The sequence below is a fragment of the Lysinibacillus sp. NPDC097279 genome, from assembly GCF_044761745.1.
Lineage (GTDB): Bacteria > Bacillota > Bacilli > Bacillales_A > Planococcaceae > Lysinibacillus.
In genome coordinates, this window is sequence record NZ_JBIWDA010000008.1 from 63,656 (window position 1) to 121,326 (window position 57,671).

Sequence of the window (57,671 nt, forward strand, 5' to 3'; positions counted from 1 at the left end):
AGCAAATAAAATAAAAAAGGATCAACTTGAAGATAATAAACTAAGCAAAAAAATAACGGAGCTAACAAAGCTTGCAAAGGAGGAAACATAATGGAAAAAGAGCAATATCAACAACTTGAGCAAAATATAACACCGACTCCACCTTACTTAAAAAATGCTGTAAAAGCATTTTTAGTAGGAGGCCTTATTTGTACAATCGGACAGGCAGTTTCTCTTTTTTATATCGTTTTCTTTAATTTCACAGAAGCAACAGCAGGGAATCCTACCGTTGCCACAATGGTGTTTTTTGCAATGATTTTAACTGGCTTAGGTTTATACAAAAAAATTGGTCAATTCGCTGGAGCGGGTTCAGCAGTGCCAGTTACAGGTTTTGGTAACGCTGTTATATCGGCTGCAATTGAACATAAATCAGAAGGTCTAGTACTTGGTGTTGGCGGTAACTTATTCAAATTAGCTGGATCGGTTGTTTTATTTGGAGTAGTATCTGCATTTTTTGTAGCACTTATTAAGTACATTCTTGTAACGATAGGGGTGGTCTCATGGTAATCATTTTTCCATCCAAACCATCACTGTTAGCTGGTGGTGTGGTGGCAGGGCCGTTAGAGGACCGTAGTACGTTTAAACAATATTTCGATACGATTTACGACGATGAGCGCTGGCAAATGGAAACAAATGAACAAGGCCATCGAAAAATGATTGAAGAAGCCAGTGAAATTGTAATGAAAAAAGGTGGCATTTCAACTGGGGAAGTCGATTTTTTGTTAGGTGGCGATTTAGTTAATCAAATGACACCTACAAATTTTGCTGCAAGGGAATTAGCCATTCCATTTATCGGACTATTTTCAGCTTGCGCTACCTCGGTTTCTTCTGTTATTGTAGCTAGCCTTTTAACAGAGATTGGAGCCGCAAATTTTTCAATTGCTGGTGCATCAAGTCAGCACAATGCGGTAGAACGCCAATTTCGCTATCCTATCAATTACGGGGCACAAAAACCTCAAACGGCGCAGTGGACAGTAACCGCTGCTGGGTATGCACTTATTGGCAAACATCAAGAAGACGCTCCATGTATTGAAGCGGCGACAGTTGGAAAAGTGATTGATTATGGAATGGATGATCCGTTCCATATGGGCGCTGCAATGGCACCTGCTGCCTTTCAAACAATCAAGGCACATCTTGAGGACCGAAAGCAAGAAATTTATCATTATGATTTAATTTTAACGGGTGATTTAGGACAGCTTGGCTTAAAACTTCTTAAAGGGATGCTTGTTGAGAGTGGCATAAAAAATGAAGAGCTAACACTTTTACGCGATGCTGGAGCAGAATTTTACGGTCAAGATGAAGCATTTCAATCTGGGGCAAGTGGAGCAGGCTGTTCAGCGGCTGTTTTTTTTAGTTATGTTATTCAAGAACTCCGAGCAGGCACATATAAACGTGTGCTTCTTGTAGCGACAGGTGCGCTACTATCTCCACTTTCATTCCAACAAAAAGAAACAATTCCATGTACGGCACATGCAATAGAAATTACAATGAAATGAGGCAATAGCATGGTTACGACATTTATTTTTGCATTTATAGTAGGAGGCATTATCTGTGTAATCGGTCAATTATTAATGGATGTTGGTAAATTGACACCAGCACATACATTAAGTACGTTAGTTGTCGTTGGTGCCATTTTAGATGGAATGGGGTTATACGAGCCGCTAATACATTTAGCGGGTGCTGGTGCTACAGTACCAATTACGTCATTTGGTAACTCCTTAACACATGGAGCAATGGCTGAAGCAGAAAAACATGGATTAGTAGGCGTATTAACGGGAATGTTTGAAGTAACAAGCTCAGGAATCAGCGCTGCTATTGTTTTTGGCTTTATTGGAGCATTAATTTTTAAACCAAAAGGGAATATTGACTAGACGAATACCCCTCTCTTATCTGCAACTTTACATATTATAGGTTGTAGAAGGGAGGGGTGCTTTTATGGGATATCAGGGCTGGTGTGCACAACCTTATGCAGGGATGAATAGCTGGAACAATAATTATTGTGGAGGTAATAACAACAATAGTGGCTATGGCTCAACATTTGTTCTAATAGTTGTCCTATTCATTCTTCTTATTATTGTTGGTGCAACTTTTGTAAACTAATTTACTAGCTACTAGTGTTTTCTAAAAAGTTTTTGAGTATTTTAGGCTTTAACTTTATTTCTGTGAGTATATAAATAGCTTACTAAATTAGGTTAAAGCCTCCAACAGTTGTCATAGATTTTGGGCAAGTGCTATGCGTTTGCTTCCAAACATTAACGACAATGATGTTGAGGTGGAATTGATAGGAGGGGGAACATGCATCGCTCGTTTTTTAATTCGATTGAACAAAAGACAGGCGTTTCAATGGATGAAATCTTTGCATTAGCAAATGCAATTCAACATGCGGATTTTACCAATGAAAAACAAGTAAGAAAAATTGTACGTCGTGTGGGCAAAGTGTCTAATAGACAAATCACACAAGAGCTAGAAGATAAAATCGTAAACTCCATTATTCAAGATGGTGCTTCACTAGATTTCGAAAAGCTTGCTAAAATGATGAAGTAATACTTCAAAGCTAGCACCATTTGAATATGAAAGAGCTTAAATAGCTACTTAATTAGTAGAAAGCGATTTTCTAAGAAATAAAAAAGGGTGTTACGACTATGCTTTGCATATCGTAACACCTATTAATTAAATCTTTTTTTCCATTGCACGATGTGGTATACCTGCATCCATAAATTCAGGTGATGTTACCGTATAGCCAAGCTTTTCATAAAAGGGAACAGCGTAGCTCTGCGCATGGAGTTTTAATTTCTTTTGGTCAATGGAAATCGCGTATTTTTCCATTTCCTTCATTATTAAAGCCCCAAGTTTTTTGCCACGTTGACTTTGTAAAATACAAACGCGTTCAATTTTTGCAGTTTGGTCTTCAATGCTACGGAGACGAGCAGCACCAACTGGTTCATCGCCCTCATACATAATGAAATGTGTTGCAGTTTTATCTTGCGCATCACATTCTAAATGAAGTGGAACACCTTGTTCCTCTACAAAAACCTTTTTTCGAACTGCAAATGCATCATCATGCTCTTTCTCTGTTTCAACAATCTTAACGTTATACAAAAATTATTCAGCTCCAGTCAATCGGAATGTTTCATATGTTGTCCATGACCCATCTTCCAATTGATATAAAAGATGAATACGATCAATACTATCTTTTTCATCAACCCCTGTCATACGGAGTTGGCCAAAAATGTCATCATGCTCTGAATCAGTCATTTTCTGTGCAATTGTAATGTGTGGAACAAATACATGTTTAGAATCCCCAAATGGAATTTTTTCTTCAATCACACGATGGAATGCTTGTAATTGTTCAGTTGGTTCGATGCGGAAATAAATCGCATTTGTTGTTGGGAAAAACGAACTAATGCGTGATGCATGAATGCTTAAAGGTGCTTGATTGGCAGCAATGTCATCTAATTGCTTCACGATAGATTGAATATCCTCTTCCGTTGCATCAAAGCTGTCCTTTAACGTCATATGCGGTGTAATCTTTGCATAATGCGGATCGTAACGCTTGCGATACGTGTTCGCTAAATCTTGCAATTTTTTTGATGGAAATGCCACAATTCCGTACTTCATAGTCCATTACCTCCCGTAAATAAACAATTTTTCTATCTAAGTATAACAGAAAATTCAAAATACGTAATTTGAATCGCCCTACATTAATTGAAATTTTCGATTAATGCACGTCTTAAATCAGGTTTCCAATATTTCCATGTATGATTACCATCGAACTCTTCATAAAATGTAGAAAAGCCTTTGCTTAACATAAGATTATGCAACCGACGATTTGGAGTTAAAAAATCTTTAACAGTTTTATCCATTGTTACAACTTTATCTTCGTTTTTGCCTACGATATGATAAATAGAAATAGCCCCTGGATCTTTGAATTGTTCAACAGCTTTCAGTACATCTTCATCAACATAAGGTGATTGTAAAATAACTTTACCAAAGATGCTTGGATACTTTAAAGCAGCCATTAAGGAAGCGGTTGCAGCCATAGAATCACCAATAACCGCGCGACTCATACCCATTTGGTATGTTGCATATTCAGCATCCAAATAAGGCACAAGTTCATGTGCTAAAAATCGCAAATAGGCTTCATGTTGTTCGCCACTTGGAATATATTTATGTCGGCGATCTTTAATATCTTTATATGGAACGAATGCAATGATTAAATTCTCGATTTCATAGTCATCGATAAGTTCATCGGCTAGTTTTGTAATACCTCCTAGTTGGAAATAGTCTTTACCGTCTGATGCGATTAAAATATTATATTTGTATAGTGGAGAATAATTAGCAGGGACATAAATATATAGCTCTAATTCCTCCTGTAATGCTTCACTATAGAATTTTAAATCTTGTACAGTTCCCTTATCCAATGATGACACTCCTTCATGTGTTTGTGACAAAATTGTACCATATTACGAAAGTAAAGGTATAATAGGTTGGGCTAGCGTAATACTAGCAAAAAAACTGAAATGAGGGTTAGTTATGCACGATAAAAGTATTCGCGTACATTCAGAAGAAGTGGCGAAAGCGGCTCAAGCTGCACTAATTCGTCGTGGTGTAAAATTAGAGGACATTGCTGAAATTGTTTATGAAATGCAAAAATCCTACAATGTAGGTTTAACATTAGAGCATTGTATTCATTCGGTTGAACGTGTATTGCGTAAACGTGAAGTCCAGCATGCACTATTAGTTGGAATAGAGCTAGATGAGCTAGCTGAAAAAGGGCTATTATCATCACCTCTTCAACAAATTATCGAATCTGATGAAGGATTATTCGGAGTAGATGAAACAATTGCGCTGGGGTCTGTGTTTACATATGGAAGTATTGCTGTAACAACATTTGGACATTTAGATAAACAAAAAATCGGTATCATAAAAAAACTCGACACAGAGCCAGGACAGCATGTTAATACATTTTTAGATGATTTAGTTGGCAGTATTGCAGCTTCGGCAGCCTCACGTATTGCGCACCGTATGCGTGACTTAGAAGAGGAAGGCGAAACATTTGCAGATATTGAGCCAGAAGAACTTGGCCCAAAACCAAAACCACATAATGAAATTTAATATTTAATGGCACATCAATGCAATTGATTTCTCCATTATTGTAAGCAGGACTAGACTGTAAATAAACTCGAACATGACCGAGTTTATCTACAGTCTTTTTTGCATAGGAAGTTGATTTTTGCTAAGGCATAGCTTACGATTGTCTAGCATAAAGCACGCGGGTAGATTGGTCGACTAAAGTCGAACAATGGAGTATTACTGTAAGTTTTCTTAACAAATTTAGCAGAAGAAAACAAATCAAAATCATTGTGCTATTCGTCGACTTTATTGATAATAGTATTAAATATACTGAAGGTAAGAAGAGAGGTACTAAAAATGAGTGACAAAGATATTAAGACGTTAATTACTAGCGGAACGATTATATTTGCAGTTGTGTTGTATTTAATATTTAGATGAATTTTGACATCGTCAGTTTTGTATCGAACTGAGGATTTTTGTTAAGCAAAATAGAAGGAAGTAGGATTTGAATTTGAAAAAGTTATTTTTTGCATTGTTCTTTTTAACATTGCTTATTAGTGGATGTACGGAAGAAGAATCTAGCACAGAAAGTATAAAAACTGAAGATATACAAGGAATTGTCACTGCCACAAAGGACACTGCTGAAAAGCATGATGTCAGTAAATTTGAAGAATTTGAGCTAGAAAGTGTCATTGACGGTGATACGATAAGAATTAAATATAATGGCAGCTCTGAAAAAGTTCGTTTTTTACTTGTGGATACGCCTGAAACGAATCATGAGACATTAGGCGTCCAACCGTACGGACCTGAGGCGAAAGAATTTACAAAGCAATTATTAGCTGGTCAAGATACGGTTTACTTAGAATTCGATGTGTCCTATCGAGATAAATATAAAAGATTACTAGCATATATTTATACTAAAGATGGTATTAGTGTTCAAGAACAGTTATTGAAAAATGGCTTAGCACGTGTAGCTTATATCTATGCTCCAAATACGAAGCATGTCGATTGGTTTAAATCCATTCAAAAAACCGCCCAACAGTCAGCCCTTGGTATTTGGTCAGTGGAGGACTATGTAACAAATCGCGGTTATGATAAAGAAGCCTATTATGCTGCAACAAAAGATCAGAAAGATGATGCTGCAACAAATAATGGCGAATCTACGAAGGCTAATAATAATAGTTGTGTAATTAAAGGAAATATTAATGCAAAAGGAAATAAAATATACCACATGCCTGGTCAACGTGATTATGACAATACAGTAGCGGAAGAAATGTTTTGTACTGAGGAAGAGGCAGTGGAAAATGGATTCGTTCCAGCAAAGCAATAAAATATTTGAAGTTTTATATGTTTAGATTTGAAGCATCGACAAATAAAGTAATAGACGTGTATGTATGTAATCTATGGATAAGCGCCCATTTGGTTTAATATTACTTGTTGATGCGCCGACCAATTGCGTGTCTTACGTGTCCAACGCTCTGGAAGCCTTTGTTTTGCTACATCTTTTCACTTTGAAGGGATGTGGAACAATGCACTTCTGAGCATTGCACGCCAAATACTAAAAAAACCGAACGACTCTTCAATAGTCGTTCGGTTTTTTTAGTTTGCTTTTTACTTTTTTGCGTTTATTTTTTCTCCTCTACGGGCTTCGGTAAACCGATGATCGGGTCACCTAGTAAAGGTGTAGATAGGGCGTACATGCCATGGTTGGAAAATGCCCAAATTAAATTTCGGTCCCATTCGACGAAAATGCCGTGTACTGGATTAGAATGATCGCTTGTCGTAGTTGTGCCATCTTCATTTGGAATTTCTCCAGACATCTTCGGCACAAAGTATGCTTCGATTGTTGATTCTGTTGGGTTAGTTACGTCAAAAATTTGGACACCTGCATTGTAGAAGGCGTAAGGGATATATTGTTCGCTCGGAACACCTGGATTAATAGTTGCATAGCCACTACGCTTCGGTCCAAAGCTGCCGCGACGTTGGCAAAAGTCTGTGAAAGGTGCTGACTCTGGTGGTGTCGGGCGTTTTAACGTACTAATGATTTTAGGCTTAAGCGGATCGTTGACATCGATTGCGTAAATATCCTTATAAGGCTCATGGCAATCTTCGCTAAGTGGATAGCCGCTATAGTAAACAATGCCTGTGCTTTCGACTTTGGAAACGTCAATATTATCCCCTTCAGTACCGCTAACACTCATTGGCATGTCAATATGTGAAACCGTTTTCATATTTGCTGGATCGGATATGTCGACAATATAAAACCCAAAGCCACCCATTGCTGCATAGCCGTATTTGCCACCTTTTTCTACAGGTGTCGGAATGAATAGCGGCATGCGAGCGCCCATCCATGTTGTTTTGTTGCCAGCACGGGGGTTTTTGTTATAGGCTGCTTCTTCACCTACACGTTGACCTGGCACCCACCAAGTTGAAAGACGTTTCGGATTAGATGGATCTGAAATATCAAAGGCCATTTGTGCACCTGAGTATAAATAGCTTTTATACTCTGTATTGCTGAAGGAATCATCAGGTGCACCTGCAACAAATAAATAATCTCCACCATCATAGACAGGTACGTCTTGACAGCCAGAGCCTTCTTGTACAAGGTCACTTGCATTTGCTTTCGCATCTAAAGGTGTTTCAGATAGCAGCTCCCAGTCTGAAAATAATGGGCTTGTCACTTCAAAAATACGGAATCCACGCAGCATTTCTTTTTCTTTAATAGCCTTAACTTGCTCAGGGTATTCATACTTATTCGATAGAACACCATAACGTGGTACTTCGTAACATTGAACGGCAATGGTTTTGTCCAACTTTTTATTGTATTTTACTGTCATTGGACCGAAGCGATTGTCTCCCTTATCTGTGTCAATTAATTTATTGGCAATACGCTTGGCGTTTTTAGGATCTGTAATATCGAATACATTGTACATATCTGTTTCAAGATCGTATAAATAGCGACGACCGTCTAGATCGAAAGTAGCTTGCCAGCTATGCCCCCAACCAATAACGTATGGATAGAATGCTTCTACATTCATATTTTTTGTATATTGATTTTGATCTAGATAAGGCAAACTCCCTTCAAATGGTTGTGGACCTTCATTATCTGGTGTTGCGGCTGGGTGAGTGAAAATCCCTGTCTTTGCATCATAGCCCCAACTGTCATTCGCGGGCTCTTTTGGTTCACCTGGTAAAAGCTTTGTTGTGCCTTCCTTTTCCGTTGGCAGTGGTGCATCAGGTGCATTTTTGTTCAGACCTGTGCGCGGTGCTTCCTGCTTTTCTTCTTTTTTAGCTTCATCGTTCGCTGCGGCAGTACCTAAAGACAAGAATAAAATAATGCCCAACATAAGAAAGGTAAAAGCTAAATGACTCAGTAAAGGATGTGACTTAAATTTTTTCATCAACGCAATCCCCCTAGAAATCTATGAATTTTTTAAAGCGAAAGAGCATTTTCCTAAAGACATGTAGATTGGATAGGTGACAAATAATTTGAAGCTGAAAAATTGTACTTTAGTTGTTCCGGAACTAAATAAATACTACAATTATATATGACATGGTGTCAACTTTTATTTTCTGAATATTTAGACTTTGCTTAGTTTTAGTTTCCAATCCTCCTATAGGCAATAATTCGAGCTCGGAAATGGGTGTCAGGCTAGTAGGTCACGCAGAGGGAATTGTTGTGATAATGAAGTGACGAGATTACGTGTCGTGGAATATATGGGAGAATATAATGAGAAACGAATAGAAGAAAAATTAGGCTACTTAACTCCCCTAGAATTTGGGAAGCAAGCAGCCTAATGAGGTGTTTTATATGTGTCTCACATAACTAGGTCAGTTCTTGATCTAGTTTTTTTATTTATATAACCCATCGATATACATCGTTGTAATCGTCCAAGCGATATCCTCAATAGAGGCGGACGTATCATCACGCACGAGATCCCATTGGTGGTTTTCATTGATTAAAAACCATGAGCGTGCGACGATATCGATTTTTAAATCTGATCGAACTAAGCCTTGACTTTGCGCATATGTAATATCGCGGATAATAAAATGAATGTTCGTTTTTCGGATGTCATCCCACTTTTCATTCACGGCAGGGGAAAGGCTAATCGCTTCTGCGAATACTTTCATAATCTCTTTATTGGATTTTGCCATCGTTAAAAAAGCAGTGACTTGTTTTAAGACAAGCTCTTTTGCTTCTTCTTTGCTAGTAGGGAGGAAAGGTGTGTGTGCCATATCAAGAAATTCCTGCATGACCGTTTCCATGAGTGCGATTAAAATCTCATCTTTTCCTTTGAAGTGTACATAAGCTGTTCCATAACCAGTTTCTGCTCTCTTAATAATTTGAGAGATAGTAGTTTTTTTAAAGCCAAATTCATAGAAAACGTCACGCGCGGCATCCAATAATTTTTGTTTCGTTGCGATAGAGCGCATATTTCTTCCGTCGATTTGCTTCGTTTCTCCACTCATAAAATGACCTCCAAGTTATGACTTGTTTTTTATTTATAATAAGCGTGCGATTGCTTGATAATCCAATGATTTATTTCATTTAATCATAGACCATTTGAAATATTTTTACAAATAACGTTGAAAAATTTGGTAGAAATAATATTGACACCATGTCAACTTTATTTTAGACTATGAACATATTCAGAAAATTTAAAAAACGGGGGAGAGCATTTTGGGAACTAGAGAAAGCGTTTACAAAAATGAGCATGCAAAACAATATGATGCGAATGATTCATTTCGATCATACCGCGATGAATTTTATTTACAATCAGGTGTTATTTACATGGATGGCAATTCCTTAGGCTTAATGTCCAAAAGAGCAGAGAGAAATGTCAGTGAATTAATGGAATCGTGGAAAGCATATGGGATTAAAGGGTGGACAACTGGTAAGTATCCATGGTTTTTCATTTCAGAGAAGCTCGGAGAAATGTGTGCACCGCTAATCGGAGCAGAGAAAAACGAAGTCATTATTGCTGGTTCTACGACTTCCAATATTCATCAAGCTGTCGCAACATTTTATAAACCAGAAGGGCGACGAACAAAAATTTTAGCGGATGAATTAACATTCCCATCAGATATTTATGCGCTACAGAGTCAAATAAAGTTAAAAGGCTATGATCCAGATGAGCATTTAGTACGTGTGAAAAGTCGTGATGGCAAGCTAATTTTAGAAGAGGATATTATCGCGGCGATGACAGATGAGATAGCGCTCATATTGCTGCCAACTGTCCTTTACAGAAGCGGTCAGTTACTAGATATAAAACGCTTAACTGCCGAAGCACAAGCAAGAGGCATTTGCATTGGCTTTGATGCTTGTCATTCCATTGGGGCAATTCCGCATTACTTCAGTGAGTGGAATGTTGATTTTGCTATATGGTGTAACTATAAGTATCTCAACGGTGGTCCTGGTTCAGTCGCTGGCTTGTATGTGAATAAAAAACATTTCGGCATTCATCCTGGCTTAGCTGGTTGGTACAGCTCCAAAAAAGATAAACAGTTTGATATGGCACATACATTAGATGTGGAACAATCTGCAGGGGCATTTCAAATGGGTACACCGCACGTGCTGAGCTTAGCTCCTATAATCGGCTCATTAGAAATGTTTGCGGAGGCTGGTATCGAAAATATTCGTCAAAAATCATTAAAGCTTACACGATATATGATGGACTTAATCGACCAAGAGCTAACTGAGCTTGGCTTTTCAATTGGCAATCCAAATGAAGATGATAGACGAGGGGGGCATGTTTGCTTAGAGCATGATGAGGCGGTTCGAATTTGCAAAGCTTTAATTGATAAGGGTGTCATTCCAGACTTTAGACCGCCTAATATTATTCGTCTCGCACCAATCGCCTTTTATACGTCATTCGAGGAGGTGTGGGAAACCGTCGAAATATTAAAGGCAATCGTGACAGAAAAGCAATATGAAAAGTACGGGAAGGAAAGAAATGTAGTATCTTAAACGACAATATCAAAGGGGGGAAATGTATGTCACAAGACAATCGTTTGCAAGATATCGTTGAAAGAGAAAAGGGATTAAGTCAGAGCTTAACGACACGTCAGCTGACGATGATTGCTATTGGTGGAGCAATCGGGACAGGGTTATTTTTAGGGAGTGGCTTGGCAATTGGCTTGGCAGGACCGAGTGTCATTATTAGTTATACAATCGGTGCATTAATTGCATTATTACTTATGGGCTGCTTAGCAGAAATGACTGTAGCTCATCCAGTGACAGGGTCGTTTGGTGCCTATGCAGAGAAGTATATTAATCCATGGGCTGGTTTTACGGTACGCTATTCGTATTGGTTTAGTTTAGTATGTGCAATCGGGACGGAGGTTACAGCTGTAGCCGTTTATATGAAGTATTGGTTTCCGACCGTGCCTGCCATGGTTTGGATAGTCTTGTTTGCAGCAGTGCTTATGTATGTCAACGCAACAACGGTCAAATTATTTGGTGCTGTTGAATATTGGTTTTCAATCATTAAAGTGGCTGCGATTGTTGGATTTATTATTCTAGCAGTATATGTCATTGTTGGTGCGGATAGTAGCGCAGCTATTGGTACTCAAAATTATACAAATGATGGTGGATTCTTCCCTAATGGGGTATGGGGAATGTGGATTGCTATATTTGTATCGTTGTTCAGTTATTTAAGTATTGAAATGATTGCTGTTAGTGCTGGTGAAGCAAAGGATCCTGAAAAAGCAGTGCCAATCGCGCTTCGTTCAGCCGTTGTTCGACTTGTGCTGTTTTACTTATTAACACTTTCTTTAATGCTGATGATTGTGCCATGGGGGATGGCAGGAATCGATAAAAGTCCATTCGTAAAAGTAATGGAAATTATGAATATCCCAGGAGCAGCAGCTATTATGAATTTCGTCGTACTGATAGCAGCGCTTTCTGCGATGAATAGTCAATTATATATTTCTACACGTATGATGTTTTCTTTATCAAGAGGTGGCTACGCGCCGAAAGTTTTAGGTAAATTAAATAGTAAAAACGTACCTTCAGTTGCATTATTTGCTTCTGTTATCGGTATCGCCATTGCGACAATTTTTACAGTTGTCAGACCAGATGCGGCTTTCGCAACGATGATTTCACTTTCTAGCTTTGGTGCGATGTTTGCTTGGTTTATGATTTTTATTACCCACCTGTTCTTCCGTAAAAAATGGAATGAAACGAACGGGCGCAAATTACCAGTAAGAATGATTGGTTATCCGTACTTAACAATTTTCGGAGCAGTCCTGTTAACGTCTGTTGTACTATCAACATGGTTCTCACCAGACTTTAAAGCTACATTAACACTCGGGTTCCCTTGGTTAATCTTTATTACAGTTTGTTACTTCTTCTGGAAGAAGGCGAACACGAAATCTTCGGTTATTGTAGAAGATACTACAGAGAGCTCAGGAAGCGGGATTATTTAGCTGTAGGCAATCATGGTATGAAGTCGGTAAGACATTTCAGCACGGTGTTAAAATCCATAAAAAAACATAAATATAAAATTTTAGAGGAGTGGTTTTCGTATGGCAACATTACAAGCATTTAATCTATTAAAATGGATCGAAGAAAATAAGCATTCTTTAAAGCCACCTGTTAACAATAAAGTGCTATGGGAGGATTCGGAGTTTATTTGTATGATTTTGGGCGGACCTAATCGCCGTCGAGATTTCCATGTCGATCCATCTGATGAGTTCTTTTATCAAATTAAAGGCGATTGCTTCGTTGAGGTAATTAATGAAGGAAAGCGTGAAGTGATTACAATTAAAGAAGGGGAAGTGTTCATGCTACCAGCCAATGTGCCGCACTCTCCTCATCGAATTGCTGACACATATGGACTTGTCGTAGAAAGGAAGCGGGCAGAAGGAGAGCTTGAGGACTTCGTATGGTTCTGTGAAAACTGCGATCAACAAATGCACAAAAAAACAGTGCAATTAACAGATATCGAAACACAAGTGAAAGGTGCAATCGAAGAATTCAATGGTAGTTTAGAGCTACGCACATGTAAAAATTGCGGTCATGTAATGTCTGAAGAAGTGAGTTTATGGCAATGCGAGTAGATTTTCATACTCATATTATTCCAGAGGATATTCCTAACTTTGTGGAGAAGTTTGGCGGAGAGCGCTGGCCAACTTTAGAAAAAACATGTACGTGTGGTGCGAATATTATGGTAGCAGGTAAAGTGTTTAGAGAAGTGACAGACCAAGTATGGAGCCCAGAAAAACGCATACAGGATATGGATGCTGAAGGGGTGGATATACAAGTATTGTCCCCGATTCCTGTGACGTTTTCCTATTGGGCGGAGGCACATGCGGCAGAGGAAATGGCTCGTATTCAAAACGACTTTATTGCGAATACGGTGAAGCAATATCCGGAGCGATTCATCGGTCTTGGCACAGTGCCACTCCAAGATGTAGAGGTAGCTATTCGTGAAATGGATCGTTGCATACATGAGCTAGGTCTTAAAGGCATCGAAATTGGAACGAATATTAATGGCAAAAATTTAGACGACCCAGCTTTTACAGCATTTTTCGAAATGGCGGAGAAATGGGAAGTGCCTTTATTTATTCACCCGTGGGAAACGCTTGGGAAGGACCGAATGCCACGCCATAATTTTATGTACACGGTAGGAATGCCAAGTGAAACTGCGCTTGCTGCTGCTAGTCTTATTAACGGCGGAGTTATCGAAAAATTCCCAAAACTTAAAGTTTGTTTTGCACACGGTGGCGGCTCTTTTCCTTATATTTTACCTCGCTTAGAACAAGGATGGAAAGTATGGCCGCATCTACGCTTAACGAGTAAACCACCGAGCTATTATGCGAAAAATTTCTATTTTGATTCTTTAAATTATGATCCGCTAAATCTTCAATATTTAATCGATCGATTTGGAGTAGACAAAATTGTGATGGGCTCAGACTATCCCTTCTTATTAAGGGAAATCCCACCAGGGAAGATAGTGGATGAGACACTTCATCTTTCAGAAGAACAAAGAAGGGATATTTTAGGAAGAAATGCCCTAGCCTTTTTAAATATCGAGATAAAGGAAGAGATCGAATCATGACACCAGAGGAAAGACTTGCACAGCTAGGACTTGAATTACCACCTTTACGTCCTGCTTGGGGAGACTATGTAGGTTGTGTAAGGACAGGCAATCTCTTATTTACCGCAGGACAGGGAGTGGATCAGTACCACGGTAAGCTAGGGAGAGATTTGACGACAGAAGAAGGCTATTTAGCAGCTCAGCAATCGATGCTAAACCTACTCAGTGTAGTGAAACATGAAATAGGCGAATTAAGTAAAGTGAAGCAATTTGTCAAAGTATTAGGGATGGTAAATTGCACGGAGGATTTCATTGAGCAGCCTAAAGTAATGAACGGAGCCTCAGATTTAATTGGGAAGGTTTTCGGAGAGAAGGGTAAGCACGGGCGCTCTGCTGTTGGCATGGCTCAATTACCTAATAATACAGCAATCGAAATAGAGATGATTATTGAAATCGAAGAATAGGAGGAGTGGCATTGATTAATGAAAAAGTAATCGAAGGAAAATATTTAAAAGATGCCAAACTATTCATTGGTGGCCATTATGTAGATGCCTTATCAGGTGAAACTTTCGATACGATTAATCCCGCTACAAATGAAATATTAGCATCAGTAGCAAATGGCGGTCAAGAAGATGCAAAGCGCGCAATAGAAGTTGCACATAAAACATTTGCTAGTGGTGTATGGAGCAAGATGCCTGTTGAGGAACGCTCCCGAATTTTATGCAAAATGGCTGATTTAATAATGAAGAATGTTGAAAAACTTGCCTATGTCGAAACGTTAGACGTAGGTAAGCCAATACGGGAGAGTCTAGAATTTGATATACCTCGAGCGGCTGCTAACTTCCGTTTCTTCGCGGAGATGGCGAAATATATGACGCACGAGCATTATGATCAAAGCAAGCATTACTCATATGTGCAATATGCCCCAGTCGGTGTGACAAGCTTAATTATTCCGTGGAACTTGCCGTTTATGCAAATGACGTGGAAGGCATCTGCTGCTCTTGCTGTAGGTAATACCGTTGTCATCAAGCCTGCTTCTTATACACCGCTAAGTGCCATCATGCTTGGAGAAATAGCGAATGAGGCGGGATTACCTCCAGGGGTGCTAAATATTTTGACAGGTCCAGGCGGTATTGTAGGAACAGAAATGGCGACAAACCCTGCTGTGAAGAGAATCTCCTTCGTGGGTGAATCAAATACAGGAAAAACGGTTATGCGTAATGCTGCTCAAAATTTAATTCCAGTTTCGTTAGAGCTTGGTGGCAAATCAGCTAATATTGTGTTTGAAGATGCTGATTTAGAAGAAGCAGTAGCAGGGTCAATCGAAGCCATTTATCGCAATCAGGGAGAAATTTGCTTAGCAGGCTCCCGAATTTTAGTGCAGGAAAGTATTTATGATCAATTTTTAGATAAATTCGTGGCAGCTGTGAAACAAATTAAAGTCGGAAACCCTCTCGATATGACAACAGATATGGGTGCTTTAGTTTCTAAGGGGCATTTAAAGCTCGTAGATGAGTATGTGAAAATTGGTCTAGCTGAAGGGGCGAAACTAGCTTACGGTGGTAAGGCTGTCGCTTCATTACCTGAAGGGAACTTCTATGAGCCGACTGTTTTGTACGATGTCAATAATCATATGCGCGTTGCTCAAGAGGAAATATTTGGTCCTGTCCCTGTCATTATTCCATTTAAAACAGAAGAAGAAGCTATTCAGATAGCGAACGATTCTATTTATGGATTAGCAGGGGTAGTATGGACGAATGATTTACGGAGAGGACAGCGTGTGACAGCCCAAATTCATGCGGGCTTATTATGGGTGAATTGCTGGTATGTGCGGGATTTAAGAACTCCATTTGGTGGAGCGAAAGCTAGTGGTATTGGGCGCGAAGGCGGTCGTCATAGCTTTGAGTTCTATAGTGAAACAAAAACAATTACCGTGAAAAAATAAGGAATGCATAAACAAACAAAAGCTGGTATAGCAACCGCTTTTGTTTGTTTTACTAAGGAGAGTGAATGTGGTGTCAGAGAAAATTAAGCATTATGCTACACAATTACTAACAGCTGAAAAAACAATGCAAAGCATCGTTCCTTTAACAGAGTCGGATGCAAGTTTAAGCAAAAAGGATGCTTATGAAATACAGCTTGAAACAGTAAAAATGAAGCTGGACGAAGGTCGACACGTCGTTGGTAAAAAGGTTGGTTTAACAAGCGTAGCTATGCAAAAAATGCTCCATGTAGACGAGCCAGATTATGGTCATATATTAGATGATATGGTGTTTGGAAATGAAGCTATTATAAAAGTGTCTAGCATGCTTTCCCCAAAAATTGAGGCGGAAATTGGTTTCGTACTAGGAGAGGATTTAGTAGGACCGAATGTAACCTTTCTCGATGTCATGATGGCTACTGACTATATCGTGCCGACAATTGAAGTAATTGATAGCAGAGTAGAGGATTGGCGCATTAAATTAATTGATACAGTAGCTGATAATGGCTCGTCTGCAAAGGTCATCGTCGGATATGAAAAGGCGAAGGTAAATGAAGTTGATTTACGGACAGCAAGCATGGCACTTTACAAAAATGGAGAGCTACTCGCGACAGGGGCAGGGGCTGCTGCACTGGGACACCCTGCACACGCTATTGCTTGGTTGGCAAATAAATTACATGAGTTTGGCATTACACTTAAAAAAGGCGAGCTTATTTTACCTGGCGCTTTATCTGCGGCAGTTGTAGTAAATGTTGGGGATAGTATAGAAGCAACATTTGGAGGCATCGGATCAGTAACAGTTCACTTTGAATAATGTGAAAGGAGACAAGGATATGGGCAAAATCAAAGCAGCTATACTGGGCACAGGAAACATAGGCACTGATTTGCTTTATAAATTAGAGCGCAGTGAAGTGATTGAAGTTGTGGCGATGATTGGGATAGATTCACAATCAGAAGGTTTGAAGCGTGCCGCAGAGAAAGGGTATGCGACGTATTCAAATGGCATCGAAGCTATCGTTACCAATCCTAACCTGGCGACTATCGTGTTTGACGCTACATCAGCGAAAGCTCACGTACGCCATGCGAAAGTATTGAAGGAGCTAGGGATTTTAGCGATTGATTTAACCCCAGCAGCAAAAGGACCGTTCTTTTGTCCAGCAGTGGGGACTACGGAAAACTTACTCAATTTACACAATGTCAATATGATTACGTGTGGTGGCCAGGCGACGATTCCAATCGTCTATGCGGTCAACCAAGTTGCAGATGTACTATATGGGGAAATTGTGGCGACTATTTCAAGCTTAAGTGCAGGACCAGGGACGAGGGAAAATATTGACGAGTTTACAATTACGACGCGCCGTGGAATCGAAGAAGTAGGTGGAGCAAATACTGGAAAAGCGCTCATTATTTTAAACCCTGCAGAACCACCTATCCTTATGCGAGATACGATTTATTGTGAAGTGAAAAATATGAAAGAAAAGGCAATTCGTGATTCTATTTATACAATGGTAGAGAAAGTGAAGGCATATGTGCCAGGCTATCGTCTCAGACAGGAGCCATTATTTGATGGCAACCTTGTAACAATTTTTATAGAAGTAGAAGGTGCTGGAGATTATTTCCCTCCGTATGCAGGGAATTTAGATATTATGACAGCTGCTGCAACACGTGTTGCGGAAGATTTTGCGCGGGCCATATTAGAAAGAACGACATTAGAGACGCATTAAGAAAGGGGGTAGAATACATGAATTTGCAAGTTAATAAACCCATTCGATTAACAGAAGTGTGCCTCCGAGATGGCAGTCATGTCGTGGCACATCAATTTACAGAGCAGCAAGTACGAGATGTTGTGAGAGGATTAGATGATGCAGGCATGCATTATATAGAAGTAAGTCACGGAGATGGCCTTGGAGGCTCCACTTTTCAGTATGGCAAATCGCTCGTGAATGAGATGAAGCTCATTGAAGCAGCTGTTGCTGCATGTACCGAGTCAAAAGTTGCTGTGCTGTTAATACCAGGCATTGGTACTGTACACGAATTGAAGCAGGCAAATGATTTAGGTGCTCGCTTAGTGCGTGTGGCTACACATGTAACAGAGGCAGATGTGTCAGCACAACATATGAGCAAGGCACGCGAGCTAGGGATGGAGACAGTAGGCTTTTTAATGATGGCTCATTCTGCACCTGTGGAAAAGTTAGTGGAGCAAGCGAAGAAAATGGAAAGCTACGGTGCTGAAGCGGTCTATATAACAGATTCTGCTGGCGCATTGCTGCCACATGAGGTGCGTGAGCGTGTGCGCGCTTTACGACAATCGTTGCAAATAGAAGTAGGATTCCACGCTCATAACAATTTATCTTTGGCAGTAGCGAACACGGTCGTTGCTATAGAGGAAGGAGCGACACGGATTGACGGGAGTGTGCGCTGTTTAGGAGCAGGTGCAGGAAATACACAGACAGAAGTGCTATTAGCTGTGTTAGACCGCATGGGAATTGATGTAAGTATTGATTTATATAAAATGATGGATGTCGCAGAAAATATTGTAGGCCCTCTCTTGCCAGGCTCGCAGGAAATTCGAAAAGGTAGCTTAGCATTAGGGTATGCAGGGGTGTACTCAAGCTTCCTGCTTCATGCAGAGCGTGCGGGGAAGAAATTTGATCTTGATCCACGCGATATACTGATTGAATTAGGTAAACAAAAAGTAGTAGGTGGTCAGGAGGATATGATTATCGATGTCGCTGCTGAGCTCGCCAAAAAAAGGGAAATTGAGGTGTAAAAATGACGGTACAAATAAATCAGCAAAAAATGGTTGATTATTTATTTGAGGCAGAGCGTGATGTAAAGGAAGTCATCAAGCTAACAGACGACTACCCACAGTTGACGATACAGGAGGCTTATCGGATACAGGATGCTTTACTAGTGCGTAAGCTAGAGGAGAATGGCACGAAGCAAGTAGGCGTAAAGCTAGGGTTAACGAGTAAAGCAAAGCAGCAGATGATGGGAGTCAACGAAGCGATTTATGGCTATTTACATAGTGATATGCTCGCGCTAGAATGGGAAACGATTGAATTTTCACAGCTCATTCATCCGAAAGTTGAACCTGAGATAGCCTTTTTTTTAGGTGAGGACTTGGCAGGGGAGGCAGTTACAGAGGCGGATGTTGTAAAGGCAACAAAATACGTCGCACCTGCCCTTGAAGTAATAGATAGCCGTTATAAAGATTTTCGCTTTACATTAGCAGATGTAATCGCAGATAATTGTTCCTCGGCGAAATTTATTGTTGGTAGTAAGTGGGTTTCTCCTCATATGCTTGATTTGGGACAAATCGGCATGGTACTAAGTAAAAACAGCACTGTGGAGCAAACAGGCTCAAGCGCGGCTGTATTAGGACATCCTGCTTCTGCCATTGTGTGGGCAGTGAAAGAATTAGACAAGGTAGGAAAAGGCTTTAAAAAAGGCGATATTATTTTAAGTGGTGCGATGTCTGAGGCGATTTCTTTTCAGCCAGGTGATACAGTCGTAGCAGATTTCGATGTGCTCGGGAGTGTGACATTATCTTGTAATTAAATGACAGTGCTTCTTTCTTCTTAATTGGAAAAAGACGATTACAACCTCAAATGATACTAGTAGCAATAAGAGTTTTGTAACATTAAAGGGAATAAAATATACCACATGCCAGGGTAACGTGAAAGAAATCCAGCTGAAAATTATTTTGCTTATAATGTATTCTTCAAGTAAATAGCCCCGTAAAAGTTAGACATTAAATCTAACCTTTACGGGGCATTTTAATTAGAGTTTTTTAACAAAATGATTAGGTAAAAGCTTTAAGAAATAACTCTTCCTTTACCAAAGGGGATACATAAAGGCGTTCCGTAAATAGGATCATTTGTCATCTGACATTCTAAATCGAAAACATGTTTGACTAAAGAGGTTGTCATAATTTCTTCAGGTTTTCCTTGTTGGTAAACGCCTCGGTCACGCACCGTAATAATGTGATCAGCATATCGACATGCTAAATTTATATCATGTAGAACCATAACGATTGTTCGATTTTGTTTATTTAACTCAAAGAGTAAGTCTAAAATTTCAATTTGATGTGTTAAATCTAAGTATGTTGTAGGTTCATCTAATAAAATAATATCTGTATCTTGAGCTAGTGTCATAGCAATCCAAGCGCGTTGACGTTGACCACCTGAAAGCTCGTCCACTGGTTTATCTTGCAACTGATCAACGCCTGTCGCTTTTAAGGCGTTTAACACGATTGCTTCATCTTCTTCAGTCCATTGCTTCCGCCAGCTTTGATGAGGATAACGGCCTTGTTTAACAAGTTGTAACACTGTTAACCCTTCTGGAGCAACGGGTGATTGAGGAAGAATGGAAAGCTTTTTAGCTACTTGTTTCGTCGATAACTTAAAAACATCTTGACCATCTAATAATACCGTACCTTGCTTCGGCTTTAATAATCGAGCAATTGAACGCAAAAGTGTCGATTTTCCACAACCGTTTGCCCCAATTAGCACAGTAATTTCATTCATAGGAATAGATAGATTAAGATCTTCAATTATATTGGAATCACCATAATTTAATGTAAGTGATTTAGTTTCTAACGTTTTAGTCATGAAGTTTGACTCCTTTATTTTCTAGGGTTTCGCAATAATAAGTAGATGAAATAAGGGGCACCAATAGCAGCTGTAAATACTCCTGCTGGCACTTCTAAAGGACTAAATGCAGTTCGTCCAATAATATCTGCAACCATTACTAATAAAGCACCAATAGCAGCGGATGTAGGAATTAATACACCGAATGCTGGACCTACAATCCGTCTTGCAATATGTGGTGCCATTAAGCCGACAAAACCAATAGCGCCTGCAAATGAAATAGCACAAGCAACGAGACTTGAACTCAAAAGTAATAGGAAAAAACGAGTTTTTTGTACAGTTTGACCTAAACTAGCAGCTGTATCATCACCCAATTCTTGCACATTTAACTGTCGAGTAATAAAGACTGTTAGAAGCAGGAGGATGATAATAATCGGAACTATAATTTGAACTTGATTCCAATCAGCACTTTTGACGCTTCCTGTAATCCACTTATTGGCTTCACTAGCTTGATAAATTGGACCAATTACCATTAACATTGTTGTAATAGCCTGCATAAAAGCTGAAACCCCAATACCAATTAAAACAAGACGAGTTGCTGTCACACCATCTTTCCAAGCAAAGATATACACAATAAATGCAACGACAGTAGCTCCGATAAATCCAGCGAGAGGTAGCCATTCAATACTAACTGTTAATGAATGATTAGAGTCGCTAAAAATAGCTAAAAACCCAACTACCGCAGCTCCACCACCAGCAGAAATACCGATAATATCTGGTGAAGCAAGTGGATTTTTAATAAGGCCTTGTAAAATAGCACCCGCAACGGCTAACGCCATACCTGCAAATGCCGCAATAAAAATTCTTGGCAGTCGGAAGTCAATAATAATTAATTGATCGAAATCCGAACCTTGTCCGAGTATCGTTTGCAATACTTTTATCGGATTTATAAATGAATCTCCAAATGATGCACTAAAGAAAAAAACCAATAATGCAATGAGGCTAATAAACGTTAGTTTTTTAGAAGCTTTTATATCTAATAAAAAGGATATTTTATTTTGTAGTAAACGAACTGTTTTTAATTGTTTCATTATTTTTTTCCACCTTTTCGCGCAAGGTAAATAAAGAATGGCGTACCAATCATGGCTGTCATTACGCCTACAGGCACTTCTTGCGGCATAATGATGTAGCGTGCTGCAACATCAGCAACCAATAATAATATGCCACCTAAAAGTGCAGCCATTGGAATAAGCCAGCGATGATCTGTGCCAACAAACTTTCGCGCAAAATGCGGTACTACAATTCCTACAAACCCAATTGGGCCAGCTATAGCAACTGAACCCCCTGCTAAAAAGATGACAATAATGCCCACTGTTAATTTCATCATTCCTAGTGGTAAGCCTAAGCCTCTTGCTATATCATCCCCAAGGGCAAGAATATTCATTTTAGAAGAGATTAGGAGAGCAGCAATCCAACCAATAACTAAATATGGTAACACAGATATTAGAATCTCTAGCTTTCTCCCTTGTACAGATCCAGCTAACCAAAACAGTACTTGCTCAAGTTCAGCTTCGTTTGTTGCCAGTAAACCTTGTGTAAAAGAAGCGAAAAGTGCGCTGATGGCGGCCCCAGCTAACGTTATTTTGACTGGTGTTACGGCGTCACGTCCAGATGAACTAATGCCATAAACTGATAGAGCAGCAATTGTAGCACCTAAAAATGCAACCCATGCTAGAGATTGTAAACTCGAAATATGGAAGAAAATCATGGCAAATACGACGGCAAAACCTGCTCCAGTATTAATTCCTAAAATCCCTGGTGATGCGAGTGGATTTTTCGTTAATGTTTGCATAAGTACCCCTGTAATAGCTAAGGAAGCCCCTACACATGTAGCAATTAAAGCTCTAGGGATACGAACATTTTGGATAATAATATGCTCGTTAGAATTATTAAACTGGGTAAAAGATTCAATCGTTGTTTGTATGGAGGTATTTGCATAGCCATAGACAATACTTATTCCCATGCAAATAAGTAAAAGAAGCAATCCTACTATTAACGCTATAGACTTTGAAGCATTATTTTTTAATATCATAAATTCGTACTCTTTCTTTATATAGAATGCACTAACGTTTGATTAAAAATATATTGACAGTAATAAATTCTTACAATATTATTGATTCGTTCTTACTAAAAATGATAATCATTATCATCAAACATTCTATCATATACATTGGGGGAAAAAAAGATGCAAAAGGCATTTCATAAGCTATTGGTATTGCTAGCTGTAATGGCTATTTTTGTTCTTGCAGCGTGTGGCAATTCGAAAGATAACGAGAAGGAAGAAAGTCCAAAAGAGGGCAATGCATATAGTGTCGAACATGCAATGGGGACAACTGATGTAAAAGATACACCAAAACGTATTGTCGTACTGACAAATGAAGGTACAGAAGCACTTTTAGCTTTAGGTATTAAGCCTGTAGGTGCAGTTCAATCATGGTCAGGTGATCCATGGTATGACCATATCAAAGATCAAATGGACGGTGTAGAAGTCGTTGGTGTAGAACATGAGATTAATATTGAAAAAATTGCTTCTTTAAAGCCCGATTTAATTATTGGTAATAAACTAAGACAAGAAAAAGACTATGCAAAACTTAGCAAAATTGCACCAACAATTTTTTCTGAAACATTACGTGGTGACTGGAAAGAGAATTTTAAATTATATGCAAAAGCAGTAAATCAAGAAGCTAAAGGTGAAGAAGTATTAACAGCCTACGAAGATAAATTACAAGCATTAAAAGAAGAACTAGGTGATCAAACGAATAAAGAAATTTCGTTTGTACGTTTTATGGCAGATAAATCTCGCATCTACTACACTGATTCATTCTCTGGTGTTATTTTTGATGAATTAGGATTTAAACGTGTTCCAGCTCAAGCAGACTTATTTAAAGATAATGCAAAATTAGGGAAATTGGCTATTGATTTAGGAAAAGAAGCAATTCCTCAAATGGATGGGGATGTTATATTCTACTTCACATACATGCCAACGGGTGATGATGCTGCATTAGCAACTGAACAAGAGTGGACACAAGATCCACTTTGGAAAAACCTAACTGCTGTTCAAGAAGGCAACGCACATAAAGTGGATGATGTCATTTGGAATACAGCAGGAGGCATTCTAGCTGCAAATATTATGTTAGATCAAGTGAAAGAATTTTTTGTTAAATAAAATTATTCAGAACCACCTACTGTAGAAAATCTATTTCTTACAGTAGGTGGTTTTTTGTTTCGCGGAAACCCGTGGTGCTACCGCGGAAAAAGGTGCTTGAAACGCGGAAACCCGAGGTGCTATCGCGGAAAAAGGTGCTTCAAACGCGGAAACCCGAGATACTACCGCGGAAAAGAGACTTTTTCTTTGATGATTACATCGCATCACAGATGAACGCCTACTTGAACAAAATTTGCTCCTCATATTATAGCAATGGGTAAACGCATTTCTTGACGTATTTATGCCGAAGCGTTATGGACAGGAGGGAAATCATGCATTGGATAACCATTATTCTGATTGGTATAGCTGCCAATTTAGATAATTTAGGGATTGGCCTTGCATATGGTGTTAAGCGAGTGAGGATTCCTATTGTATCGAACGCAGTCATTGCCATCATTTCAATGATTGTCACTTATGTGGCAGTAACGGCTGGTAGTACAGTAGTAGAGTATATTTCTCCACACACAGCCAATCTTTTGGGAAGTCTTTTGCTGTGTGCGATTGGGGTGTATACGCTATTCTCTAACCGCCTTTCCAAAAACGGCATCGCGAAAAATCCTGAAGTGTTTGATGAAGATAAAAACTACATTATTTCAATTAGAGAAGCAATGACACTTGGCTTTGTTTTATCGGCAAACTGTTTAGCAGGCGGAATTGCCATTGGAGCGAATGGTATTTCAGCTATATGGACGGTTATCTCAATTGGAATCTTTTCCTTTATTACTGTTGGCGTAGGAATTCATTTTGGTGCCCTTCTTTCAAAAACATATATTGGCATGTACTCGACAGCAATTTCAGGATGGTTATTAATTTTAATTGGGGTGTTTGAAGTTTTTGCTAAATAATAAAATGAAGGGATATTACTGATGTTTAACAGTGATATTCTTTTTTTTATGAGGAAATTTTGACATATTGAGGACGTTTTTGGATTGCTAGTTGACATACTAAGGTAACAGAGATTATTCTTTGGATAGATAGTGTAATTGAGAATTATTTTCGTTTTCATTCTCATAATATTGATTTCATGGAAATATTGAGAATATAATTCGTATCAATTATAATGTTTAATGGAAATTAAATAAAAATTTTCCATAATTATTAGAGGGGGCGTGCAACACATGAAGAAAATAATGATGTTGGTCATGCTAGTCAGTATGGTTATTTTTAATTTAGCGTTACCACATGCATCTGCTCAAATGGCTGATGGCACATATTCTGTAAAATATCAGGTGAATAAACCAGATAGTAGCTCAGCATCTATTGCGAATGATTATTTCGTAAAGCCAGCAACGGTGACAGTGAAAGATGGTACAGCGACTGTACAAATTACATTAAAGAATAGTGCTTGGATTACTAAATTTCAACCACCAGGTGGAGCAGCAGTTGTTAGCGAAGATAAAACAGCTGATACACGTGTTGTACAATTCACAGTAAAAGATTTATCAAAGCCAGTTGTAACATCTATGAAAATTGATATCGATGATATTAATTATCACCATGAGTATAGCGTTTCACTAGTATTTGATGCAGCGGTATCAGGAAGTTCAGCAGCTACAACAACAGCAACAAATAATACGAAAACGTCAACAGGATCTGAAAGTCAAGTGTCTAATCCACAAACAAGCGATGCGATGCCTTATTTATTACTAGTTGCATTTGCAGGATCAGCATTTTTACTTTATAGAACTAAATACAAAACAAAAATGGAGGGTCAATAATGGCTAAAAATCGTCAATCTCGTGCAACAAAAATCGTACTTGCTTCATTATTAGCAGCATCACTTTCAGTTCCAACATTTGCATCAGCAAAGGTGGCTGACACAACAACGACAACTATATCTACAGATGTAAAAGTGGAAGCTACGGCTGAAACAACAGAAGGGACAGTTGTAAAGTTCCAAACATTTAAACCTGGTACAGATGAAGCAGGATACATGGATAAGTATTTTGCTGGAACAGGCTTACTTGTTGAGAAAGATGGTACATATACAGTGAAACTAACGATTCCAGCTCAATTTGCTGCAATGATTCCTGGTTTCCAAATAAAACAAGGCGATAAATATGTAGATGCGACAATTGAAAAGCAACAAGATGGTTCAAGCATCGTGTCATTCCCAGTAGATCCAAAAGTAAAAACGGGGGCAAAAGTACATGTAGTTGCTTCTCAAGCAAACATGGATAAATGGTATGACTTTGATTTCCAACCAGTTGCGACAACTGAGGTTACAGAACCAACTGAGGAAGTAAAAGAAGAACAACCTGAAAAAGAGGAAACAGTTGTTACTGACGAAGAAGAAGATGTTGATTTATATGAAGGTACTGTAACAGTTTATAAAGATGGAACGAAAGAAGAATCCATCATGAAAAACTACATTAGTTCTACTGTAGTTGTTGGAGATGCAGATGGCACATACGTTGTAGGAATGGTATTCCCTAAAGGGCAGTATGTTCAATCATTTAAAGTAGACGGTAAAGACGCTGTTTTAGAAGAAGAAGATAAAGAAACAAATGAACGTATTTATACTTTTGAAGTAAAAGATTTAAAAGCACTTGCAAACGCTGAAATTCATATTATCGTAGATGAGCCTGCAGCGGGCGTAAAATATGATTCAGTTCATACTGTACAATTTAGCTTTAATGTAGATTTAAGCAAACCAGTTACAGATACTGAAGAAACAACAGGTGAAAATCCATTTAAAGATATCGATAACAACGAAAATAAAGAAGCAATCCTTAACTTACTAGCTTATGAGATTATCATGCCGCAAGATAAATTTAATCCAAATAACAATTTAACACGTGCTCAATTTGCATTAATGATTGCACGTACTTTAGAGTTAGAAGCTACTGAAGTTGCTGGCTTCCAAGATATTAAAGGTATTGAAGCAGAAAATGCCATTAACGCTCTTGCTGAATATGGCATCGTAGAATCACGTGAAAAATTCAATCCAAATGGCATTTTAACACGTCAACAAGGTGCATTAATGATTTACCGTGCTATCCAAGCTGTCACTGAAGGCGACTTAAATGTTCAAATTTCATTACCATATGCTGATGTAGCTACAATTGCGAATGATGAAGCGAAAGAAGCTTTCTCATTACTGAACAAAGAAGGCATTATGACAGGATCTGTTGCGAAAGATGGTAAAACTTACATCAATGCAAACAAACCATTAACTCGTGGACAAATGGCTAAAATTTTAAATAACTCTTTAAAATTCTTCTATGAATTTGAAGAATAAGAATAAGAATTAAACAATAGCAACTTCCTTTCTCACTTAGATGAGGAAGGAAGTTACTGTTGCTTCTATAGAAATTGGGGGTATTTTATGAAAACATACAATAAAAAAGTTATCTTTTTATTGTCTTTTATCAGTGCAATAATCTTGGTGTTTATCCCTCAATTGCCGTTACATGCACAAGCCGAAGTAGGTAGTTTGTTAAAAAATGGGAGCTATCAAGTTGAACTAAGTTTCTCATCCCTTGATGGAGTGGAACCAAATCGATTTTTCAATGAAGAGGCAACAATTAACATAGTGAATGGCCAATATACTTTGTCTATGGCGATAAATCATTCATATAGTTTACAAGAGATACATATTGAACAATCGGAAAAATGGTCTTCTTCAATTTTAAAATGGACTGAAAATTTAGTTCAGTTTGATGTAAAAGATTTAGAAGAACCTATTATTATAAAGGGTCTTTTAGCTTCAGAATCTGTAGAGGAAAGTTTTCAATTTGCTCAGCAACTTCGTATCATATTAAAAGCACCAATCGAAGAAAATGAACAAGACAATATAATAGAAGAAACTACACCTAAAAAACAATGGTCAATTGATTATATTTTGTACGCTGATGGAAAAAAAGAGCAATCCATTATGAATACGTATGTCAATCCAGTGGCAAAGGTGATAGAAAAAGACGGCAAATACTATGCCCAGATGACCATTTTAAAATCTGCTTGGGTAACGGGGTTAACAGTTGATCAACGAGGGACACAGGTGGAACCAACACTTGTATCTATTGTGGGAAATGAGAGAATTGTCGAATTTGAAGTAGTTGATTTAACAAGACCATTGCGTATGTGGGTACAAGTGGATATTCCAGATATTGCATACCATCATCAATATTTTGTTGATTTACAATTTAATGCGCAACAAGTGGCGAATATTTTAGAAAAACCAATCAAAGCGGAGCCTCCTAAGCAAGATGATAGTGTGAAGCCTCCAGACGCCTCAAGTGACAAAATAGAGAAGCCATTAGAGGAAAAAACAGAGGAACCTATAACAAATGTTAATTTGCAGTCATTGCCAACAGTTCAGTCTCCTTTCACAGCATTACCAGAAGAACAGTTAGCTTTTGACCGTACACTTGATGCAAGTGCTGAGGACAAGGTAGAAGAAGAACCTACTGTAACTGAAGAAGAAAAGCAACCAACAATTGAGCAGGCTGAAAATAAAACGAATGTAGATCAACAACTTGCCCAGTTAGATAAAGTGAAATTACTATTGTTAGTGGTCATTTGTTTACTATCGGGCTGGTTACTCATTCGTCGCTTAAGAAATTCCAAAAATACTGAACAAAGTAGGAGATGACTATATGTCAAAAAAACAAAAAAACTGGCTGGCATTGATAGCGCTTATGACAGTATTTTTAATTGCTGGTTGTAGCGGTGGGGGCGAGCAAGCAAAGAATGAAGCATCTACTAAAAAAGCTGAAGAATCAGTAGCAAATACACCAAGTGAAAATCGTATTATTGCAGGTACAGTTGTTATAGCTGATATTTTAGATAAGCTAGAGCTTGATGCTATTGCAGTACCAGAAACAGGAAAAGTATTAGCAAAGCGCTTTGAAGGTTTACCTACAATAGGTAATGCAATGGAGCCAGATATGGAAATTGTAAAATCATTAACTCCTACCGATGTATTATCAGTGTCCACATTACAATATGATTTACAAGATAAATTTGAACAGCTAAAAATACCTGTGAATTTTTTAAATTTGCAAAGTGTTGATGCGATGATGGCTGAAATAAAAACATTAGGTGAGCGATATGATCGGTCAGCTCAAGCAGAAGAATTAGTGGCGGGTCTACAAAAGAACATTGATGCTGTACAAACTGTCGCTGCCAATAAAGAAGGACCTCGTGTTTTAATATTACTTGGTATTCCAGGAAGTTACTTAGTAGCAACTGAAAATTCTTATGCTGGCGACCTTGTCAAACGTGCGGGGGGAATAAATGTAATGGAGGGGCAAGAAGCAGAGTATTTATCGTCAAATACGGAGTACTTGCATAATAGCAACCCTGATATTATTTTACGTCTATCACACGGCATGCCTGATGAAGTTGTTAAAATGTTTGATGAAGAATTTAAAACAAATGATATTTGGAAGCATTTTGACGCAGTGAAAAATGGTAAAGTATATGATTTGGAAGAAGAATTATTTGGAACGACAGCTTCCTTACAGGTGCCACAGGCTTTAGGACAGTTAATGGAAATTTTTTATCGCTAATAAGTAAGCTGAAATTGTCGCTCGTATTGCAAGATAACTCTTGCCGTAGAGCGCTTTTCTTATATTTCTATTACATAGTATTTTTTCGTTCCTGAGCAGTCGTAGTGAGCGAATCTTTTAAATAAGTAAAATCGACGCAATTCTAAGCTGCACATTCACTGTGCAATGTGATTTTGCGGAATTCGATTAGAAAAAGGAATCCGATATGACGAAAAAAATAATAAGTTTTGCATTGGTAATATTATTGTTACTAATTTCGATGATTTACTCAGCCACGACAGGTAGTATTAAAATGGGCTTTTTTGAATTTATAGGTGCATTGTTTGAAGAAGGAAATAGTCAGATGGAGGCAATACGTGATTTGCGTTTTCCTCGTATTCTAGTCGCTTTATTTGCAGGTGCTGCGCTTTCTGTTTCAGGTGTATTATTGCAATCAGTTATGCGTAATCCGCTAGCAGACGCTGGCGTCATAGGTATTTCATCAGGAGCAGCATTTGTACAATTATTTATTATTTCATTTTTTCCAGCTCTCTTTTTTATGACACCGATATTAGCGTTTATAGGTGGAGCATTTGCTTGTGCGCTAGTGTTTGCCTTGTCTTGGAAATCGGGATTGAGTCCTTTAAAATTAATATTAGTAGGGATTGCGATTAATGCGATGTTTACTGGTCTAACAGAAGCATTTTTAAGTCTAGGTGGCTCATTGAATACATCTGCTTCTAGTGTCGTCGGATCCAATTTAACAATGCGGACATGGAAAGATGTGACGACTATTGCAACATACGGAACGATAGGCTTAGTCGCAGCATTTGCGTTATATAGCTGGTGTAATCTTCTCGTTCTACAAGATAAAACGGCAAAAAGTCTCGGCTTTAACGTAGCACGCGCGCGTTTAATTATTGCCGCAGTTGCTGTATTATTAGCAGCCGTGTCAGTGGTCGTTGCAGGTGTTATTTCCTTTGTCGGCTTATTAGTTCCACACATTGCCCGACGTTTAGTTGGACATGATCATCGATACCTAATACCGTTTACGGCATTAGCAGGTGCCTTATTAATTTTAGTGGCAGATACAATTGGTCGAACAATCGTTGCACCAATTGAAATCCCTGCATCAACTATTATGGCAATTATCGGTGGCCCGTTCTTAATATTCCTTTTACGAAAAGAGTGAAGAAAATGGAAATGCACGACCTTATCGTCTCGCATGATAATACACGCAATCATTTAGATGGAGTCTCAACGAGCATTCAAAAGGGCAAAATTACAACGATAATTGGTCCGAATGGCTGTGGGAAATCAACATTACTAAGTGTGATGTCACGAAATAATATGCCGAAATCGGGGCATGTTTCTTTAGAAAATAAAGACTTAGTCCATTATAAGCCAAAAGAGTTTGCTAAAAAGCTAGCAATTGTTTATCAACAAAATGATGTCCCAAAAGATTTAACCATTGAAAAATTAGTGAGTTTTGGGCGCCTTCCGCATAATACAATGTTAAAACGTAATCATGAGGAAGATGAAAAAGCGATTGATTGGGCATTAGCATGTACAAACTTATTAGAAAAGCGAAAAAATGATTTAGAAGCGCTATCAGGCGGTGAACGACAACGAGTTTGGATCGCGATGGCATTAGCACAGCAATCTGAAATTTTATGCTTAGACGAGCCGACTACGTATTTAGATATTTATTATCAAATGGAGTTATTGGAGCTTGTAAAAGAATTGAACGAAGAACATGGTTTAACAATTGTTATGGTGCTTCATGATATTAACCAAGCAATTCGTTATAGTGATCATATTATTTTGATGAAAGCAGGACAAATTATAGCTGAGGGCGCACCGCGTGACGTCATCACAAAGGAAGTTATTAAAGAAGTCTATGGAGTTGACGCAATCTTCAATGAAGATGAACAGCTCGGTCTTTATATGGTGCCTCTTGGTATTTAAGTTGGTGAAACGATGAAAAAATGGAAATCAAAGCTTTTAACAGTTTTATACTTGTCTATATTTTTATACTCTGGCTTTGTGCTAGTAAAGTATGTCTACACATACTATGAATCATCAAAATCTTTAAAAGAAGTGCAAACGATTTACGCTGAAACATTGGCGACGATTCAAGAAGAAGTAGTTGAGGAAGACATTTCAAATACTGAAATAGAAACCAAATATACGATTAGACCTCAGTTTCATGATTTATTAGCTGTAAATAAGCGCATAGTTGGCTGGATTTCAGTAGATAATACAAAGCTCAACAATCCAATTTTACATGCGGATAACAATGAATTTTATTTAAACCATAATTTTAAAGATAGGGAAAGTCGTGCAGGCAGTGTTTTTATGGATTATCGAAATGACACTCTTGATATTAGTCGTAATACCATTTTGTATGGTCATGCCATGAAAGATGGGACGATGTTTGGTAGTTTGAAAAATTACTTGAATCAAGATTATGCCGATGCACATCGTACAATTTATTTAGATACATTATATGAAGGGTATGATATTGAAGTATTTGCTGCTTATGAGACAACAATTGATTTTTATTATATTGAAACAGAATTTAAAACAGACGAGGAATTTCTTCAGTTTATCGGAGAAGTTCAAAAGCGTTCTACAATTGATATGAATGTAGATATAGGACCAGACGATAAAATTATTACGCTTTCTACATGTAAAGATTCCGTAATTAGTGATGACCATCGATTTGTTGTACAAGGGAAATTAGTGAAACGTTAACTAAGTTGAAAATCGCCGATAGAAGCTTATGAATCGCCTGTTACAGTTCGCGTTTCGCCGATTGGACAGGAGAACTCGCCGATAAAAGCCTATGAATCGTCGGTAAACCTTCGTAAAGCATCGGACATCAGCTTTCCTTTTGCATCTTCATTAAAATGAGTAAGAATGACGTTAAGAATAAATTAAATAAATTACTTGACGTAAATTAATTATTAATATATAGTAAGTTACATAAAGTAATTGATTACTTTTAGTAACGGAAAATTAGCTAAGATGTACTGCGAAGTAACTACATATGTTTAACCCATTTATTTTTGGGTAACATAATTAGAGTAGTTACTTCATATTTTAACATATATCTCGAATTCGAGATATAAAACAATTCAAATTGGAGGAATTTAAAATGGCAAAATGGAATATCGATTTAGGACACTCAGCAATTAACTTTCAAGTAAAACACATGATGGTATCAAAAGTAAAAGGTGTATTCGATTCTTATTCAGCTGATATCGAAGCAGCAGATCTTGCAGATTTAACAACAGCAAACATTAGCATTACAATTGATGCAGCAAGCATTAACACTCGTAGCGAAGATCGCGATAATCACTTAAAAGCAGCTGATTTCTTTGATACAGAAAAATACCCAAATATTACGTTTAAATCAACAAGTATTACAAAAAAATCAGGTGATGAGTATGCCTTAACTGGTGATTTAACAATTAAGGATGTTACAAAACCAGTTACTTTCAATACTGAATTCAATGGTAAAGGTACAAACCCATGGGGTCAGGAAGTATATGGTTTCGAGGCAGAAACGACAATTAACCGTGAAGACTTCGGTTTAACTTGGAATGCTGCTTTAGAAACTGGTGGAGTACTTGTAGGGAAAGATATTAAAATTTCAGTTGAACTAGAAGTAAACCCTGCGTAATAATGTTAGCCCATGTTGTAAAAAAATAAAGAATAAGTTTTGTGAAAATCCGCTCGGCTTCCATGAGCATAGTATGAGGTGGGTCGCTAGCTAACGCTTGCGATTCTCTTGTGTACATGCTTGGAAGACTGTGTGGATTTTTGTCTTTTAATAGAATGCTCATTAAACTTTTACCTGCGGACGAAGGTCTGTTAAAATAATCCAGTAGTATGTTCCTTGCATATTTTTAGCAATTAATGCATATAAAACATCATATTGTTTTTGGGGGCGATGGGATGAATGTATTAGTGACAGGTGGCTATGGGTTTATTGGTAGTGCCGTGGCGAGGCGTTTTTTTGAAGAAGGCGCCAATATTTATATAATTGATAATTTAAGTACAGGACATTTACGGAATATTGATTTCGAACATAAATCGTACTTATTAAATGTTGAAGATGAAGTATGTGAGCATTTCTTTAAGGAAGTAGCATTTGATGTAGTCGTTCATTGTGCGGCGCAAACGAGCGTTCAGCTCTCTATCCAAGAGCCAATGAAGGACATATTAACAAATATCGTGGGGCTAAGCCAAATGCTCTTTTATTCAACTAAATACAATGTGAAGCATTTCGTGTTCGCATCTTCTGCAGCGGTATATGGTAATAGTCACTATCCACCGTTAGAGGAAACAGATATTAGTGAGCCAGTTTCGATGTATGGGCTAAATAAAAGCATTGGTGAAACATATTGTGAAAAGTGGCAGCGTGATTATCGTTTACCAACGCTCATCTATCGTTTTGCAAATGTTTTTGGTCCAAGACAACGTATGCAAGGGGAGGCGGCTGTTATCCCTAGTATGTTGAAAAGTAGTCTTGAAGGTAGACCTTTTACTATTTATGGCGACGGTGAACAGACGCGTGATTTCATCTACGTAGATGATATTGCAGATGCCATTTATGCTGGAGTAGAAGCTAGACTTCAAGGTATCTACAATGTTTCAACAAACGAAGCGTGGTCACTTCATCAAGTGATATTATTATTACAACATTTAAATCATCCATTAGAAATCCAATATGCCCCAGCAAGAGAAGGGGATATTGAGCATTCATTTTTAAATAATGAAAAGCTTGCTAATGCGATTGGCTGGAAGCCGAAAAAAACATTTGCAGAAGGCATTGAGCTGACAATCCAAGCATTACAGAAAGAAAAAATTGTAGAAATTTGATATTAAATTATTATGTCTGCGCTCATTTCGAACGCAGATTTTTTTGTTGATATAGCTTGAGAAATTGCATTATATTATGGTATTTATAGTAAAATAATACTTATATTGTTTTGAATTATACTGAAAAGAGGGATGGAAAGTGGGAATTGATTTTCACAGTAAAAATAGTAGTAGTACTTATACAACTCGCAGTGCTGACGAATCATGGATAAAAGCAATAAATAAACTTGTACCAATTGAAACTATGTCGAAGGCTTTAGATATTGGATGTGGTGGCGGTATTTATTGTAAGGCGCTATCAGACATGGGCGTTGATTCTGTTACAGGTGTGGATTTTTCCGAAGCTATGCTTGCAGGCGCAAAAGAAAACTGTAAAGACTATAAAAACATCGAGTTTAAGTATGGCACGGCTTTTGATAGTGGCTTAAGTAGTAGCAGTTTTAATTTATTGCTTGAAAGAGCTTTGATTCATCATATTGAGGATTTACATGGTTGTTTTAATGAGGCATATAGATTATTACAGGATGGCGGATATTTTATTGTTCAGGATCGTACCCCTGAAGATTGTTTATTAGAAAGTAATGAGAGTCATATTAGAGGATTTTTCTTTGAGCTTTTCCCAAGATTAGCTGAAAAAGAGACGAAACGTAGACATAATAGTCAATCTGTAAGGGAAATGCTGAAAGTAGTTGGATTTAGAGATATTGAAGAAGTACAGTTATGGGAAACTAGAAAAATATATGATGCTAAAGAACAATTACTTAATGACTTACGTGAGAGAACGGGAAGAAGTATTTTACATGAATTAGATGATCAAGAATTAAACTTCCTAATAAATCATATTGATGCGTCCATAGCAAGCGATGTGAATATCGTCGAAAGAGATAGATGGACAATATGGAGAGCGATGAAATAATTTTTTTTTATTATTGCTCAAGATTTCCTTGAACAATATTAACAAGCAACAGACAAAGCTATCGTTTTGAATAAAGTGATAGCTTTTTATTTATGGTATGCTAAGTTCTATCAATTTCCTAAGTATTAACCAATTTTCGGTACACGAATCATAAGAGTTGATTATTTATCAATTTCATATTATATTATTTGACATATCAATCATTGACTAGTCAATTATTGATAAGGCAATTAAAAAAGAAAAGAGGATTTGTTACACTATGCTAAAATATCAAAAAACAAATGATTTCAATGAAATTGTATATGGACGTCGTTCCATTAAAGAATATGATCCGACCGTTAAAATCAGCCGTGAAGAAATGAGTGAAATAATTACTCAAGCATCAAAAGCACCTTCTTCTATTAATATGCAACCATGGAGATTTGTCGTTATTGATAGTGAACAAGGGAAAGCACAGCTTGCACCCCTAGCTAGATTCAACAAAGAAAAAGTTATGAGCGCCTCCGCGGTAATCGCTGTCTTTGCTGACCGCAATAATTTTGATTACGCCGAAGAGATATACAGCTCAGCCGTTGATCTTGGCTATATGCCGAAGGAAGTGAAAGAATTTCAATTAAATGCTTTTACACCAATCTATGAAAAAATGTCAAAAGAGGAAATGAAAGATACGATTATGCTAGATGCAGGTCTTGTCTCCATGCAACTTATGCTAGTAGCTCGTGCTTACGGATATGATACGAATCCTATCGGTGGTTATGAGAAGGAACTGATTGCAGAAGCTTATGGTTTGGAGAAAGATCGATATATTCCGGTAATGTTAATTTCCATCGGTAAAGCAATTCATGAAGGATTTCAATCGTATCGCTTACCTGTCGGCAAAACGACAATGTGGAAATAATACTAAAATAAGCACTGCTATGGTCATTTATGTTGCGCGATAAATATTTTTATATTATATTTATTGACAGGTCAATGATTGAGCGTTCAATGAATAGTAGCCTCGCCTTTATGTTGGCCTCATAAATTACTTAGGAGGTCTATAGATGCGATGTTCATTTTCAAATCAAGAACAAATATTACATCTGCTTAAAGGGCTTAATAATCAAATTAGCCCAAAATTCGAACGCTGTACAGGCATTAGCGCATCACGCTATGAATTGCTATACCAGCTTTATGAGGCAGATGAAATTAATCAATCTACACTTCAAAAAGCTGTTAATATAGACAGTGGTGCCATTACTCGTCATTTAAAACAACTTGAGGCGAACGGTATGGTAACAAGACGACGTAATCCAACTGATAATCGTGAAATATTTGTTCGTCTGACAGATGAAGGCCGTAAGCAAATTGTTGGTTACAAAAAAGAAAAGATTCTTTTCGTTAATCAAATGCTGCATGATTTCAACTCTGAGGAATTAGAAGCATTATCTAAGATGCTTTCTCGTATGCAAAACAATATAATTGATTATTAATATTTCTTACAAATAAACAAACTAAAAAAGGATGAAACACTATGATTATTATTCACGCACATCTTCAAGTAAAACCGGACCAAGAGCAAGCTTTCTTGCAAGAAGCAAAGACACTTCTTGCTGCAACAAGAGCTGAAAAGGGCAACATTAGCTATGATTTAATGAAGTCTACTGAACAAGATTGCCATTATACAATGGTTGAAATTTGGAAAGATGTAGAAGCTACTACAGCCCATAATACGAGTGAGCATTTCACGGCTTTTACTCAAAAAGCTCAAACTTTTATGGCTGCACCTATGGACTTGAAAGTATTCAGTGGAGAACCTCTAAAAGCATAATATTATTAAATATAGGGCACCTCAAGAAGTTCATTCTTGGGGTGTTTTTTTGATTTTATAGGGACAATACAAATACTGCATTTGGCATGTGTCATAGTAGCTGCATACAATAAAGAAAAGTATCTTTTTCTATCATGTAAGGTCAATTCGATGCAACACCAGTTATGAATGAATACTTATCCAATCAATATTTATGTGAAGTGGAGGTATTTGACTAGTGAGCGTACATCAACATGGTAAGCGGACAATACGAAAAACGATATTAATTTATTGTGAGGGAGAAACGGAACGCATTTACTTTGAGCAATTGCGCATTTTAAAACGCTCGAAAACAGTAAGTGTGAAAATAAAAAACGTGAAACGTTCTGCCATTAAGCTAGCACAACACGCTTTCCGTGATTCCAGTTATCAATATTTTGATGAAGTTTGGATTGTTTTTGATAAGGATGATTTAACAGATAAGCAACTAGACGAAGTAAATGTGTTCTGTGAGGAAAAAAATATTCATATAGCTTATTCAAATGAGGCATTTGAATTGTGGCTATTGTTACACTTTGAGGAAGTGGATGTATCTGAAAAATACCCACGTGCAGTGCTGAACAACAAGATGGAAGAACATTTAGGTGTGTCACGATATTTCCGTCATAAGGCGGATGAATCAATTATTGCACCAATTGCACTACTACATGAAGTAGCTATAAAAAATTGTGCGGAAATGATGTCCCTGCGAAATAAAGAAAATCGCGATAACCCTTATTGCAACATACATGACATGATCCAATACATATTCTAAATCTGGCGGATGTCTTGTTCAGCTAACGTAAGAGAAAGGTGAAGCATTATTTGAGTACAGGCGATGAATAATTTGCAGGTTTTTTATTTAAAAATAGAAAACCTGTTTTTTATGCGAATTGTCGGAATACAAATATATTTCTTGAAATTAGGTTGAAATTTTAAACTGAGTATAATAAAATAACTTAAAACATATTAAACCTAGTAAAATTATAAGATTAAAATGTGAGGTGACAATTGCATTATGACAGCACCGCTAATTTCTATTCAACAGGTAAGTAAAGCATTTACTGAGCAGACAGTGCTTCATGAAATTTCATTGGATATTCAAAAGGGAGAGATTATTGCCATATTAGGAAAGAGTGGTTGTGGCAAAAGTACATTGTTAAATTTAGTTGGTGGCTTTGAGCAGCCATCTAGTGGACAGGTATTGTTAGAAAACCAAGTTGTTACTAGAGCAAGTAAACGCTGTATTATGCTTATGCAAAATTATGGATTACTTCCTTGGCGTTCTGTGCAAAAAAATGTAGAGCTCGCATTAGAGGGAGAGATTTTAACGAAGAGTGAACGACAGCAACGTGCGCATTATTATTTGAAGCTTGTTGGCTTAGAAAATCGATTAAGCGCATTACCTAGTGAATTATCGGGCGGTATGCAACAGCGTGTTGCCATTGCACGCGCATTAGCGATTCGTCCAGAGGTAATTTTAATGGACGAACCATTTGCAGCACTTGATACCTTTACACGTTATTACTTACAGGACGAGCTACTTGCTATTCAAAAAAAGGAGCATACAACTATTTTATTGGTGACCCATGATATTGACGAGGCTATTTATTTAGCTGATCGTATTTTTATTATGAGTCCTAATCCCGGACGCGTCCATCGTGAATTACATATTCGTAGTGCGAAACCACGGGATCGTTCAGATTCGGAATTTCAGCATTTTCGTGAGATTATTTTCAATGAATTTCAGTTTACGCATCCGCAAGATACGATTGAATACAACATTTAAAATGGAGGTAAAACGATGAACAAGAAGTTAGGCATATTTTTACTAGCATTGATACTAATGCTTACGCTTGCGGCATGTGGAACGGATGAAAAAGGGTCAGTATCACAAACAGAAGGCAATAAAAAGGTAGTGAAAATTGGGTATTTACCAATTACGCATGCTGCACCACTTTACATGCAAACAGATAAAGAATACGAAGGTTATGCCATTGAGCTTGTAAAATTTGGTTCATGGCCAGAACTAATGGATGCTTTAAATACAGGGAAAATTGATGGTGCATCAGTGCTTATTCAATTAGCGATGAAGGCAAAAGAACAAGGAATTGACTTAAAGGCAGTAGCTTTAGGACATCGAGATGGCAATGTTTTAGTGGCAGCCCCTACGATAGAAAACGTAGAGGATTTGAAAGGGCAAAGCTTTGCGATTCCAAATAAATATTCTACACACAATATTTTGCTATATCGCATGTTACAAAACGCGGGCTTAAATTATGAAGACGTAAATGTTGTAGAGCTACCACCAGCAGAAATGCCAGCTGCGCTTGCGGAAGGTCGCATTGCAGGATATGTAGTAGCAGAACCATTCGGTGCTATTTCTGTGGCACTTAATAAGGGTGAAGTGTTATTCCAATCAGAGGAAATTTGGCCGGATTCAATTGACTGTGGACTAGTCCTTCGTCATGATTTTATCGAAAAAAATAAAAATATTGCAAAACAATTTGTCAAAGATTATGCCGCTGCTGGTGAGCTCATGAATGCAGGGGGAGACCATGCACATGATGTTGTTGCTAAATATATTAAAGTTGATAAGGATGTTTTAGATTTATCGTTAAATTGGATTTCGTATCATAACTTGAAAATTGAAGCGGATGCGTATGCCATTTTAAGAGATTCATTAATTGAGATTGGCTTGTCAGAGAACCCACCAACATATGAGGAATTTGTTGATACAACATTATTGGAAGAATAGTAGGGTGCATATGTATGAAAAAAATAGGACCAATTTTACTTGGATTTGTGTTATTAATAGGCGTTTGGCAAATAGTAACGATTATTGGTGATCATGATGCAGCATTATTTCCGCCACCATTAGCTGTTTTTATGGCGTTACTGGATATCATCAAAGATGGCTCTATATTCGAGCATATACAAATTAGTTTGTTTCGCTTTTTTAGCGGTTATTTGTTAGCAGTTGCTGTCGCTGTAATTGTCGGATTAGTTGTCGGGAGATTGGTGAAAGTTTGGGCTGTGCTAGATCCAATTGTACAAATTCTACGTCCTGTATCACCGATTGCCTGGTCACCTTTTATCGTACTATGGTTTGGCATTGGCAATATGCCAGCCATCGTCATTATATTTATTGCAGCCTTTTTCCCCGTGTTATTATCCACAGTGACTGCAGTGAAAAAAGTTGATGCGACTTATTTACGAATTGCAGCCAATTTTGAAATGTCACAGTTTAACCTATTGCGTAAAATTGTTTTTCCCGCTGCTTTTCCTATGATTGCAAACGGGTTGCATATGGCATTAGGAAGTGCCTGGATATTCTTAGTTGCAGGAGAAATGGTGGGTGCGCAATCAGGATTAGGCTTTTTAATAGTCGATGCTAGAAATTCACTTAGTTTAGATTTAGTTATGGCGGCCATTATTGTTATTGGCGTACTCGGTTTGTTGCTCGACAAGGTCATTCGTTATTTTGAAGGCTGGGTTGCGAAAATTTGGGGCGGACAAGGAGCTTAGAATGGGCAAAAAAGAGCTAGCCCAATAAATTATTGGTTAGCTCCGTTTTGAATGGCACGTATTTGAATCGTATCGCTACGCTCCCCAGTGTTTTTTGAATAGTAACCAATTTCTACTCGGTCACCTGATTGCGCATCAACAATTTCTTTATAGCAAGGGTCCAAATATTCGCTGCCCCATAAAATCATTGCATTAAATACAGATTCTAATGCCTTTCCTGATTCAGTTAATGAATAGGCATAACGCGGTGGATGTGCAGAGTAAAGTGCGGAAGCAACTAAACCTGCTTCTTCTAAAGATTTTAAACGTGCAGACAATAAATTTGCTGAAAGACCAGGCAAATTTAATTTAATGTCATTAAAGTTCGATTGACCGATTAATAGTTCATGTAAGATGAGCAATGTCCATCGATCACCGATAATGTTCAATGTTTGTGCAATATTGCATGGTAAGTCATATCTTGTTTTCATAGTGTTCCCTCCATGCAGTAGTGTAGCACAAATCATAATTTTTAGTAAATTCAGTTGTTTTTATTAAGTAAGTATAATAAAATAACTCACATAAAGAAAAAACAAACTATTCGGAGGTATTTACTATGAGTTTATTTTTAGTAGAATCAACAGTTAGTGAAGTAACGAACAAAGAGCAATTTGCAGCATTAGTGGAGCGTGTAGGACAAGAGCAGGATGTAACTGTTATCGAAGTACAAGTAGCAAAGGATTTTAGCCGTGCATACTTTATCGTGGAGGCAAATGAAGAATCTCAAGCAACAACTGCACTAGCAGCTCAAAACATTCAAATAGATTTAGTAAAAGAAGTTCGCCTAGTTGGGAAAGAGCTAGATGAAGTTAAAACAAAGCAAGAAGTTGTGAACTATTTAGTAGAGTGGGAAATTCCAGCAGAAATTACAATGGATCAATATTTAGCGCGTAAAAAGAAAAACTCAGTTCACTATGAAGAAGTACCAGAAGTACATTTTTCTCGCACATATGTATGTGAAGATATGACAAAGTGCCTGTGCTTCTATGACGCACCAGATGAAGCAGCTGTAAAACGTGCTCGTGAGGCAGTGCAGACACCAATTACATCTTTAACTGAATTAGCTGATAAGTAAAGGATAGGATAGGAGTGGAGACCATGGCAGTAGATGCAGTAGCTTTACAAACGTTAATAGAAGAAAAATTAAAACCGTTCGTAAAAAAAATTGATGAGGAAGCTTATTATGCGGAGGATTTTTTATTGGAGCTCGGTAAGGCAGGATTTTTCGCTTCAACACAAAAAGATGAACAAACAACGCTATTAGATGAGCTAACGATTGTACAAGAGACAGCGAAAGTTTGTATGACAACTGCATTTTGCCTATGGTGCCACCTTGCCGCTTTAACATACTTACGTAAAACGAATAATAAGCAATTACGCGAAAATATTTTACCCTTACTAGAACGTGGAGAAGTACTAGGTGCGACAGGTTTATCGAATCCGATGAAGTTTTATGCTGGGCTAGAGAAGCTTCATTTATCAGCTGAGCGCGTGGAAGGTGGCTATGTCGTCAATGGAGTGTTACCCGCTGTTTCAAACTTAGCAGCAAATCACTGGTTCGGGGCGATTGCCCATAATGGTGAGCAGGAAGTGATGGTATTCGTTAATACAAACAATGAGAACATTACACTAAAGGAGAAAATCCACTTTTTGGGTGTCAACGGCAGTGCGACCTATACATGTAAGTTTGACAACGTCTTTGTTGCTGATGACTATATCATTGCACAAGATGCAAGCACATTTGTAGATACTATTCGCCCGACATTTGTACTGTATCAAATTCCGCTAGGTTTTGGTGTAGTAGACTCAGCCATTGAAGGGATAGAAAGAGTTAAGGCTAAGCAAAATGGATGTAATGAATATTTACAAGTTCAAGCGGATGAACTAACAAAAAATCTACGTTCATTACAAGAAACACTTCAAGTACTAATTCAATCTGGCGAAGTTAATTTACAAGCAATTTGTCAGCTTCGTTTACAAGTCGTTTATAATACATTGGCTGCAGTGCAGGCCAACATGCTCCATAATGGCTCAGCGGGTTATATTGCAGGAAGTACACCATCACGTAAGCTACGCGAGGCATACTTCTTTGCTAATTTAACACCGACAGTTAGACAGCTTGAGAAGATGACGGCAACAGCGAAAGCGAAATAGAGAATGAAGTAACCTTGACTGGCGTTATAGAGTCAAGGTTCTTTTTTATGAATGGACGCATTCATTCATGTTTATTTCTGAAAAACATACAGTGTATATAGAGCGTAATTAGGACAGAAGGAAAGGGGATCGTGTGGATAAGTCTAAATCAAATCAGAGCAAGGATTTGACTGAAAATGCGAAGGATCAACAACTAGAGGCATTTCGCGTCAATAATGATGGGAAAAAGATGACGACCAATCAGGGGCTGAAGGTTTCTAATGATGAAGATTCACTAAAAGCGGGCGTTCGTGGACCAACCATTATGGAGGATTTTCATTTTCGGGAAAAAATGACGCATTTTGACCATGAGCGGATTCCCGAACGAGTTGTACATGCTCGAGGATTTGCCGCGCACGGAGAGTTTGAACTATATGAATCGATGAAAGAGTATACAAGGGCCAAATTTTTACAGGAGCCTGGAAAGAAGACGCCTGTTTTTGTTAGATTTTCGACCGTAGTAGGGAGCTTAGGCTCAATGGATACGGCCCGAGATGTACGCGGCTTTGCAACAAAATTTTACACAGAAGAGGGCAATTATGATTTAGTTGGTAACAATATACCAGTGTTTTTTATTCAGGATGCTATTAAGTTTCCAGATTTAATTCATGCTGTAAAACCTGAGCCTCATAATGATATGCCTCAAGCGGCTTCTGCACATGATACATTTTGGGATTTTGTCGCAAATAATCAAGAAATAGCGCATATGATTATGTGGCATATGTCTGATCGAACGATTCCTAGAAGTTTTCGGATGATGGAAGGCTTTGGTGTGCATACGTTCCGTTTTGTAAATGACAAAGGTAGGTCGAGATTTGTAAAGTTTCATTGGAAGCCAGTGCTAGGTGTGCATTCACTTGTTTGGGATGAAGCACAAATTATAGGGGGCAAAGATGCCGATTTTCAACGACGAGATTTATGGGAATCAATTGAAATCGGGGATTTTCCAGAGTATGAGCTTGGTGTCCAGATGATTGAGCCAGAGGAAGAATTTAAATTTGATTTTGATATTTTAGATGCAACAAAATTATGGCCTGAAGAGCTAGTACCTGTTAAAAGAATCGGAAAAATGACATTGAATCGCAATGTAGATAATGTTTTTGCTGAAACGGAGCAAGTCGCTTTTCATCCTGGAAATGTTGTGCCGGGCATTGATTTTACAAATGATCCTCTGCTACAAGGTCGCTTATTTTCATATATCGATACACAGCTTCTTCGATTAGGCGGACCAAACTTTGCTGAGATTCCTATTAATAGGCCAGTTTGCCCGATTCATAATAACCAACGAAATGGATTCAGTCGACAAACGATTAATACGGGAAAGGTTAGTTATCATAAAAACTCGCTTGCAGGTAATACGCCTTCAACATCCACTGCAAAAGAAGGGGGATTTGTCCATTATGAAGAAAAGGTCGAGGGACGTATTACTAGGGCCAGAAGTAAGTCCTTTAATGATCATTTCTCACAAGCTCGACTATTTTGGAATAGTATGTCGCCACCTGAAAAGCAACATATTATTGACGCCTTTAGCTTCGAGGTAGGAAAGGTTAAAAGTAAATACGTTCGTCAGCAAGTTGTGGATATGTTTGTCCGTGTCGATAAAGAGATGGCTACAATAGTTGCCAATAATATTGGTGTTAATCGACCTACAGGTGAGCAATCAAACGTTACTATATCCTCACCTGCATTGAGTCAGGCGAATACTGTGAAATTGCCACAAACACTTAAAGTGGGTGTATTAATAGGGGATGGGTTTGACGCCAATGAGGTGGGAGAAGTACTTAAATATTTAACAAGGAATGGTGTTCGCTATAGCATCATTTCTGATAGGCTCGGTGTGGTGACGGGTACTAATGGTGTGCAGTTAACAGCGAGCGATACATTTATTACAACGGATGCGGTGCTTTTTGATTCCTTATATGTTGTCGGAGTTCGAGCTGACAATCAAGCAAAGTTTAACACTTATATTGTCAATTATATTAATGAAGCGTACAGACATTTTAAGCCAATTGGTATTGCTTCAACAGGCACAACATTTTTTAATATGTCCAATGCTAACGTAGGGCCAGGCATTATTTTAGCAACTGGCAATGCTGGATTTGCCAAAAAATTTGTTGATGCCATTGCTCAGCAACGTTTTTGGCAGCGCAATATTTTCTAATATACGTCCATGGCGGGTGTATGAGGGTGTCATGAGGGTGTCAGGCACTCAAACAATTTAGCATGTGCTTCTTCGCCAACTTAGACTTCTGCTCAGAACGTATGCAATGTTAGACGTATCAAATCGCGCGCTGGCAAGAGGTCGGTGCGGAAACAGCTTATAAGTGTCAGGCACTCAAACAATTTAGCGATTTGTCACCTGAAAGAGACTGTTCAATATAGCACAGTCTCTTTCGGTATGTCATTATTTCGTATATACTTATATAGACTATAGTTTGGGAAAGGGACCAATATTATGAAATACATAAGGAAAATATTATTATTTGTTGTACTTGTTTGCTGCTTTCTCTCAATATCAGAACAGGCAATGGCAGCAAAAGCAACAAAATTCTATGAATATAGTAATGCTAAAGGTATTACGGTCATTAACTATCATTCATTTGGGGATTATAAAGAAATAGCGAATATAAATATTACAGAAAAGCTATTTCGTGAGCAGTTGAAGATGCTAAAGGACAATGGCTATTCAACCATTACGGAGGAGCAGCTAATCGCATATTTACAAGGGCATGGTCGCATTCCTGAGAAAGCAGTATTTTTAACGATAGATGATGGCTATGAAAGTGTCTATAAAATGGCATACCCTATTTTAAAAGAAATGGGCATGCAGGCGACATTGTTTGTAATCGCAAATGATGTAGAGACAGGTGCCAGAAAAAATGTACCTATGTTGAACTGGCAACAAATAAAGGAAATGTCCGATTCTGGTATTATGCGTATTGGCAACCATACATATGATTTACATTGGCGAGGGAACAATGATAAGTCAAAACACGAGGCAATGATACTTAATCAGAAAAAAAATGGAGAGCCACTTACAAATGAGGAGCGTCTTCGATACATTCAAGAGGATGTTACAAAGGCACATCAGCTAATAGAAAAATATACAGGGATAGCACCTAAATCGTTTGCATACCCATATGGTGTTTATGATCGAATTGCTGAGCAGGCAATCAAAAAAGCAGGTTACACGATCGATTATTCTACACAGGGTGGCTATAATTTATTTGGACAAGGAACCGTTCATATTAAACGTATCGATTCTAGCAATCGAGTATCGGCGCATGAGTTAAAAAAGATTTTAGAAAAAAATTATTCACTTGCAGAGCAACAATATCGACAACGAGATATACAAGTCGAGGCTCAAGTTACTTCAAATAAAGTGACACTCAAAGCTTGGTTAAAAAGTGATATGAATAAGGGACCACTTCAAGCAAAAGAAACACGTTTCGAGCTTTATAAAATGGTGAATGGTGAGCGCCAGCTTCAACGTGATTTTGGCACTTACTGTGTGACAGCAAATAAGAGTACAAGAGTGATGTCAACCGAAGAAAATATCGCAAATTATGAAGCGGGTGGTTATTCCGTTAAAGCGATTATGATTAAACAAGACGGAAGTAAAGAAGTTTTCTGGATTAATTTTAATAAATAATAAAACCGCTATACTTCGCGGGAATACTGATTTGCTCCGCGGAAAAAGCATTTCACTTCGCGGGAATACTGATTTGCTCCGCGGAAAAAGCATTTCACTTCGCGGGAATACTGATTTGTTCCGCGGAAATAACATTTCACTTCGCGGAAATATTGTTTTATTTCGCGGAAATCCCATTATGTCGGAAGTTCTTTATATTTGGTAAGAAGAAGGATGTGTCATTGCATTCAAATTTTGTAAATGTTAAGGTGATAAAAGAGGTGAATAGATGTGAAACAATTTGATATCGCCATTATTGGCGCAGGTCCAGGAGGATATGTGTCAGCAATTCATGCAGCTAAAAGTGGTATGAAAGTAGCTTTAGTAGAACGTGATAAAGTGGGAGGCGCTTGCTATAATGTTGGCTGTATTCCATCTAAAATTTTGTTAGAGCACAGTAAATTAGTGCAAGAAATAAAGCGTGGCAACGATTGGGGAATTGAAACACCAGTCGTAAATGTAAACTTCCCTCGTTTAATGCAACGTAAAAATGCAGTCGTGCAAAAGCTTTTAGACAATATTGAACAGTTTATTGCGAGCAATCATATTACGTTTTACCGAGGAGAGGCATCGGTAGCTGCCGATTTAACGATAACGGTTGATCAAGAAACTTTTAGAGCGAAAGATATCATTTTAGCAACTGGAAGTAAGCCATTTGTGCCGCCGTTTAAAGGACTAGAAAACGCAGCCTATTATACGACGGATACTTTTTTTGAAATGGAAGAACTTCCACAACAGCTAACGATTATTGGTGGAGGAGTAATTGCCGTTGAAATGGCATTTAGCTTGGCACCACTTGGTACGAAAGTAACAATGCTGAATCATAGTGCCGATATTTTACAGACGGAAGAACCAGATGCACGACCAATTATTCGCGAGAAGATGAAAGATATCGGTATCGAACTTGTCACAAACTTTCAATTTGAGCATTTTAATGGCAATGAAATTCATACATCTAAAGGAATCTATACATACGAAAACTTATTATTTGCAACGGGGCGTCGGCCAAATACGGAAATTGCACAACAGCTAGCGCTTGATTTTGATGGTCGTTTAATTGCGGTAAATAAGCATTATGAAACGAGTCATCCACATATTTATGCAATAGGTGATTTAGTCGGAGGCTATCAGTTAGCACATGCTGCTAGTGCGGAAGGTATTTATGTTGTGGATTATATTTTGGGGGCTAAACGAGCATTGGTTGACCAAGCACTTATTCCACGTTGTGTTTATACACATCCTGAAATTGCGACGTTTGGCTTGTTAGAAGAGCAAGTGGAGCAAGCGTATACGGTGACCAAAATGCCAATTCACACAAATCCAAAGGCGTTAATGGAAGGAAATGTCGAAGGTTTTGTAAAGCTTATTGTTACGAAAGAGGATGGAGATATTTTAGGAGCATGTGTTGTGGCTGATGGTGCTACAGAAATGCTCAATGCTATTTTAGCTATGAAAAATGCTGGTGGCACAGTAGCTGAATTAGCAAATATGATTTTCCCTCATCCTACCGTATCAGAGCATATTGGGGATGCTGCAAGAGCGGTATTTGGTAAAGCGATTCATCACTAAAGTAAATTGAGAAGAAGGTTGTCACATAATGGTTGTGGCAACCTTTTTGTTATTCAAATATAAATACCTTTAAAGTTTATTGACTTTAACGAAAATTATGTTAAATTAATTTTATAAGATTACTTGGTATTAGAACGGATTAGCTGGCTAGACATCTAGAGGTTTCTATTTTACGTGACGACTTAGTTGTTGACTGTATATAGAAGCCTCTTTTTTGAACAAAGGTGTGATTTAACGACGGTACACATGGTTTTAAATAGATAGTCATTCTTGACCGCTAAATAAGGGGGATGGTGACTTTGAAATGGACTAGAAAACAAAAGGGAGTGAGCAAGATGACAAAAGTAGTAATTATTAATGGTAGTAATACGAGGTATTCACGAGTGACGGCGATTCAGGAGAAAGTAGAGCGTTTTTTCCCAGCTCATAGTACTGACATACACACAATTCAAGTACATGAATTGCCTGCTGTGGCGTTAATAACTGCAGACTTTGAAAATGATGTCATTAAAGCAGAAAATCGTAATGTGGAGGAAGCGGATATTGTTGTTATTTTAACACCTATATATAAAGCATCATATACAGGAATATTAAAAACCTACTTAGATTTATTGCCACAAAAAGCGTTAGTAGGAAAGAAGATTTTACCGATAGCAGTGGGTGGCTCTATTGGTCATTTACTCGCATTAGAATATGCTCTAAAACCTGTATTGGCTGTATTAGGTGCAACAGATATTGGTCACTCTGTTTATATTATCGATAAGCAAATTATTCGGCTAGAAGATGGCAGTTTTGCTATTGAGGAGGAAGCCATTCATCGCCTTGAGGTGGAATTAAAAAAAATACAGCATATTGTTGCTGTAAACTAATGTATAAAAGCGCATCGCAGGAAATGCACTCCTAAGATGCGCTTAATCGATTAATTTACTTCAGATTCATCCAATAAAGTTTCTTTCTCCGACGGTATTGTAGAAAGATATAAAAATGCCTCATCTTGCAATAACAATAATTTCTCTTCACATATCCCGTGCGATAATACTCCTGAAAAAATGGATTCCCACCAAGTTCCTGTTGTTGTTGTCATTTATCTACGCCCCCGTTTCAATTTAATATGTAATTGTATATTTCCCGAGATTCACAAAAAAAAACATGGCATCATTAGTTGCTATTACTTTTTTTTTACAACACCACCTGTTTCAGAAGGAGGAATTTTCGCCTTCAATGTTGTATCGTATAGACAAAGATAGTTTGTTTCAAAAAAGACCAAACTATGTATTGCAATAAAAAAAAAGGGGTGTTTATTTATGAATTTTACGCCACAAGATGTTGAAAATATGATTACAGAGCAGCGACAATTTTATTTTTCTCGCGCTACAAAAGATGTAAAGTTTCGAAAAACCCAATTAATGAACTTAAAGAAAAGTATTTTAAAGTATGAAAAAGATATTTTACATGCGTTGTTTTTAGATCTAAGAAAAAGTGAGTTTGAGGCATACGCAACAGAAATTGGAATTGTCCTTGATAGTATTTCTTATATGGTGAAAAATTTAGAGGAATGGGTGAAGCCAGAAATAGCTAAAACGCCAATTCACCTTCAAATGGGAAAAAGTTTTATTGTTCGAGAGCCATATGGCGTTACGTTAATTATTGGGCCATTTAATTACCCATTTCAACTTGTGATGGAACCTTTAATTGGTGCAATTATTGGTGGGAATACAGCTATTGTCAAGCCTTCTGAAACATCTGTGCATACAGCAAATATAGTGAAGAAAATTATTGAAGAAACATTTGAACCATCCTATATTCGTGTTGTAGAAGGGGAAAAGGAAGAAGTAACTGCCCTTATTCATGCTTCGTTTGATTATATATTTTTTACTGGCAGTGTAGCTGTCGGTAAAATAGTGGCGAAAGCAGCAGCTGAACGGTTAACGCCATTAGCACTCGAACTTGGTGGTAAAAGTCCTGCAATAGTCGACCAAACCGCAAATTTAGAAGTTGCTGCCAAACGAATTGCATGGGGGAAATTTACAAATACAGGTCAAACATGTGTAGCGCCAGACTATTTGCTTGTCCATAAAGATGTATATGATCGGTTTATGAAATTGTTAAAGGACACTGTCCGTTCTTTCTACGGGAAAAATGCGATAAAAAGCCCCGATTACGGTCGTATTGTGAATGATAGACAGTTTGATCGTCTGCAAAAAATTTTAGTGGAGGAACGGGACACTATTACATATGGTGGGCGGAAAGATCGGGATGATTTATATATTGAACCTACCATTATTGAGTATGTAAAGTGGTCAAGTCCTTCCATGCAAGATGAGCTATTTGGACCGATTTTACCTGTTATGGTATATGATGATTTACGCCTTGCTATTCATCAAGTTCGACAATTGCCGAAGCCTTTAGCAGCATATTTTTTCTCAGAACATGAAAAAGCGATCGAATACTTTTTAGAGGAATTGCCATTCGGCGGTGGCTGTATAAATGACACGGTAACACATGTAGGAAATCAGCATTTGCCATTTGGTGGGGTTGGTCCTTCAGGGGTTAATGCGTATCATGGAAAGGCAAGCTTTGATAATTTTACACATCCAAAATCAATATTAAAAAAATCTTCAAAGCTCGAGACAAATATTCTTTTTCCACCGTATAAACAAAAGGTTAAACTTATTCGTACTATTATGAAGTAAAAAGGATGGAGGTGTCTCTTTTTTTAGACACCTCCATCCTCTTCATTTTCTACTGGCGGTAGTTTTATTTTTATCGTTGAGCCATAGTTTAACTTGCTTTCAATTGCAATAGTGCCACCATGTTCCTGGATAATCTTGTTTGTGATGAGCATACCAAGACCTGTTCCTGTAGACTTGGTTGTATAAAATGGTTCAAAAATACGCTTAATCATAGCCTCAGACATTCCAACACCATTATCTGTAATTGTCACCATAATTAATCCTTCCGTATCTTTAGCAATGAAAATAATTATTTCTCCTTCGGCTGTACGTGCTTCAATGGCTTCAATGGCATTTTTAATAATATTGATAAATACTTGTTTTAATTGATTTTCATTAGCTAATATTCGGTTATCTTCGCTGACAAGATGCAGTGAAAAGATAATGTTATGCTTTTGAAATTCGAGATGAAATAGGTGACTAATACTATTAATAATATCGTCTATGGAAACGATTTTTAATTGTTCTACATGAGGCTTAGACAGCACTAAAAATTCACCAATAATTAAATTAATACGCTCGATTTCGGATTGAATAATTTCAGTATAAGCATAACAGGATGAATCCTTTTCTATACTCATCATTTGTACAAAACCTGATATAACAGCCATAGGATTACGAATTTCATGTGCTACACCAGCTGCTATTTCGCCTGCCATTTTTAGTTTTTCTGATTGTAGTAAAAGTTGTTCATTTTCTTTTTTATAAGATATGTCGCGTGTAATAGCAGAAATAGCTATCATTTTGTTTGTGCGATCATAAATTGGCGAAAGTGAAATTTCAACATCGAAAACTGTACCATTTTTTCGCATATCTTGTGTTTCTAATAGTTTGATGCTTTTTCCCTCTAATAAACTGGCATAGCGCTGTTCTGCTTCCAAGACATTTTCTGGTGGCACGAGTGGGATGCTTTTGCCAACAATTTCTGCTCTAGTCCAGCCATATACTTCCTCAAAAGCTGGATTTACATCAATAATGCGATTATCTAAACTAAAAACCGCGATACAATCATTGGCATGTTGAAAAAACAAATGCAAATAGGCTTCTTGCGAAAGCAGCTCTTGTTTCTTCTCTAAATTCATTTCGTTTAGTCGATACCAAAAATGTTGTAAATAGCGTGATTGAATCCATCCAATAATAGTAAGTAAAAGGACAACAAAAATAAATGTATCGAAATACTGAGCATTCACAAAGGGTTCACTGGGAAAATGGTGATAATAAGATAGAGCTATAATTTCTAACAAAGAAACAATACTAATAAGGGTATTCATTTTTATCGATTGATAGATAGTTATTAATAATATATAGAAAATAAAGCAAATAAAACTAGTTAAAGAAAAGCTAAAGATATTAAGGTAAACGATGGCTATATTGCCTGATATAATTAATACCCATTGCATGGGCACTGGTTTAATTTTAAATATTTTGCCTGCTAGTAAAGGTAAAAATAATATTAGCAATATACCGATCAGTACTTCGAGGCTACTATAGAGATTTAACATAATAAGCACTCCATAGGCAAAAATAGCTGTCACATAAAATAGCAAGATAATCTCATTACGCATACGTAAAAATTCCAATTGTTGCATATTTAGCACCTCAATTTTTAATCAATATTTCCATCATACATGATTCGCAGTTGTCGATAAATGCCGATTTTTGATAAGATAGGAAAAATCGGACTTAATTTTATAAATGGTAGCGTTTTCATTTAAAAAACGTCTTGTGAGGCATTTCATTTCTAGGCGAATAAGTAGTAAAATAAATTCATTAGGTAAGTGGGGGTATTCAGATTGTCTTTTTTTGTCGAAAAACAAGAAATGATGAAATGAATGTTGAGATTGATTGGAGGACTATGAAATGTATGCAGAGGAATTGTTAAGTGCATTACCTTTGAAAAAAATAATTGGCGTGTTACCGGACCAAGTGACGGATATTGTGATTGATTCTCGAAGTGTGCAACCGAATAGCATGTTTGTATGTATTAAAGGTTACACAGTGGATGGCCATGATTACGCGCAAAGAGCTGTTGATGGTGGTGCAACAATTGTTGTCACTGAACGAGAACTACCATTAGCTGATGCGATAGCACAAGTTGTTGTGAAGGATACAGATCGTGCAGTTGGTTTGTTAGCTGCTAAGTTTTTTGACTATCCTTCAAAAGATATGACAATGATTGGTGTAACAGGGACGAATGGGAAAACATCTGTAACAGGTATTATTCAAAATATCATGCACGGTATGGGCGAGAAATCTGCATTGTCGGGAACAATTGGTTTTAATTTAAATGGTATTTTATATGAATCTGCGAATACGACAAGTGATGCATTATCGACGCAACAAATGATTTTCCGTGCAAAAATGGAAGGCTGCCGTTTAATGACGATGGAGGTTTCTTCACATGGTTTAGCACTTGGCCGTTTAGCAGGTGTTGATTATGATGTTGCCATTTTTACAAACCTTACTCATGATCATCTTGATTTCCATGGTACGATGGAGGAATATGGGAATGCAAAAGGCTTATTATTCTCTCAACTTGGACAAGACTTAGAAAAAAATAAACTAGTAGTGCTTAATGCGGACGATGCTTGGTCAGAACGCTATGCAGCGATGACGCCATTCCCAGTATGGACTTATGGATTAAACAATGAGACAGCCGATTTCCGTGCTATTAACTGTGAGTACCATGATTACATGACTTCATTTGATGTAGTGATGTCTGAAGGGATATTCCCTGTGAAAATGCATTTACTTGGTGAGTTCAATATTTATAATGTACTTGCTGCAATGGTTGCCTTTTATGGCAGAGGCTATTCAATGGAATCGATTATTGAACAGATAGAGCAATTACCACCAGTAAAAGGTCGTATGGAAAAAGTATGCTCTGATTTGCCAGTGCAAATCTTTGTTGATTACGCGCATACACCAGATGCTATAGAAAAGGCTATCGCAGCAGCTACGCCTTATAAAAAAGGAAAGCTTATTTTCTTAGTTGGCACAGGGGGCAATCGTGATAAATCTAAACGTCCTGCAATGGCTGAAAAAGCATCAGCAGCAGATTATGTAATTTTAACGACAGATGACCCACGCTATGAGGAGTACGATAGTATTACAGGTGATCTTGCTAAAGGCATGCTGCATAAAAATTATGCATGTATTGGAGATCGAGCAGAGGCAGTACGTCATGCAATAGAAATTGCTGAACCAGGGGATATGATTATTTTTGCTGGTAAAGGTCATGAAGATTACCAAATTATCGAAAATACAAAATATCCACATAGTGATGCAGAAATTGCGATAGAGGCTGGACACTTAAAATTTGTCTAAATTAATTGCGAAAAAAAACTTTAGTAGCAAGCCCAACTTGCAAGGCAGCCAACGTAGTGATGGCTTCCATGCGTACAATAATTCAAACGTATCGACAGTCTGAACCCTTTTAGTAGTGACTAAAGGGTTTTCTTTTTGGGGAATTCATGTAAAAAGGTTGTACGAAGGGCTAGACTTCTTTTATTATTAGTAGGTATGAAAAAAGGAGAATGAAGAGATGACTTCAAATTTAGAAAAAGATATATTAGCAAGACGTACGTTCGCTATTATTAGTCACCCGGATGCTGGGAAAACGACAATTACAGAAAAGCTTTTACTTTTTGGCGGAGCGATTCGTGACGCAGGTACAGTAAAAGGTAAGAAATCAGGGAAATTTGCTACATCAGACTGGATGGAAATTGAAAAACAACGTGGTATTTCGGTAACATCTTCTGTTATGCAGTTTGATTATAGTGGTTCACGCGTTAATATTTTGGATACACCAGGACACCAAGATTTCTCTGAGGATACGTATCGTACATTAATGGCAGTAGACAGTGCTGTCATGGTTGTAGATGCTGCTAAAGGGATTGAGGCTCAAACATTAAAACTATTCAAAGTTTGTAAAATGCGCGGTATTCCGATTTTTACATTTATCAATAAATTGGACCGTCAAGGGAAAGAGCCACTTGAGCTAATCGAAGAGCTTGAAGAAGTGCTTGGTATTCAAGCCTACCCAATGAACTGGCCAATTGGTATGGGGAAGGAATTCCTAGGTATTTATGACCGTTATAACAAACGTATTGAGCAATTCCGTACTGAAGAGGGAGAACGTTTCCTACCAATCGATGAGAACGGTGAGTTAGCAGTTGATAATCCGATGAAAGTCACTTCCTATTACTCACAAGCGATGGATGACATTATGCTACTAAATGAGGCAGGTAATGCTTATTCAGAAGAAAAAATTCGTCGTGGTGAATTAACACCTGTATTCTTCGGTTCTGCCTTAACAAACTTTGGGGTACAAACATTCCTTGAAACTTATTTACAATTTGCTCCAACACCTCAGCCTCGTATTACAGAAGATGAGCAGTTCATTGACCCTGTTGAGCATCCAGAGTTTTCTGGCTTTATTTTCAAAATTCAAGCGAATATGAACCCTGCACACCGTGACCGTATTGCCTTTGTACGAATCGTATCTGGTAAATTTGAGCGCGGTATGAATATGACGCTATCTCGTACAGGAAAATCGTTTAAAGTGACACAGTCTACACAGTTTTTAGCTGACGACCGTGAAACAGTTGACGAAGCGGTAGCTGGAGATATAATTGGCTTGTACGATACAGGCACATACCAAATTGGTGATACTGTTGTAGGTGGCAAGAAAACGTTCCAATTTGAAAAATTACCGCAGTTCACACCTGAACTATTTGTGCGAGTAACGGCGAAAAACGTAATGAAATCAAAGCAATTCCATAAAGGGATTTTGCAATTGGTGCAAGAGGGAGCCATTCAGTACTACAAAACACTTCATACAGAAGAAGTTATTTTAGGTGCAGTTGGGCAATTACAATTTGAGGTATTTGAACACCGCATGAAAAATGAATACAATGTAGAAGTAAGAATGGAGCCAATTGGTTCAAAAATGGCACGTTGGATTGAAAATGAAGAAGATGTCAAAGAATCAATGTCTTCAAGTCGTTCAATGCTTGTAAAAGACCGCTTTGACAATCTTGTTTTCCTATTTGAAAATGAATTTGCTATGCGCTGGTTCTCAGATAAAAACGAAAATATTAAATTATATAGCCTTCTATAAAAAGAAACACGAATCGACAATTCATCGATTCGTGTTTTTTTACAAGGAAAATAAGCGATTGGTGTAGAATATATACAATATAAGGAAATGGTGATAGTTTTTCTTGGGAAATAATGAATATTTCAATGGAGCGGAAGGCGGCGACTCCAGACCCTAGACTGAGCGTAGCGAGGGAAGCGGCTCGGTGCTTGCCCGCGGAAAGCGTCCGCCTGTAGCGTAATGTTGGGAATAATTTTTTTAGGATGAAATTGTTTCAACATAATGTATTAATTTATAAAAAATCCCCCTTTTCGGCTATCATAGGAAAGAAGAGAAAGAAAAGGAGTATTTACAAATGAACATTAGCAACTTTTCAATAAAAAGGCCTGTTTTTACACTTGTGTCGATGCTACTAATCATTATTTTAGGTGGCGTATCATTGTTAAAAATACCAATCACTTTAATTCCTGAATTAAATCCACCAATAGGTGTTGTTGTTACCTCCTATCCTGGTGCGAGCTCAACGGAAGTGAATGAGAAGGTAACAAAACCTTTAGAGGCAACATTGGCCACCTTGCCAGGCATAAAAAAACTTCAATCTACCTCACAGGAAGGTTCAAATTTAATTGTGCTCGAGTTTAATTGGACAACGGATATAGAAGAAGTTCAACTCGACATTTTACAGCGAATTGATATGACACCGTTACCGAGTGATGCACAAAAACCAAGTTTTTTAAAATTTGACCCATCACAGTTTCCAATTATTCAGCTTTCATTACGTGCAGACAATGATCAGGTGGACGTGCGTATTTTAGCAGATTCATTGGAAAAAGAGCTCCGTCGTACAGAAGGAGTTGCAAGTGTAAATGTCTCTGGCAAGCTTATAGAAGAAGTACAAGTAGCATTAGATGAATCGAAATTAATTGCCAAAGGCTTAACCCAAGCTGATATTATTCAAATCATTCAAACAAATAATGTGTCACTGCCTGGAGAACCAGTATTGACTGCTGATGGCCAAATGCTGTCGACACGTATTATTAGTACATTAACAAAACCAGAAGATATTGCGGATTTAATTGTATCCGTCAATCCAATAGACGGGGAAACACTAACGGTAGGAGATGTAGCGACCGTCGAGCGTGCAGAGCAAAAATCCTTAACCGAAACGCGTGCTAATGACCATCCAGCTGTATTAATGTCCGTTTTGCAAGAGTCAGGGGCAAATACTGCTGAAGTATCAAAAGCGTTCCAACAAACCTTAAATGACTTACTAGCACAGGAGCAATATAAAGGTGTAGTAGCAGATGTATTAGTAGATCAAGGGAATTATGTGAATTTAGCGATCAGTAACATCGGTTCTTCATTACTATTGGGTGGCTTATTTGCAATGCTTGTATTATTTGTTTTTTTACGAGGCGTGAAAAGCCCAATTATTATTGGCATTGCCATACCTTATTCTGTCATCGTCACATTTGTATTAATGTATTTTGCTCATTTCACTCTCAATATTATGACATTAGGTGCGTTGGCATTAGGCATTGGGATGCTTGTTGATAATGCAATCGTTGTTATTGAAAATGTGGAACGGCATCTAGGGCTTGGGAAAAACCCAATCGAAGCAGCAAAGCAAGGCACAAAGGAAGTGGCGCTAGCAATAACAGCATCTACATTAACAACAATTGCTGTGTTTATACCCGTAAT

58 protein-coding genes (2 of these 58 running past the window's edge) are annotated in these 57,671 nt (G+C 37.7%); 47 read left to right on the forward strand and 11 right to left on the reverse strand.

The annotated features are described in order from the left end of the window. From ACIQ1H_RS20990 to ACIQ1H_RS21015, 6 genes are all read left to right on the forward strand, one after another. On the forward strand, positions 1-91 hold the final stretch of the coding sequence (locus ACIQ1H_RS20990) for a YhcN/YlaJ family sporulation lipoprotein (RefSeq protein ID WP_402891651.1). 314 nt of this gene lie to the left of the window's left edge; only the last 91 of its 405 coding nucleotides appear in the window; its start codon lies off the left edge, out of view; it ends in the stop codon at positions 89-91. Beyond that, positions 91-546, forward strand: coding sequence for a stage V sporulation protein AC (spoVAC, locus tag ACIQ1H_RS20995; protein ID WP_173478070.1), 456 nt, complete (start codon positions 91-93; stop codon positions 544-546). The genes ACIQ1H_RS20990 and spoVAC overlap by 1 nt, the downstream gene beginning before the upstream one ends. After that, complete coding sequence (locus tag ACIQ1H_RS21000; protein WP_173478069.1) at positions 540-1,535, forward strand: stage V sporulation protein AD; 996 nt, start codon at positions 540-542, stop codon at positions 1,533-1,535. The genes spoVAC and ACIQ1H_RS21000 overlap by 7 nt, the downstream gene beginning before the upstream one ends. A 9-nt stretch (positions 1,536-1,544) precedes the next feature. Beyond that, positions 1,545-1,910, forward strand: coding sequence for a stage V sporulation protein AE (gene spoVAE / locus ACIQ1H_RS21005; RefSeq protein WP_173478068.1), 366 nt, complete (start codon positions 1,545-1,547; stop codon positions 1,908-1,910). Positions 1,911-2,013: 103 nt separating this feature from the next. Beyond that, on the forward strand, positions 2,014-2,139 hold the full coding sequence (locus tag ACIQ1H_RS21010; RefSeq protein ID WP_173478133.1) for a YjcZ family sporulation protein: 126 nt from the start codon (positions 2,014-2,016) through the stop codon (positions 2,137-2,139). A gap of 195 nt (positions 2,140-2,334) precedes the next feature. Continuing rightward, complete coding sequence (locus ACIQ1H_RS21015) at positions 2,335-2,583, forward strand: stage VI sporulation protein F (protein WP_173478067.1); 249 nt, start codon at positions 2,335-2,337, stop codon at positions 2,581-2,583. Positions 2,584-2,709: 126 nt separating this feature from the next. On the opposite strand, the gene ACIQ1H_RS21020 is transcribed toward ACIQ1H_RS21015, so the two are convergent. The 3 genes from ACIQ1H_RS21020 to ACIQ1H_RS21030 form a co-directional block, all read right to left on the reverse strand. Then, positions 2,710-3,138: a GNAT family N-acetyltransferase gene (locus tag ACIQ1H_RS21020; protein WP_173478066.1), complete on the reverse strand. Its 429-nt coding sequence runs from the start codon at positions 3,136-3,138 to the stop codon at positions 2,710-2,712. 3 nt (positions 3,139-3,141) lie between these two features. Beyond that, on the reverse strand, positions 3,142-3,657 hold the full coding sequence (locus tag ACIQ1H_RS21025) for a YjcG family protein (RefSeq protein WP_173478065.1): 516 nt from the start codon (positions 3,655-3,657) through the stop codon (positions 3,142-3,144). Positions 3,658-3,740: 83 nt separating this feature from the next. Next, positions 3,741-4,460, reverse strand: a complete 720-nt coding sequence (locus ACIQ1H_RS21030; protein ID WP_139860172.1) for an alpha/beta hydrolase — start codon at positions 4,458-4,460, stop codon at positions 3,741-3,743. Between the two features lie 112 nt (positions 4,461-4,572). Here ACIQ1H_RS21030 and ACIQ1H_RS21035 point away from each other — a divergent pair, with 112 nt between their 5' ends. Both ACIQ1H_RS21035 and ACIQ1H_RS21040 read left to right on the forward strand, forming a co-directional pair. After that, complete coding sequence (locus ACIQ1H_RS21035) at positions 4,573-5,154, forward strand: phosphatidylglycerophosphatase A family protein (RefSeq protein ID WP_139860170.1); 582 nt, start codon at positions 4,573-4,575, stop codon at positions 5,152-5,154. Positions 5,155-5,623: 469 nt separating this feature from the next. After that, positions 5,624-6,442, forward strand: a complete 819-nt coding sequence (locus ACIQ1H_RS21040; protein ID WP_402891660.1) for a thermonuclease family protein — start codon at positions 5,624-5,626, stop codon at positions 6,440-6,442. 295 nt (positions 6,443-6,737) lie between these two features. Here the strand turns inward: ACIQ1H_RS21040 and ACIQ1H_RS21045 are convergent, their stop codons facing one another. Beyond that, complete coding sequence (locus tag ACIQ1H_RS21045) at positions 6,738-8,513, reverse strand: LVIVD repeat-containing protein (RefSeq protein ID WP_402891663.1); 1,776 nt, start codon at positions 8,511-8,513, stop codon at positions 6,738-6,740. A 451-nt stretch (positions 8,514-8,964) separates the two neighbouring features. Next, complete coding sequence (locus ACIQ1H_RS21055) at positions 8,965-9,582, reverse strand: TetR/AcrR family transcriptional regulator (protein WP_402891666.1); 618 nt, start codon at positions 9,580-9,582, stop codon at positions 8,965-8,967. Positions 9,583-9,793: 211 nt separating this feature from the next. Here ACIQ1H_RS21055 and kynU point away from each other — a divergent pair, with 211 nt between their 5' ends. From kynU to ACIQ1H_RS21105, 10 genes are all read left to right on the forward strand, one after another. Then, entirely contained in the window at positions 9,794-11,080 is a 1,287-nt protein-coding gene (kynU, locus tag ACIQ1H_RS21060) for a kynureninase (RefSeq protein ID WP_402891669.1), read from the forward strand. Between the two features lie 26 nt (positions 11,081-11,106). Continuing rightward, a complete protein-coding gene (locus ACIQ1H_RS21065) occupies positions 11,107-12,540 on the forward strand; it encodes an amino acid permease (RefSeq protein WP_402891671.1) in 1,434 nt (477 codons plus the stop codon). 99 nt (positions 12,541-12,639) lie between these two features. Continuing rightward, on the forward strand, positions 12,640-13,173 hold the full coding sequence (locus ACIQ1H_RS21070) for a 3-hydroxyanthranilate 3,4-dioxygenase (protein WP_139859707.1): 534 nt from the start codon (positions 12,640-12,642) through the stop codon (positions 13,171-13,173). Continuing rightward, on the forward strand, positions 13,164-14,174 hold the full coding sequence (locus ACIQ1H_RS21075) for an amidohydrolase family protein (protein ID WP_402891781.1): 1,011 nt from the start codon (positions 13,164-13,166) through the stop codon (positions 14,172-14,174). Before ACIQ1H_RS21070 ends, ACIQ1H_RS21075 begins: the two co-directional genes overlap by 10 nt. Beyond that, positions 14,171-14,617, forward strand: coding sequence for a RidA family protein (locus ACIQ1H_RS21080; RefSeq protein ID WP_139859705.1), 447 nt, complete (start codon positions 14,171-14,173; stop codon positions 14,615-14,617). The genes ACIQ1H_RS21075 and ACIQ1H_RS21080 overlap by 4 nt, the downstream gene beginning before the upstream one ends. Positions 14,618-14,628: 11 nt before the next feature. Then, positions 14,629-16,098, forward strand: a complete 1,470-nt coding sequence (locus tag ACIQ1H_RS21085; RefSeq protein WP_402891673.1) for an aldehyde dehydrogenase — start codon at positions 14,629-14,631, stop codon at positions 16,096-16,098. Between the two features lie 124 nt (positions 16,099-16,222). Further along, positions 16,223-16,948, forward strand: coding sequence for a 2-keto-4-pentenoate hydratase (locus tag ACIQ1H_RS21090; RefSeq protein WP_402891784.1), 726 nt, complete (start codon positions 16,223-16,225; stop codon positions 16,946-16,948). 19 nt (positions 16,949-16,967) lie between these two features. Beyond that, positions 16,968-17,858 (forward strand): acetaldehyde dehydrogenase (acetylating), encoded by an 891-nt coding sequence (locus ACIQ1H_RS21095; protein WP_402891676.1) that lies wholly within the window; start codon positions 16,968-16,970, stop codon positions 17,856-17,858. A 17-nt stretch (positions 17,859-17,875) separates the two neighbouring features. After that, positions 17,876-18,904 (forward strand): 4-hydroxy-2-oxovalerate aldolase, encoded by a 1,029-nt coding sequence (dmpG, locus tag ACIQ1H_RS21100; protein ID WP_402891678.1) that lies wholly within the window; start codon positions 17,876-17,878, stop codon positions 18,902-18,904. A 2-nt stretch (positions 18,905-18,906) separates the two neighbouring features. After that, entirely contained in the window at positions 18,907-19,695 is a 789-nt protein-coding gene (locus ACIQ1H_RS21105) for a 2-keto-4-pentenoate hydratase (protein ID WP_402891681.1), read from the forward strand. Between the two features lie 257 nt (positions 19,696-19,952). Here the strand turns inward: ACIQ1H_RS21105 and ACIQ1H_RS21110 are convergent, their stop codons facing one another. From ACIQ1H_RS21110 to ACIQ1H_RS21120, 3 genes are read right to left on the reverse strand one after another with little or no spacing between them, the layout of a single operon-like run. Next, positions 19,953-20,747, reverse strand: a complete 795-nt coding sequence (locus ACIQ1H_RS21110; RefSeq protein WP_173478061.1) for an ABC transporter ATP-binding protein — start codon at positions 20,745-20,747, stop codon at positions 19,953-19,955. 14 nt (positions 20,748-20,761) lie between these two features. Continuing rightward, entirely contained in the window at positions 20,762-21,817 is a 1,056-nt protein-coding gene (locus ACIQ1H_RS21115; RefSeq protein WP_173478060.1) for a FecCD family ABC transporter permease, read from the reverse strand. Next, complete coding sequence (locus ACIQ1H_RS21120) at positions 21,817-22,818, reverse strand: FecCD family ABC transporter permease (protein ID WP_402891685.1); 1,002 nt, start codon at positions 22,816-22,818, stop codon at positions 21,817-21,819. The genes ACIQ1H_RS21115 and ACIQ1H_RS21120 overlap by 1 nt, the downstream gene beginning before the upstream one ends. Before the next feature lie 153 nt (positions 22,819-22,971). Between ACIQ1H_RS21120 and ACIQ1H_RS21125 the strand changes: the two genes are divergently transcribed. The 19 genes from ACIQ1H_RS21125 (at position 22,972) to ACIQ1H_RS21215 (ending at position 40,645) form a co-directional block, all read left to right on the forward strand. Further along, positions 22,972-23,952: an ABC transporter substrate-binding protein gene (locus ACIQ1H_RS21125; protein WP_402891686.1), complete on the forward strand. Its 981-nt coding sequence runs from the start codon at positions 22,972-22,974 to the stop codon at positions 23,950-23,952. Positions 23,953-24,263: 311 nt separating this feature from the next. Continuing rightward, positions 24,264-24,836 (forward strand): manganese efflux pump, encoded by a 573-nt coding sequence (locus ACIQ1H_RS21130; protein WP_173478057.1) that lies wholly within the window; start codon positions 24,264-24,266, stop codon positions 24,834-24,836. A 273-nt stretch (positions 24,837-25,109) separates the two neighbouring features. Beyond that, positions 25,110-25,709: a heme uptake protein IsdC gene (gene isdC, locus ACIQ1H_RS21135; RefSeq protein ID WP_402891692.1), complete on the forward strand. Its 600-nt coding sequence runs from the start codon at positions 25,110-25,112 to the stop codon at positions 25,707-25,709. After that, positions 25,709-27,232 (forward strand): NEAT domain-containing protein, encoded by a 1,524-nt coding sequence (locus tag ACIQ1H_RS21140; protein ID WP_402891695.1) that lies wholly within the window; start codon positions 25,709-25,711, stop codon positions 27,230-27,232. The genes isdC and ACIQ1H_RS21140 overlap by 1 nt, the downstream gene beginning before the upstream one ends. 87 nt (positions 27,233-27,319) lie before the next feature. Further along, complete coding sequence (locus ACIQ1H_RS21145) at positions 27,320-28,585, forward strand: NEAT domain-containing protein (protein ID WP_402891698.1); 1,266 nt, start codon at positions 27,320-27,322, stop codon at positions 28,583-28,585. Positions 28,586-28,589: 4 nt separating this feature from the next. Further along, entirely contained in the window at positions 28,590-29,504 is a 915-nt protein-coding gene (isdE, locus tag ACIQ1H_RS21150) for a heme ABC transporter substrate-binding protein IsdE (RefSeq protein ID WP_402891700.1), read from the forward strand. Positions 29,505-29,709: 205 nt separating this feature from the next. After that, the gene (locus tag ACIQ1H_RS21155; protein ID WP_173478053.1) at positions 29,710-30,675 is read left to right on the forward strand and encodes a FecCD family ABC transporter permease; all 966 of its coding nucleotides are present in this window, start codon (positions 29,710-29,712) and stop codon (positions 30,673-30,675) included. 5 nt (positions 30,676-30,680) lie between these two features. Then, positions 30,681-31,451, forward strand: a complete 771-nt coding sequence (locus tag ACIQ1H_RS21160) for an ABC transporter ATP-binding protein (RefSeq protein WP_173478052.1) — start codon at positions 30,681-30,683, stop codon at positions 31,449-31,451. Positions 31,452-31,463: 12 nt separating this feature from the next. Continuing rightward, a complete protein-coding gene (srtB, locus tag ACIQ1H_RS21165; protein ID WP_402891704.1) occupies positions 31,464-32,240 on the forward strand; it encodes a class B sortase in 777 nt (258 codons plus the stop codon). A gap of 403 nt (positions 32,241-32,643) precedes the next feature. After that, the gene (locus ACIQ1H_RS21170; protein WP_173478050.1) at positions 32,644-33,171 is read left to right on the forward strand and encodes a YceI family protein; all 528 of its coding nucleotides are present in this window, start codon (positions 32,644-32,646) and stop codon (positions 33,169-33,171) included. Between the two features lie 275 nt (positions 33,172-33,446). After that, positions 33,447-34,373, forward strand: a complete 927-nt coding sequence (locus tag ACIQ1H_RS21175; protein WP_402891707.1) for an NAD-dependent epimerase/dehydratase family protein — start codon at positions 33,447-33,449, stop codon at positions 34,371-34,373. 139 nt (positions 34,374-34,512) lie between these two features. Continuing rightward, entirely contained in the window at positions 34,513-35,289 is a 777-nt protein-coding gene (locus ACIQ1H_RS21180; protein WP_402891710.1) for a class I SAM-dependent methyltransferase, read from the forward strand. A gap of 259 nt (positions 35,290-35,548) precedes the next feature. Next, complete coding sequence (locus ACIQ1H_RS21185) at positions 35,549-36,187, forward strand: nitroreductase family protein (RefSeq protein WP_402891712.1); 639 nt, start codon at positions 35,549-35,551, stop codon at positions 36,185-36,187. A gap of 145 nt (positions 36,188-36,332) precedes the next feature. Further along, a complete protein-coding gene (locus tag ACIQ1H_RS21190; RefSeq protein ID WP_402891715.1) occupies positions 36,333-36,761 on the forward strand; it encodes a MarR family winged helix-turn-helix transcriptional regulator in 429 nt (142 codons plus the stop codon). Positions 36,762-36,802: 41 nt separating this feature from the next. Further along, positions 36,803-37,099, forward strand: coding sequence for a putative quinol monooxygenase (locus ACIQ1H_RS21195; RefSeq protein ID WP_402891717.1), 297 nt, complete (start codon positions 36,803-36,805; stop codon positions 37,097-37,099). Positions 37,100-37,316: 217 nt separating this feature from the next. Continuing rightward, complete coding sequence (locus tag ACIQ1H_RS21200; protein ID WP_402891720.1) at positions 37,317-37,892, forward strand: RloB family protein; 576 nt, start codon at positions 37,317-37,319, stop codon at positions 37,890-37,892. Between the two features lie 243 nt (positions 37,893-38,135). After that, positions 38,136-38,906, forward strand: coding sequence for an ABC transporter ATP-binding protein (locus ACIQ1H_RS21205; protein WP_402891723.1), 771 nt, complete (start codon positions 38,136-38,138; stop codon positions 38,904-38,906). Positions 38,907-38,921: 15 nt separating this feature from the next. Beyond that, positions 38,922-39,875, forward strand: coding sequence for an ABC transporter substrate-binding protein (locus tag ACIQ1H_RS21210; protein ID WP_402891725.1), 954 nt, complete (start codon positions 38,922-38,924; stop codon positions 39,873-39,875). Positions 39,876-39,889: 14 nt separating this feature from the next. Next, on the forward strand, positions 39,890-40,645 hold the full coding sequence (locus ACIQ1H_RS21215; RefSeq protein WP_402891727.1) for an ABC transporter permease: 756 nt from the start codon (positions 39,890-39,892) through the stop codon (positions 40,643-40,645). A 29-nt stretch (positions 40,646-40,674) separates the two neighbouring features. Here the strand turns inward: ACIQ1H_RS21215 and ACIQ1H_RS21220 are convergent, their stop codons facing one another. Next, on the reverse strand, positions 40,675-41,115 hold the full coding sequence (locus tag ACIQ1H_RS21220) for a winged helix-turn-helix transcriptional regulator (protein ID WP_402891729.1): 441 nt from the start codon (positions 41,113-41,115) through the stop codon (positions 40,675-40,677). Between the two features lie 125 nt (positions 41,116-41,240). Between ACIQ1H_RS21220 and ACIQ1H_RS21225 the strand changes: the two genes are divergently transcribed. The 6 genes from ACIQ1H_RS21225 to ssuE all read left to right on the forward strand — a co-directional run bounded on the left by ACIQ1H_RS21225 (position 41,241) and on the right by ssuE (position 49,006). Beyond that, positions 41,241-41,759 (forward strand): DUF4242 domain-containing protein, encoded by a 519-nt coding sequence (locus ACIQ1H_RS21225; protein WP_402891732.1) that lies wholly within the window; start codon positions 41,241-41,243, stop codon positions 41,757-41,759. Positions 41,760-41,782: 23 nt separating this feature from the next. Beyond that, positions 41,783-42,838, forward strand: a complete 1,056-nt coding sequence (locus ACIQ1H_RS21230; protein WP_402891735.1) for an acyl-CoA dehydrogenase family protein — start codon at positions 41,783-41,785, stop codon at positions 42,836-42,838. A gap of 133 nt (positions 42,839-42,971) precedes the next feature. Beyond that, on the forward strand, positions 42,972-45,038 hold the full coding sequence (locus tag ACIQ1H_RS21235; protein WP_402891738.1) for a catalase: 2,067 nt from the start codon (positions 42,972-42,974) through the stop codon (positions 45,036-45,038). 294 nt (positions 45,039-45,332) lie between these two features. Beyond that, complete coding sequence (locus ACIQ1H_RS21240) at positions 45,333-46,529, forward strand: polysaccharide deacetylase family protein (protein WP_402891741.1); 1,197 nt, start codon at positions 45,333-45,335, stop codon at positions 46,527-46,529. Between the two features lie 270 nt (positions 46,530-46,799). Next, positions 46,800-48,137 (forward strand): dihydrolipoyl dehydrogenase, encoded by a 1,338-nt coding sequence (lpdA, locus tag ACIQ1H_RS21245; protein WP_402891744.1) that lies wholly within the window; start codon positions 46,800-46,802, stop codon positions 48,135-48,137. 335 nt (positions 48,138-48,472) lie between these two features. Next, on the forward strand, positions 48,473-49,006 hold the full coding sequence (gene ssuE / locus ACIQ1H_RS21250) for an NADPH-dependent FMN reductase (RefSeq protein ID WP_402891747.1): 534 nt from the start codon (positions 48,473-48,475) through the stop codon (positions 49,004-49,006). A gap of 50 nt (positions 49,007-49,056) precedes the next feature. Here ssuE and ACIQ1H_RS21255 read toward each other — a convergent pair whose 3' ends face one another. Further along, positions 49,057-49,221: a hypothetical protein gene (locus tag ACIQ1H_RS21255; protein ID WP_173478036.1), complete on the reverse strand. Its 165-nt coding sequence runs from the start codon at positions 49,219-49,221 to the stop codon at positions 49,057-49,059. A 220-nt stretch (positions 49,222-49,441) separates the two neighbouring features. On the opposite strand from ACIQ1H_RS21255, the gene ACIQ1H_RS21260 reads away from it, so the two are divergent. Beyond that, positions 49,442-50,830, forward strand: a complete 1,389-nt coding sequence (locus ACIQ1H_RS21260) for an aldehyde dehydrogenase (RefSeq protein WP_402891750.1) — start codon at positions 49,442-49,444, stop codon at positions 50,828-50,830. Positions 50,831-50,853: 23 nt separating this feature from the next. On the opposite strand, the gene ACIQ1H_RS21265 is transcribed toward ACIQ1H_RS21260, so the two are convergent. Next, a complete protein-coding gene (locus ACIQ1H_RS21265; protein WP_402891753.1) occupies positions 50,854-52,458 on the reverse strand; it encodes a two-component system sensor histidine kinase NtrB in 1,605 nt (534 codons plus the stop codon). 271 nt (positions 52,459-52,729) lie between these two features. Between ACIQ1H_RS21265 and ACIQ1H_RS21270 the strand changes: the two genes are divergently transcribed. The 3 genes from ACIQ1H_RS21270 to ACIQ1H_RS21280 all read left to right on the forward strand — a co-directional run. Beyond that, positions 52,730-54,196: a UDP-N-acetylmuramoyl-L-alanyl-D-glutamate--2,6-diaminopimelate ligase gene (locus ACIQ1H_RS21270; RefSeq protein ID WP_173478033.1), complete on the forward strand. Its 1,467-nt coding sequence runs from the start codon at positions 52,730-52,732 to the stop codon at positions 54,194-54,196. Between the two features lie 217 nt (positions 54,197-54,413). After that, positions 54,414-55,991, forward strand: coding sequence for a peptide chain release factor 3 (locus ACIQ1H_RS21275; protein ID WP_173478032.1), 1,578 nt, complete (start codon positions 54,414-54,416; stop codon positions 55,989-55,991). A gap of 334 nt (positions 55,992-56,325) precedes the next feature. Further along, positions 56,326-57,671: the start of an efflux RND transporter permease subunit gene (locus ACIQ1H_RS21280; protein WP_402891757.1), read on the forward strand. 1,708 nt of this gene lie beyond the right edge of the window; 1,346 of the gene's 3,054 nt are visible here — the first part of the coding sequence; the start codon lies at positions 56,326-56,328; the stop codon falls past the right edge of the window.

What these genes read in the sequence shown, in the direction of transcription:
- spoVAC (WP_173478070.1), top strand. Translation starts at nt 91, where the DNA reads ATGGAAAAAGAGCAATATCAACAACTTGAGCAAAATATAACACCGACT.
- ACIQ1H_RS21000 (WP_173478069.1), top strand. Translation starts at nt 540, where the DNA reads ATGGTAATCATTTTTCCATCCAAACCATCACTGTTAGCTGGTGGTGTG.
- spoVAE (WP_173478068.1), top strand. Translation starts at nt 1,545, where the DNA reads ATGGTTACGACATTTATTTTTGCATTTATAGTAGGAGGCATTATCTGT.
- ACIQ1H_RS21010 (WP_173478133.1), top strand. Translation starts at nt 2,014, where the DNA reads ATGAATAGCTGGAACAATAATTATTGTGGAGGTAATAACAACAATAGT.
- ACIQ1H_RS21015 (WP_173478067.1), top strand. Translation starts at nt 2,335, where the DNA reads ATGCATCGCTCGTTTTTTAATTCGATTGAACAAAAGACAGGCGTTTCA.
- ACIQ1H_RS21025 (WP_173478065.1), bottom strand. Translation starts at nt 3,657, where the DNA reads ATGAAGTACGGAATTGTGGCATTTCCATCAAAAAAATTGCAAGATTTA.
- ACIQ1H_RS21035 (WP_139860170.1), top strand. Translation starts at nt 4,573, where the DNA reads ATGCACGATAAAAGTATTCGCGTACATTCAGAAGAAGTGGCGAAAGCG.
- ACIQ1H_RS21045 (WP_402891663.1), bottom strand. Translation starts at nt 8,513, where the DNA reads ATGAAAAAATTTAAGTCACATCCTTTACTGAGTCATTTAGCTTTTACC.
- ACIQ1H_RS21055 (WP_402891666.1), bottom strand. Translation starts at nt 9,582, where the DNA reads ATGAGTGGAGAAACGAAGCAAATCGACGGAAGAAATATGCGCTCTATC.
- ACIQ1H_RS21065 (WP_402891671.1), top strand. Translation starts at nt 11,107, where the DNA reads ATGTCACAAGACAATCGTTTGCAAGATATCGTTGAAAGAGAAAAGGGA.
- ACIQ1H_RS21070 (WP_139859707.1), top strand. Translation starts at nt 12,640, where the DNA reads ATGGCAACATTACAAGCATTTAATCTATTAAAATGGATCGAAGAAAAT.
- ACIQ1H_RS21075 (WP_402891781.1), top strand. Translation starts at nt 13,164, where the DNA reads ATGCGAGTAGATTTTCATACTCATATTATTCCAGAGGATATTCCTAAC.
- ACIQ1H_RS21080 (WP_139859705.1), top strand. Translation starts at nt 14,171, where the DNA reads ATGACACCAGAGGAAAGACTTGCACAGCTAGGACTTGAATTACCACCT.
- ACIQ1H_RS21090 (WP_402891784.1), top strand. Translation starts at nt 16,223, where the DNA reads ATGCAAAGCATCGTTCCTTTAACAGAGTCGGATGCAAGTTTAAGCAAA.
- ACIQ1H_RS21095 (WP_402891676.1), top strand. Translation starts at nt 16,968, where the DNA reads ATGGGCAAAATCAAAGCAGCTATACTGGGCACAGGAAACATAGGCACT.
- dmpG (WP_402891678.1), top strand. Translation starts at nt 17,876, where the DNA reads ATGAATTTGCAAGTTAATAAACCCATTCGATTAACAGAAGTGTGCCTC.
- ACIQ1H_RS21105 (WP_402891681.1), top strand. Translation starts at nt 18,907, where the DNA reads ATGACGGTACAAATAAATCAGCAAAAAATGGTTGATTATTTATTTGAG.
- ACIQ1H_RS21110 (WP_173478061.1), bottom strand. Translation starts at nt 20,747, where the DNA reads ATGACTAAAACGTTAGAAACTAAATCACTTACATTAAATTATGGTGAT.
- ACIQ1H_RS21115 (WP_173478060.1), bottom strand. Translation starts at nt 21,817, where the DNA reads ATGAAACAATTAAAAACAGTTCGTTTACTACAAAATAAAATATCCTTT.
- ACIQ1H_RS21120 (WP_402891685.1), bottom strand. Translation starts at nt 22,818, where the DNA reads ATGATATTAAAAAATAATGCTTCAAAGTCTATAGCGTTAATAGTAGGA.
- ACIQ1H_RS21125 (WP_402891686.1), top strand. Translation starts at nt 22,972, where the DNA reads ATGCAAAAGGCATTTCATAAGCTATTGGTATTGCTAGCTGTAATGGCT.
- ACIQ1H_RS21130 (WP_173478057.1), top strand. Translation starts at nt 24,264, where the DNA reads ATGCATTGGATAACCATTATTCTGATTGGTATAGCTGCCAATTTAGAT.
- isdC (WP_402891692.1), top strand. Translation starts at nt 25,110, where the DNA reads ATGAAGAAAATAATGATGTTGGTCATGCTAGTCAGTATGGTTATTTTT.
- ACIQ1H_RS21140 (WP_402891695.1), top strand. Translation starts at nt 25,709, where the DNA reads ATGGCTAAAAATCGTCAATCTCGTGCAACAAAAATCGTACTTGCTTCA.
- ACIQ1H_RS21145 (WP_402891698.1), top strand. Translation starts at nt 27,320, where the DNA reads ATGAAAACATACAATAAAAAAGTTATCTTTTTATTGTCTTTTATCAGT.
- isdE (WP_402891700.1), top strand. Translation starts at nt 28,590, where the DNA reads ATGTCAAAAAAACAAAAAAACTGGCTGGCATTGATAGCGCTTATGACA.
- ACIQ1H_RS21155 (WP_173478053.1), top strand. Translation starts at nt 29,710, where the DNA reads ATGACGAAAAAAATAATAAGTTTTGCATTGGTAATATTATTGTTACTA.
- ACIQ1H_RS21160 (WP_173478052.1), top strand. Translation starts at nt 30,681, where the DNA reads ATGGAAATGCACGACCTTATCGTCTCGCATGATAATACACGCAATCAT.
- srtB (WP_402891704.1), top strand. Translation starts at nt 31,464, where the DNA reads ATGAAAAAATGGAAATCAAAGCTTTTAACAGTTTTATACTTGTCTATA.
- ACIQ1H_RS21170 (WP_173478050.1), top strand. Translation starts at nt 32,644, where the DNA reads ATGGCAAAATGGAATATCGATTTAGGACACTCAGCAATTAACTTTCAA.
- ACIQ1H_RS21175 (WP_402891707.1), top strand. Translation starts at nt 33,447, where the DNA reads ATGAATGTATTAGTGACAGGTGGCTATGGGTTTATTGGTAGTGCCGTG.
- ACIQ1H_RS21185 (WP_402891712.1), top strand. Translation starts at nt 35,549, where the DNA reads ATGCTAAAATATCAAAAAACAAATGATTTCAATGAAATTGTATATGGA.
- ACIQ1H_RS21190 (WP_402891715.1), top strand. Translation starts at nt 36,333, where the DNA reads ATGCGATGTTCATTTTCAAATCAAGAACAAATATTACATCTGCTTAAA.
- ACIQ1H_RS21195 (WP_402891717.1), top strand. Translation starts at nt 36,803, where the DNA reads ATGATTATTATTCACGCACATCTTCAAGTAAAACCGGACCAAGAGCAA.
- ACIQ1H_RS21205 (WP_402891723.1), top strand. Translation starts at nt 38,136, where the DNA reads ATGACAGCACCGCTAATTTCTATTCAACAGGTAAGTAAAGCATTTACT.
- ACIQ1H_RS21210 (WP_402891725.1), top strand. Translation starts at nt 38,922, where the DNA reads ATGAACAAGAAGTTAGGCATATTTTTACTAGCATTGATACTAATGCTT.
- ACIQ1H_RS21215 (WP_402891727.1), top strand. Translation starts at nt 39,890, where the DNA reads ATGAAAAAAATAGGACCAATTTTACTTGGATTTGTGTTATTAATAGGC.
- ACIQ1H_RS21220 (WP_402891729.1), bottom strand. Translation starts at nt 41,115, where the DNA reads ATGAAAACAAGATATGACTTACCATGCAATATTGCACAAACATTGAAC.
- ACIQ1H_RS21225 (WP_402891732.1), top strand. Translation starts at nt 41,241, where the DNA reads ATGAGTTTATTTTTAGTAGAATCAACAGTTAGTGAAGTAACGAACAAA.
- ACIQ1H_RS21230 (WP_402891735.1), top strand. Translation starts at nt 41,783, where the DNA reads ATGGCAGTAGATGCAGTAGCTTTACAAACGTTAATAGAAGAAAAATTA.
- ACIQ1H_RS21240 (WP_402891741.1), top strand. Translation starts at nt 45,333, where the DNA reads ATGAAATACATAAGGAAAATATTATTATTTGTTGTACTTGTTTGCTGC.
- ssuE (WP_402891747.1), top strand. Translation starts at nt 48,473, where the DNA reads ATGACAAAAGTAGTAATTATTAATGGTAGTAATACGAGGTATTCACGA.
- ACIQ1H_RS21255 (WP_173478036.1), bottom strand. Translation starts at nt 49,221, where the DNA reads ATGACAACAACAACAGGAACTTGGTGGGAATCCATTTTTTCAGGAGTA.
- ACIQ1H_RS21260 (WP_402891750.1), top strand. Translation starts at nt 49,442, where the DNA reads ATGAATTTTACGCCACAAGATGTTGAAAATATGATTACAGAGCAGCGA.
- ACIQ1H_RS21265 (WP_402891753.1), bottom strand. Translation starts at nt 52,458, where the DNA reads ATGCAACAATTGGAATTTTTACGTATGCGTAATGAGATTATCTTGCTA.
- ACIQ1H_RS21270 (WP_173478033.1), top strand. Translation starts at nt 52,730, where the DNA reads ATGTATGCAGAGGAATTGTTAAGTGCATTACCTTTGAAAAAAATAATT.
- ACIQ1H_RS21275 (WP_173478032.1), top strand. Translation starts at nt 54,414, where the DNA reads ATGACTTCAAATTTAGAAAAAGATATATTAGCAAGACGTACGTTCGCT.